Annotated in this window: 53 protein-coding genes and 1 pseudogene (1 of these 54 only partly in view); 39 read left to right on the forward strand and 15 right to left on the reverse strand. The window is 60.5% G+C overall.

Annotation, left to right across the window (positions count from 1 at the left end; all coding sequences use genetic code 11):
* The 3 genes and pseudogenes from ACQZ6F_RS12735 to ACQZ6F_RS12745 all read left to right on the forward strand — a co-directional run.
* Window positions 1-215 (forward strand): annotated as a pseudogene (locus tag ACQZ6F_RS12735) (sodium:solute symporter); the annotation flags it as partial.
* Window positions 216-512: 297 nt separating this feature from the next.
* Window positions 513-3,395, forward strand: coding sequence for an isoleucine--tRNA ligase (gene ileS / locus ACQZ6F_RS12740; protein WP_449095889.1), 2,883 nt, complete (start codon window positions 513-515; stop codon window positions 3,393-3,395).
* Between the two features lie 134 nt (window positions 3,396-3,529).
* Window positions 3,530-4,159 carry a hypothetical protein gene (locus tag ACQZ6F_RS12745; protein ID WP_077471406.1) on the forward strand — a complete coding sequence of 210 codons (630 nt, stop codon included), beginning with the start codon at window positions 3,530-3,532 and terminating at the stop codon, window positions 4,157-4,159.
* A 71-nt stretch (window positions 4,160-4,230) separates the two neighbouring features.
* On the opposite strand, the gene ACQZ6F_RS12750 is transcribed toward ACQZ6F_RS12745, so the two are convergent.
* Window positions 4,231-4,689 (reverse strand): nucleoside deaminase, encoded by a 459-nt coding sequence (locus tag ACQZ6F_RS12750; RefSeq protein ID WP_449095888.1) that lies wholly within the window; start codon window positions 4,687-4,689, stop codon window positions 4,231-4,233.
* Between the two features lie 72 nt (window positions 4,690-4,761).
* Here ACQZ6F_RS12750 and ACQZ6F_RS12755 point away from each other — a divergent pair, with 72 nt between their 5' ends.
* Genes ACQZ6F_RS12755 through ACQZ6F_RS12765 form a run of 3 tightly spaced genes read left to right on the forward strand, consistent with a single transcriptional unit; the run spans window position 4,762 to window position 8,247 of the window.
* Window positions 4,762-6,789, forward strand: coding sequence for a pseudouridine synthase (locus ACQZ6F_RS12755; protein WP_449095887.1), 2,028 nt, complete (start codon window positions 4,762-4,764; stop codon window positions 6,787-6,789).
* Window positions 6,790-6,795: 6 nt separating this feature from the next.
* On the forward strand, window positions 6,796-7,362 hold the full coding sequence (gene rsmD, locus ACQZ6F_RS12760; RefSeq protein ID WP_077471408.1) for a 16S rRNA (guanine(966)-N(2))-methyltransferase RsmD: 567 nt from the start codon (window positions 6,796-6,798) through the stop codon (window positions 7,360-7,362).
* 18 nt (window positions 7,363-7,380) lie between these two features.
* Window positions 7,381-8,247, forward strand: coding sequence for a patatin-like phospholipase family protein (locus tag ACQZ6F_RS12765; RefSeq protein WP_068384660.1), 867 nt, complete (start codon window positions 7,381-7,383; stop codon window positions 8,245-8,247).
* A gap of 157 nt (window positions 8,248-8,404) precedes the next feature.
* Here the strand turns inward: ACQZ6F_RS12765 and ACQZ6F_RS12770 are convergent, their stop codons facing one another.
* Window positions 8,405-10,225 (reverse strand): monovalent cation:proton antiporter-2 (CPA2) family protein, encoded by a 1,821-nt coding sequence (locus ACQZ6F_RS12770; RefSeq protein ID WP_449095886.1) that lies wholly within the window; start codon window positions 10,223-10,225, stop codon window positions 8,405-8,407.
* A gap of 150 nt (window positions 10,226-10,375) precedes the next feature.
* Here ACQZ6F_RS12770 and ACQZ6F_RS12775 point away from each other — a divergent pair, with 150 nt between their 5' ends.
* The 6 genes from ACQZ6F_RS12775 to lpxK all read left to right on the forward strand — a co-directional run bounded on the left by ACQZ6F_RS12775 (window position 10,376) and on the right by lpxK (window position 16,249).
* Window positions 10,376-11,728: a TldD/PmbA family protein gene (locus ACQZ6F_RS12775; protein WP_077471409.1), complete on the forward strand. Its 1,353-nt coding sequence runs from the start codon at window positions 10,376-10,378 to the stop codon at window positions 11,726-11,728.
* Between the two features lie 27 nt (window positions 11,729-11,755).
* On the forward strand, window positions 11,756-12,565 hold the full coding sequence (locus ACQZ6F_RS12780; protein WP_449095885.1) for a 3'(2'),5'-bisphosphate nucleotidase CysQ: 810 nt from the start codon (window positions 11,756-11,758) through the stop codon (window positions 12,563-12,565).
* 61 nt (window positions 12,566-12,626) lie between these two features.
* Window positions 12,627-12,872 carry a DUF4170 domain-containing protein gene (locus ACQZ6F_RS12785; protein ID WP_077471411.1) on the forward strand — a complete coding sequence of 82 codons (246 nt, stop codon included), beginning with the start codon at window positions 12,627-12,629 and terminating at the stop codon, window positions 12,870-12,872.
* A gap of 180 nt (window positions 12,873-13,052) precedes the next feature.
* Window positions 13,053-14,372 carry a lipid IV(A) 3-deoxy-D-manno-octulosonic acid transferase gene (gene waaA, locus ACQZ6F_RS12790; protein WP_449095884.1) on the forward strand — a complete coding sequence of 440 codons (1,320 nt, stop codon included), beginning with the start codon at window positions 13,053-13,055 and terminating at the stop codon, window positions 14,370-14,372.
* Between the two features lie 11 nt (window positions 14,373-14,383).
* Window positions 14,384-15,115: an HAD family hydrolase gene (locus ACQZ6F_RS12795; protein WP_449095883.1), complete on the forward strand. Its 732-nt coding sequence runs from the start codon at window positions 14,384-14,386 to the stop codon at window positions 15,113-15,115.
* An 84-nt stretch (window positions 15,116-15,199) separates the two neighbouring features.
* The gene (lpxK, locus tag ACQZ6F_RS12800) at window positions 15,200-16,249 is read left to right on the forward strand and encodes a tetraacyldisaccharide 4'-kinase (protein WP_449095882.1); all 1,050 of its coding nucleotides are present in this window, start codon (window positions 15,200-15,202) and stop codon (window positions 16,247-16,249) included.
* 45 nt (window positions 16,250-16,294) lie between these two features.
* Here lpxK and ACQZ6F_RS12805 read toward each other — a convergent pair whose 3' ends face one another.
* Complete coding sequence (locus tag ACQZ6F_RS12805) at window positions 16,295-16,525, reverse strand: DUF2093 domain-containing protein (RefSeq protein ID WP_068384678.1); 231 nt, start codon at window positions 16,523-16,525, stop codon at window positions 16,295-16,297.
* Window positions 16,526-16,609: 84 nt separating this feature from the next.
* The gene (mutL, locus tag ACQZ6F_RS12810) at window positions 16,610-18,442 is read right to left on the reverse strand and encodes a DNA mismatch repair endonuclease MutL (protein WP_449095881.1); all 1,833 of its coding nucleotides are present in this window, start codon (window positions 18,440-18,442) and stop codon (window positions 16,610-16,612) included.
* A 342-nt stretch (window positions 18,443-18,784) separates the two neighbouring features.
* Here mutL and ACQZ6F_RS12815 point away from each other — a divergent pair, with 342 nt between their 5' ends.
* Together ACQZ6F_RS12815 and ACQZ6F_RS12820 are read left to right on the forward strand one after the other, a co-directional pair.
* A complete protein-coding gene (locus tag ACQZ6F_RS12815) occupies window positions 18,785-20,515 on the forward strand; it encodes a response regulator (protein WP_449095880.1) in 1,731 nt (576 codons plus the stop codon).
* 126 nt (window positions 20,516-20,641) lie between these two features.
* A complete protein-coding gene (locus ACQZ6F_RS12820) occupies window positions 20,642-21,997 on the forward strand; it encodes a putative bifunctional diguanylate cyclase/phosphodiesterase (RefSeq protein WP_449095879.1) in 1,356 nt (451 codons plus the stop codon).
* A gap of 71 nt (window positions 21,998-22,068) precedes the next feature.
* Here the strand turns inward: ACQZ6F_RS12820 and ACQZ6F_RS12825 are convergent, their stop codons facing one another.
* From ACQZ6F_RS12825 to ACQZ6F_RS12845, 5 genes are all read right to left on the reverse strand, one after another.
* Window positions 22,069-22,677, reverse strand: coding sequence for a PRC-barrel domain-containing protein (locus tag ACQZ6F_RS12825; RefSeq protein WP_077471417.1), 609 nt, complete (start codon window positions 22,675-22,677; stop codon window positions 22,069-22,071).
* 340 nt (window positions 22,678-23,017) lie between these two features.
* A complete protein-coding gene (locus ACQZ6F_RS12830; protein ID WP_077471418.1) occupies window positions 23,018-23,908 on the reverse strand; it encodes an SMP-30/gluconolactonase/LRE family protein in 891 nt (296 codons plus the stop codon).
* Between the two features lie 3 nt (window positions 23,909-23,911).
* Window positions 23,912-24,547, reverse strand: a complete 636-nt coding sequence (locus ACQZ6F_RS12835) for a 2-dehydro-3-deoxy-6-phosphogalactonate aldolase (protein ID WP_077471419.1) — start codon at window positions 24,545-24,547, stop codon at window positions 23,912-23,914.
* On the reverse strand, window positions 24,547-25,479 hold the full coding sequence (locus ACQZ6F_RS12840; RefSeq protein ID WP_449095878.1) for a 2-dehydro-3-deoxygalactonokinase: 933 nt from the start codon (window positions 25,477-25,479) through the stop codon (window positions 24,547-24,549). Before ACQZ6F_RS12840 ends, ACQZ6F_RS12835 begins: the two co-directional genes overlap by 1 nt.
* A gap of 22 nt (window positions 25,480-25,501) precedes the next feature.
* Window positions 25,502-26,272, reverse strand: a complete 771-nt coding sequence (locus ACQZ6F_RS12845) for an SDR family NAD(P)-dependent oxidoreductase (protein WP_449095877.1) — start codon at window positions 26,270-26,272, stop codon at window positions 25,502-25,504.
* Between the two features lie 131 nt (window positions 26,273-26,403).
* Between ACQZ6F_RS12845 and ACQZ6F_RS12850 the strand changes: the two genes are divergently transcribed.
* From ACQZ6F_RS12850 to ACQZ6F_RS12910, 13 genes are all read left to right on the forward strand, one after another.
* The gene (locus tag ACQZ6F_RS12850; RefSeq protein ID WP_449095893.1) at window positions 26,404-27,207 is read left to right on the forward strand and encodes an IclR family transcriptional regulator; all 804 of its coding nucleotides are present in this window, start codon (window positions 26,404-26,406) and stop codon (window positions 27,205-27,207) included.
* Window positions 27,208-27,532: 325 nt separating this feature from the next.
* The gene (locus tag ACQZ6F_RS12855) at window positions 27,533-28,270 is read left to right on the forward strand and encodes a helix-turn-helix transcriptional regulator (protein ID WP_077471423.1); all 738 of its coding nucleotides are present in this window, start codon (window positions 27,533-27,535) and stop codon (window positions 28,268-28,270) included.
* A gap of 667 nt (window positions 28,271-28,937) precedes the next feature.
* A complete protein-coding gene (locus tag ACQZ6F_RS12860) occupies window positions 28,938-30,089 on the forward strand; it encodes an Mrp/NBP35 family ATP-binding protein (RefSeq protein ID WP_449095876.1) in 1,152 nt (383 codons plus the stop codon).
* A 414-nt stretch (window positions 30,090-30,503) separates the two neighbouring features.
* Window positions 30,504-31,481 (forward strand): magnesium transporter CorA family protein, encoded by a 978-nt coding sequence (locus ACQZ6F_RS12865; protein ID WP_449095875.1) that lies wholly within the window; start codon window positions 30,504-30,506, stop codon window positions 31,479-31,481.
* Between the two features lie 53 nt (window positions 31,482-31,534).
* On the forward strand, window positions 31,535-33,400 hold the full coding sequence (locus tag ACQZ6F_RS12870; RefSeq protein ID WP_404944566.1) for a potassium transporter Kup: 1,866 nt from the start codon (window positions 31,535-31,537) through the stop codon (window positions 33,398-33,400).
* Window positions 33,401-33,537: 137 nt separating this feature from the next.
* Window positions 33,538-34,254, forward strand: a complete 717-nt coding sequence (locus tag ACQZ6F_RS12875) for a hypothetical protein (protein WP_449095874.1) — start codon at window positions 33,538-33,540, stop codon at window positions 34,252-34,254.
* 189 nt (window positions 34,255-34,443) lie between these two features.
* Complete coding sequence (locus tag ACQZ6F_RS12880) at window positions 34,444-35,622, forward strand: cell wall hydrolase (RefSeq protein WP_077471428.1); 1,179 nt, start codon at window positions 34,444-34,446, stop codon at window positions 35,620-35,622.
* Between the two features lie 310 nt (window positions 35,623-35,932).
* Window positions 35,933-36,277 carry an AtpZ/AtpI family protein gene (locus ACQZ6F_RS12885; RefSeq protein WP_449095873.1) on the forward strand — a complete coding sequence of 115 codons (345 nt, stop codon included), beginning with the start codon at window positions 35,933-35,935 and terminating at the stop codon, window positions 36,275-36,277.
* Window positions 36,278-36,355: 78 nt separating this feature from the next.
* A complete protein-coding gene (locus ACQZ6F_RS12890; RefSeq protein ID WP_077471430.1) occupies window positions 36,356-37,108 on the forward strand; it encodes a F0F1 ATP synthase subunit A in 753 nt (250 codons plus the stop codon).
* A gap of 66 nt (window positions 37,109-37,174) precedes the next feature.
* Window positions 37,175-37,402, forward strand: coding sequence for a F0F1 ATP synthase subunit C (locus ACQZ6F_RS12895; protein ID WP_047627832.1), 228 nt, complete (start codon window positions 37,175-37,177; stop codon window positions 37,400-37,402).
* Window positions 37,403-37,480: 78 nt separating this feature from the next.
* Entirely contained in the window at window positions 37,481-38,074 is a 594-nt protein-coding gene (locus ACQZ6F_RS12900) for a F0F1 ATP synthase subunit B (RefSeq protein ID WP_077471431.1), read from the forward strand.
* A 3-nt stretch (window positions 38,075-38,077) separates the two neighbouring features.
* Entirely contained in the window at window positions 38,078-38,569 is a 492-nt protein-coding gene (locus ACQZ6F_RS12905; RefSeq protein WP_077471432.1) for a F0F1 ATP synthase subunit B, read from the forward strand.
* A gap of 129 nt (window positions 38,570-38,698) precedes the next feature.
* Window positions 38,699-39,463: an aminoglycoside phosphotransferase family protein gene (locus tag ACQZ6F_RS12910; protein ID WP_449096332.1), complete on the forward strand. Its 765-nt coding sequence runs from the start codon at window positions 38,699-38,701 to the stop codon at window positions 39,461-39,463.
* Between the two features lie 21 nt (window positions 39,464-39,484).
* On the opposite strand, the gene ACQZ6F_RS12915 is transcribed toward ACQZ6F_RS12910, so the two are convergent.
* Together ACQZ6F_RS12915 and ACQZ6F_RS12920 are read right to left on the reverse strand one after the other, a co-directional pair.
* Window positions 39,485-40,144, reverse strand: coding sequence for a ribonuclease HII (locus ACQZ6F_RS12915; RefSeq protein ID WP_077471454.1), 660 nt, complete (start codon window positions 40,142-40,144; stop codon window positions 39,485-39,487).
* 109 nt (window positions 40,145-40,253) lie between these two features.
* Window positions 40,254-41,411, reverse strand: coding sequence for a PA0069 family radical SAM protein (locus ACQZ6F_RS12920; protein ID WP_449095871.1), 1,158 nt, complete (start codon window positions 41,409-41,411; stop codon window positions 40,254-40,256).
* A gap of 241 nt (window positions 41,412-41,652) precedes the next feature.
* Here ACQZ6F_RS12920 and ACQZ6F_RS12925 point away from each other — a divergent pair, with 241 nt between their 5' ends.
* Window positions 41,653-42,171: a glycosyl transferase gene (locus tag ACQZ6F_RS12925; protein WP_449095870.1), complete on the forward strand. Its 519-nt coding sequence runs from the start codon at window positions 41,653-41,655 to the stop codon at window positions 42,169-42,171.
* A 176-nt stretch (window positions 42,172-42,347) separates the two neighbouring features.
* Window positions 42,348-42,662, forward strand: coding sequence for a hypothetical protein (locus ACQZ6F_RS12930; RefSeq protein ID WP_077471435.1), 315 nt, complete (start codon window positions 42,348-42,350; stop codon window positions 42,660-42,662).
* Window positions 42,663-42,692: 30 nt separating this feature from the next.
* On the opposite strand, the gene moaB is transcribed toward ACQZ6F_RS12930, so the two are convergent.
* The 4 genes from moaB to ACQZ6F_RS12950 form a co-directional block, all read right to left on the reverse strand.
* Window positions 42,693-43,247 (reverse strand): molybdenum cofactor biosynthesis protein B, encoded by a 555-nt coding sequence (gene moaB / locus ACQZ6F_RS12935; protein ID WP_449095892.1) that lies wholly within the window; start codon window positions 43,245-43,247, stop codon window positions 42,693-42,695.
* Complete coding sequence (locus tag ACQZ6F_RS12940) at window positions 43,247-44,161, reverse strand: 4-(cytidine 5'-diphospho)-2-C-methyl-D-erythritol kinase (protein WP_449095869.1); 915 nt, start codon at window positions 44,159-44,161, stop codon at window positions 43,247-43,249. Before ACQZ6F_RS12940 ends, moaB begins: the two co-directional genes overlap by 1 nt.
* A gap of 8 nt (window positions 44,162-44,169) precedes the next feature.
* On the reverse strand, window positions 44,170-46,023 hold the full coding sequence (locus tag ACQZ6F_RS12945) for a tetratricopeptide repeat protein (RefSeq protein ID WP_068387576.1): 1,854 nt from the start codon (window positions 46,021-46,023) through the stop codon (window positions 44,170-44,172).
* 123 nt (window positions 46,024-46,146) lie between these two features.
* Window positions 46,147-47,163 carry a polyprenyl synthetase family protein gene (locus tag ACQZ6F_RS12950; RefSeq protein ID WP_077471438.1) on the reverse strand — a complete coding sequence of 339 codons (1,017 nt, stop codon included), beginning with the start codon at window positions 47,161-47,163 and terminating at the stop codon, window positions 46,147-46,149.
* Window positions 47,164-47,271: 108 nt separating this feature from the next.
* Here ACQZ6F_RS12950 and ACQZ6F_RS12955 point away from each other — a divergent pair, with 108 nt between their 5' ends.
* The 10 genes from ACQZ6F_RS12955 to glyS form a co-directional block, all read left to right on the forward strand.
* On the forward strand, window positions 47,272-47,502 hold the full coding sequence (locus ACQZ6F_RS12955) for a putative signal transducing protein (RefSeq protein WP_075855603.1): 231 nt from the start codon (window positions 47,272-47,274) through the stop codon (window positions 47,500-47,502).
* 8 nt (window positions 47,503-47,510) lie between these two features.
* Window positions 47,511-48,287 (forward strand): tRNA1(Val) (adenine(37)-N6)-methyltransferase, encoded by a 777-nt coding sequence (locus ACQZ6F_RS12960; RefSeq protein ID WP_449095868.1) that lies wholly within the window; start codon window positions 47,511-47,513, stop codon window positions 48,285-48,287.
* 105 nt (window positions 48,288-48,392) lie between these two features.
* A complete protein-coding gene (locus ACQZ6F_RS12965) occupies window positions 48,393-49,253 on the forward strand; it encodes a S49 family peptidase (RefSeq protein WP_449095867.1) in 861 nt (286 codons plus the stop codon).
* Between the two features lie 16 nt (window positions 49,254-49,269).
* Window positions 49,270-49,461 (forward strand): NfeD family protein, encoded by a 192-nt coding sequence (locus ACQZ6F_RS12970; RefSeq protein ID WP_077471441.1) that lies wholly within the window; start codon window positions 49,270-49,272, stop codon window positions 49,459-49,461.
* A 124-nt stretch (window positions 49,462-49,585) separates the two neighbouring features.
* Window positions 49,586-50,545: a glycine--tRNA ligase subunit alpha gene (locus ACQZ6F_RS12975; protein WP_077471442.1), complete on the forward strand. Its 960-nt coding sequence runs from the start codon at window positions 49,586-49,588 to the stop codon at window positions 50,543-50,545.
* Between the two features lie 203 nt (window positions 50,546-50,748).
* Window positions 50,749-51,300, forward strand: coding sequence for a LemA family protein (locus ACQZ6F_RS12980; RefSeq protein WP_449095866.1), 552 nt, complete (start codon window positions 50,749-50,751; stop codon window positions 51,298-51,300).
* Between the two features lie 122 nt (window positions 51,301-51,422).
* Entirely contained in the window at window positions 51,423-52,679 is a 1,257-nt protein-coding gene (locus tag ACQZ6F_RS12985; protein WP_449095865.1) for a 3-phosphoshikimate 1-carboxyvinyltransferase, read from the forward strand.
* Window positions 52,680-52,771: 92 nt separating this feature from the next.
* The gene (locus tag ACQZ6F_RS12990; RefSeq protein WP_449095864.1) at window positions 52,772-54,715 is read left to right on the forward strand and encodes a DUF2207 domain-containing protein; all 1,944 of its coding nucleotides are present in this window, start codon (window positions 52,772-52,774) and stop codon (window positions 54,713-54,715) included.
* A gap of 169 nt (window positions 54,716-54,884) precedes the next feature.
* Entirely contained in the window at window positions 54,885-55,340 is a 456-nt protein-coding gene (locus ACQZ6F_RS12995; RefSeq protein ID WP_449095863.1) for an endonuclease domain-containing protein, read from the forward strand.
* A 1-nt stretch (window position 55,341) separates the two neighbouring features.
* A protein-coding gene (glyS, locus tag ACQZ6F_RS13000; protein ID WP_449095862.1) for a glycine--tRNA ligase subunit beta crosses the window boundary here: on the forward strand, window positions 55,342-55,953 show its 5' end (the start). The gene runs 1,503 nt beyond the window's last position; the window shows 612 of its 2,115 coding nt (coding positions 1-612); it begins with the start codon at window positions 55,342-55,344; its stop codon lies off the right edge, out of view.

The following is a 55,953-nucleotide window of genomic DNA, read 5'->3' on the forward strand; positions in this document are numbered from 1 at the left end:
GGTTCCGGGCACCGGCACTGCTGGCCGGCTGGGTCGTCGGCTTCTTCGGCGGCACCTATCTCGTCTGGGATGCCGGCTGGAAGCCGTTGCATGCGATCAGCCTCGGCGACACCAGCTTCACCGTCTATACCGGCCTCCTGGCGCTCGCCGCCAACATCATAGTGTCAGTGGTCCTCAATGCCGTCATACCGGCAAGGGCGACGGCAAACGCCTGATCCGGGCGACACTCCATCGGCCGCGGGCGGAAACGTCCGCGGCCTTTCTATGTGTCGGCGGCGTTGTTTCCTCTTCCTTTCCTTGGAAAAAACGCCTATGAACCGGCGACTATGACCCAATTTCGGCTGAGCCTATCGATACGAATTATTGGCCCGGCCTTCCGCGCGCTTTAAGCTGCCGGAAGGTCCGGGTTTTTGGCGCCCGTTCCCGAGGCGCTTTCCGCCGCCGAAACATCCCCATATGGCTGCGCCCTCCAGGCGCAAGACGCCCGAGACACCGAGGCAATTGTCACTACTATGACCGATACCCCTGAAAAGATGGACTATTCCAAGACCCTCTACCTGCCGGAAACCGATTTTCCGATGCGCGCCGGGCTGCCGCAGAAGGAGCCGGAGCTCGTCAACCGCTGGAACGAGATGGATCTCTACAAGAAGCTGCGCGCCTCCGCCGCCGGCCGTGAGAAGTTCGTGCTGCATGATGGCCCGCCCTACGCCAACGGCCACATCCATATCGGTCACGCGCTGAACAAGATCCTGAAGGACGTCATCACCCGCTCGTTCCAGATGCGCGGCTATGACAGCAACTATGTTCCAGGCTGGGACTGCCACGGCCTGCCGATCGAGTGGAAGATCGAGGAAAAATACCGCGAGAAGGGCAAGAACAAGGACGAGGTTCCGGTGAACGAGTTTCGCCAGGAATGCCGCGACTTCGCCGCCGGCTGGATCAAGATCCAGTCCGAGGAGTTCAAGCGCCTCGGCATAACAGGTGATTTCGACAACCCTTATCTCACCATGAATTTCCATGCGGAATCCCGCATCGCCGGCGAGCTTCTGAAGATCGCGCGCACCGGTCAGCTTTATCGTGGTTCCAAGCCGGTCATGTGGTCGGTGGTCGAGCGCACGGCGCTGGCTGAAGCCGAAGTCGAATATGCCGATGTCGAGAGCGACATGATCTGGGTGAAGTTCCCGGTCGCCGAAGGTCCGGCCGAGCTTGCCGGGACTTTCGTCGTCATTTGGACGACGACGCCCTGGACGATCCCCGGCAACCGCGCGATCGCTTATTCATCGCGTGTTTCCTACGGCCTCTACGAAGTGACTGAAGCCGCCAATGATTTCGGCCCGCGCCCCGGCGAAAAGCTGATCTTTGCCGACAAGCTGGCGGAAGAATCCTTTGCCAAGGCGAAGCTGCAGTATAAGCGCCTCAGCGATGTCACCGCGAATGATCTGGCGGCGCTCATCTGCGCGCATCCGCTGGCCGCGCTCGGCTACGGCTTCAAGGTGCCGCTGCTCGACGGCGAGCACGTGACTGACGATGCCGGTACTGGCTTCGTCCACACGGCTCCCAGCCACGGCCGCGAGGACTTTGACGCCTGGACGTCGCACGCCCGCGACCTCGAGAAGCGCGGCATTTCCTCCGCTATCCCGTTCCCGGTCGATGATGCCGGCTTCTATACCGTCGACGCCCCCGGATTCGAAGGCGGCCGCGTCATGGATGACAACGGCAAGAAGGGCAACGCCAACGATCTCGTCATCAAGGCGTTGATCGAGACGAACACGCTCTTCGCCCGCGGACGTCTCAAGCACTCCTATCCGCATTCCTGGCGCTCGAAGAAGCCGGTGATCTTCCGCAACACGCCGCAATGGTTCGTCTACATGGACAAGGACTTTGCGGATGGTTCGACGCTGCGGTCTCGCGCCCTGAAGGCGATCGACGATACGCGCTTCGTGCCGGCCGCCGGCCAGAACCGTCTGCGCGCCATGATCGAACAGCGCCCGGATTGGGTCCTTTCGCGCCAGCGCGCCTGGGGCGTGCCGATCGCGATCTTCGTCGACGAGCAGGGCAAGATCCTGCAGGACGACGACGTCAATGCCCGCATCCTCGAAGCCTTCGAAAAGGAAGGGGCCGATGCCTGGTTTGCCGAAGGTGCTCGCGAGCGCTTCCTCGGCGAAAAGGCCAACGAGCCCTGGACGCAGGTCATGGACATTCTCGACGTCTGGTTCGACTCGGGCTCGACCCACACCTTCACCCTGGAGGATCGTCCGGACCTGAAGTGGCCGGCCGACGTCTATCTTGAAGGCTCCGACCAACACCGCGGTTGGTTCCATTCGTCGCTGCTCGAAAGTGCCGCGACCCGTGGTCGCGCGCCCTATAACACAGTGGTCACGCATGGCTTCACCATGGACGAGCAGGGCCGCAAGCAGTCGAAGTCGCTCGGCAACGTCGTCGCTCCGCAGGACGTGATGAAGGATGCCGGCGCCGATATCCTGCGGCTCTGGGTCATGACCACGGACTATTGGGAAGACCAGCGTCTCGGCAAAGCCATCATCCAGACCAACGTCGACGCCTATCGCAAGCTGCGCAACACCATCCGCTGGATGCTCGGCACGCTGGCGCACGACAAGGGCGAAGTGATCGCCTATGCCGACATGCCGGAGCTGGAGCAGCTGATGCTGCATCGTCTCGCCGAACTCGACGAGCTGGTGCGCGAAAGCTACGACGCCTTCGACTTCAAGCGCATTGCCCGCGCGCTTATCGATTTCGCCAATGTCGAGCTTTCGGCCTTCTATTTCGATGTCCGCAAGGATGCGCTGTACTGCGATGCCCCGTCGAGCCTGCGTCGCCGCGCTTCGCTTACCGTCATCCGCACGATCTTCGATTGCATGGTGACCTGGTTGGCCCCGATGCTGCCATTCACGACGGAAGAGGCATGGCTGTCGCGCAACCCGTCTGCGGTCTCCGTTCACCTCGAACAGTTCGCCGACGTCTCTGCCGAATGGAAGAACGAGGCACTGGCCGAGAAGTGGAAGAAGATCCGCGCCGTGCGCAGCGTCGTCACCGGCGCGCTGGAAATCGAGCGCAAGGAAAAGCGCATCGGTTCCTCGCTGGAGGCTGCCCCGGTCGTTTACGTCGCCGATCCGGAACTGCTCAAGGTGCTTGAAGGACAGGATTTCTCCGAAATCTGCATCACCTCAGGGATCACCATCGAGGGTGGTGAAGGCCCGGCGGATGCATTCCGCCTCGATGACGCCGCCAAGGTCAGTGTTGTGCCGAAGCTTGCCGAGGGCAGCAAGTGCGCCCGTTCCTGGCGCATCACCACGGATGTCGGCTCAGATCCGGAATATCCTGATGTCTCGGCACGTGACGCCGCGGCGCTGCGCGAACTCAGCGCTATCAACTGAAGAAAATTGCCGGGTGAATTGCCTTTGCGGCGTTCATCCGGTAAAAGCTGCCTGAAATTGGCCTGAATTTTACGGCAGTTGCGGTAAAACGGGGTCCTATTAAGTTTGTTCCGGCATGGCTGGGAAGGGTTTTCATGAGAGCGATGCATAGCGTTCGTGTCGGCGTCAGCTTGACGGCACTTGTGATTGGTTGCGGCGTGATGTCTGGCTGCCTCAGCAGCCCGACCTACGGCACCGACAAGACGGCCGGCGTACAGCTCCTGGACGACCTTGGCGATATCGCTTCCGTTTCGGCCGCAACGCCGAAGGAAAAGGGCGTGAAGTATCCGAACCGTCCCGGCCTTGTTGTCGCCGGTGACAAGGATAACTTGACCCAGCCGCAGCAGTCGCTGGCAAGCAAGGACAATCCGGCCTGGCTGGAATCGCCTGAAGATGCCCGCAAGCGCCTCGCCACGGAAGCCGACGAGAAGAAGAACGACGTCAACTATCGTTCGCCGCTGGCTCAGGCCGACAGCACCAGAAACCGCATGACGGAAGCCCAGCAGACGGCCGCCTATCGCGCCGCGCGCCAGGACCAGTCCGGCACCTATATCGACCAACGCCGCTACCTGATCGACCCGCCGCAGCAGTATCGCCAGGTCGCCGACCAGGCTGCCCTCAACGATCTCGGTACGCCCGAATCGAAGAAGGAAAAGCAGCGCAAGAAGGATGCGGAAGCCGCGCAGCAGTCCAGCAACAGCAGCTGGTGGAAGCCCTTCCAATAAGCAGTTCGCCAGACGGCGGACTTCCTGACTAATTTAAAATGTCACAGCGCCGCGCGGAGCTGTGACATTTTTCAGTCTTCAGAGCGTTTCGGTTGAAAGAAATGTCTGAGGATACCGGCAGACACAGTTTCCCCGATGCCTGAATAGACCTCCGGCGCGTGATGGCAGGTCGGCTGATGATAGAAGCGCACGCCATTGTCGACGCCGCCACCCTTCGGATCCTCGGCGCCGTAATAGAGGCGGCGAATGCGCGCAAACGAAATGGCTGCGGCACACATGGTGCAGGGCTCCAGCGTGACGTAGAGATCGGCGCCTGCAAGACGCTCCTGCCCCAGTTCATCGCAGGCCAGGCGGATGGCGACGATTTCGGCATGCGCGGTGACGTCGTTGAGTTCGCGAGTACGGTTGCCGGCCTTGGCGACGACCTTGTTGTCGAGCACGAGGACAGCGCCGATCGGCACTTCGCCACGTTCACCGGCGCTGCGCGCTTCGGCCAGTGCAAGCTCCATGAAATGATTAGTAGCCGCCATTCAAGTTTTTCCACTTAACTGCAAGGGCGTGACCTGATAGGAACACGCCTTAAAAATTCAGGCAAACAACAAATGACAATGAATGACAAGCCCAAGCGGCCTGGGCCGAAACCCTTTGCTGGCGACAAGAAGACCGTAAAGCGCGATAGCGGCACAAAACCGCCAAAGGCCGCAGCCGCGAGCACGGCAGGTGAAGCCGCAGCCGGAGACGGAAAGGCCGAACGCATTTCCAAGGTCATGGCGCGCGCCGGCGTTGCCTCGCGCCGCGATATCGAGCGCATGATCATGGATGGCCGCGTCACGCTGAATGGCGTGCTGCTGGATACCCCTGTGGTCAACGTGACCCTCACCGACAAGATCGAGGTCGATGGCGTTCCGATCCGCGGCATCGAGCGCACGCGCCTTTGGCTCTACCATAAGCCCGCCGGTCTGGTGACCACCAATGCCGATCCGGAGGGACGTCCGACCGTCTTCGACAACCTGCCGGAAGAGCTGCCGCGCGTCATGTCGATCGGCCGCCTCGACATCAATACCGAAGGCTTGCTGCTGCTGACCAATGATGGCGGCCTTGCACGTGTTCTGGAGCTGCCGACAACGGGCTGGCTGCGCCGCTACCGCGTCCGCGCCCATGGCGAGATCGATCAGGATGCGCTCGACAAGCTGAAGGAAGGTATCGCCGTCGACGGCGTGCTCTATGGCTCGATCGAGGCAACGCTCGACCGCACGCAGGGCTCCAACGTCTGGATCACCATGGGTCTGCGCGAAGGCAAGAACCGCGAAATCAAGAACGTCATGGGTGCGCTTGGCCTCGACGTTAACCGCCTGATCCGCATTTCCTACGGCCCGTTCCAGCTCGGCGACCTGCCGGAAGGCCGGGTGGTGGAGGTGCGTGGACGTACGCTGCGCGATCAGCTCGGCCCGCGTCTGGTCGACGATGCCAAGGCGAATTTCGATGCGCCACTCTACAACACCTCCGCGGTTGCAGCCGAGGATGAAGTGGATGCCAAGCCGCAGCGCGCCACGAAAGAGGTGCGCCCGAAGCGTGACCGTGAGCGTCCCGAGGACAAGCGCGAACGCGCCTTGAGCCGTCTCGACACCAAGCGTGACGACCGTCGTGACGAAGGCCGTCGCGACAGTGGGCACAAGGAAGACGATCGTCCGAAGCGCCCGCCGCTTGGCGCGCGTCGCAACGCCAATGTCTGGATGGCGCCCGGCGCCCGTCCTCTTGGCGAAAAGGCAACGCTGAAGGCGGCCAAGAATACAAAAACAGCTATCAGGCGCGGTGAACCAGAGCGCCCGCAGCGCAGCGGCTTTGACCGCCCTGACGAAGGCCCGCGCGTTCGTGTCAACCGTGTCGCCGAGGCGGATGGCGAATGGATCCGCTCGAGCGAGGAAGCACCCCGCACTGGGCGTGGCGATGACCAGGGTTCGGATCGCAAGCGCTCCGACCGTCCCCGTGGCGACCGGCCTTTCGGCGATCGCCCCCCGCGCGGCGACCGCTCTTTTGGCGATAAGCCTCGTGGTGATCGCCCCTATGGTGACAAGCCGCGTGGCTCGCGGCCAGAGGGCGGTGACCGTCCTCGCGCGAAGTCTTTCGATGGTGAAGCCCGTTCCGAACGTCCTCGCGGCGAACGCCCGTTTGGTGATCGTCCGCCCCGCGGCGACCGGCCTTTCGGCGACAAGCCTCGCGGTGATCGGCCCTATGGCGACAAGCCCCGTGGCGATCGTCCCTATGGCGAACGTCGGCCGCGCGCCGAGGGTGATGAGCGTCCTCGTGCCAGAGCTTTCGATGGCGAGCAGCGCTCCGAGCGCCCGCGTGGTGATCGTCCCTTCGGAGATCGACCGCCGCGTGGCGACCGTGCCTTTGGTGATCGCCCGCAGGGTGACCGTCCGGCGGGTGATCGGCCCGGCGGCAAGCCCTTCGGCAAGAAGCCGGGCGGCGGTAAGTCGTTTGGCGGCAAGCCGGGTGGCAAGCCCGGCGGTTCGCGCGGGTTCTCAGGCAAGCCGGGCGGCGCAGGTCGTCCGTCCGGAGGTCCGCCGCGCGGTGGTTCCGGTCGCGGTGGTCCCGGCAGGGGCGGCTCCCGGGGCGGAAAGGGCTGACGCGCGGTGAGGATCGTCGGCGGTGAGTTTCGCGGTCGCTCGCTTGCAACACCGAAGTCGAACGATATTCGTCCGACGGCGGATCGCACGCGCGAGAGCCTGTTCAACATATTGAGCCATGCCTATCCCGAAGCCATGGACGGCACGCGGATGATGGATGTGTTCGCCGGCACCGGTGCCGTCGGCCTGGAGGCAGCATCACGCGGCTGCCGCCATGTGTTGTTCGTTGAAAGCAGCGTCGAAGGTCGTGGCCTGCTTTGGGAAAACATCGATGCGCTCGGCCTGCATGGCCGCACGCGCATGCTGAGGCGTGACGCGACGGACCTCGGCAGCGTCGGCAACCTCGATCCCTTCAATTTTCTCTTTGCCGACCCACCCTATGGCAAGGGGCTCGGCGAGAAGGCCTTTGCCGCGGCGGCTGCCGGCGGCTGGCTGGTGCCCGGCGCTTTGGCCATCCTCGAAGAGCGGGCGGATGTCACGGTTGCCGTAGCGTCGGATTTCCTGTTTCTGGAGGAGCGGACCTTCGGCGACAGCAAAATGCATTTCTTCCGTTATCAGCCGCAGGCGGCTTGACGGCAGAGGGAGAAGGAAATGGGCGACTACGCTGATTTCGTCGGCAGTGATTATCCGCTTGCTGTCTCCAGCACGCCGAGCGTCGCGGTTGCCTTCGGCTGCGGCGGCGCGCGCGGTCTCGCCCATATCCATATCATCGAAGCGCTCGACGAACTCGGCATTCGGCCGGTTGCCATCGCCGGCGCTTCCATCGGCTCCATCATGGGCGCCGCCATGGCCGCCGGCATGAGCGGCGCTGAGATCCGCGATCATACGCTCGCAACCGTCGGCAACCGTCCGGCCGTGCTCAACAAGATCTGGAGCTTGCGGCCGGTCAACATGCGCAGCATCCGCTTCGGCCAGTTCAATCTCGAACGCATCTTGCGCACTTTCCTGCCGACCACCTTCCCCGAAGATTTTTCAGAGCTGCATATACCGTTTAAGGTGGTGACGACGGATTATTACGACCAGGTCGAGGTGGTCATCGAAAAGGGTGAGCTCTTTCCGGTTCTTGCCGCATCCGCCGCCATCCCCGCCGTTTTCATGCCGGTCAAGCTCGGCGAACGGGTGATGATCGATGGCGGCATCATGAACCCGGTTCCCTATGAGCATCTGGCCGGTCTTGCCGACATCATCATCGGCATCGACGTGGTCGGCGGCCCGGAGGGCAATGGCCGGCAGATTCCCAACCGCATCGAAAGCCTGTTTGGTGCCGGTCAGCTGACCATGCAGTCGAACATCGCCCTGAAATTGCGCCTGCAGGCGCCGCAGATCTTCCTTCGCCCGACCGTAGGCCGCACCGGCGTGCTCGATTTCCTCAAGGCGCGCGACATTCTCGCAATGTCGGCAGGCGTCAAGGACGAGCTGAAATTCGCCCTCGACCGGGTGATGACGGCGAAGAACTAGAGCATTTTCGCTTCTCTTCGAATCGCGAAAGCGCTCTATCTCTTTGTTTTTACGCATTTCCGGACGGAAAACCGCTGCGCACTTTTACTGGAAATGCTTAAAGCTACTCCGCAAAATGAACGGCGCTTTCCGTCTGCGATGGCACCAGTGAGCTGCCTTATGCCCGCTCCGGCTCCTCTTGCGGCAGGGCGACGAGATCGTCGGCGTCGCTGTATGTTTCGGCCGGACGCTTGGGCTTGACCAGCGGCTCCGGCTTGACTGGCCGTGAGTAGAGCATGTCGCGGCCGGCCTGTAGCCCTTCGCTTACCTGCAGCACCAGCCGCTGCTCGTCGCGCTTGCGGATATCCTCGCCGATCTCATAGGCTTCGGCTTCGCTGACCCCGAGTGCTTCCAGCGTGCGGCGGCCGAAGAGAAGACCGGATTCCACCGTTTCTCGCAGCTCGTAATCGACGCCCTTGCGACGCAGGTCGATCGAATGAACGCGGTCATAGGAGCGCACGAAGATGCGCGCATGCGGATAGTCCGTCTGCACGAGTTCGACGATCCTGTCGGTCACCTCGCGCTGATGCGTGCTGACGACGACGATCTTGGCGCGGTCGATGCCGGCAGAGCGCAGCACGTCCTTGCGGGTCCCGTCACCAAAATAGATGCGGAAGCCGAAGCTCGATGCCTGCCGGATACGATCGGCGGAGAAGTCGATGACGGTGACATCCCGGCCGCTGGCAAGCAGGATCTGCGCGGCGATCTGACCGAAACGCGAAAAGCCGATCATCAACACTTCGGAGCCGGCGCCTTCGAAATCCTCATCCAGCTCCTCATGCGTATCCCCTTTCATCAGCCTCTTCGAAAGCGCTGACGTCAGTGGCGTCAGCGCCATCGTGAGCGTGACGATGGCGATGAGCATCGAGGCCGTGTTGGCCGAGAACAGGCCGCCGCTGGCGCTGGCCGCGCTGAACAGCACGAAGCCGAATTCACCACCTTGCGGCAGCAGGCCTGCGATGCGGACGGCGTCGTTATGGGGTGAGCCCGTCACGCGGCAGAGCGTGTAGATGACGATTGCCTTGATGATCATGACGACCGGGACGGCAAGCAGGATCAGCACCCAATTGTCGAGGATCACGTCGAGTTTCAGCGACAGACCGACGGCGATGAAGAAAATGGCGAGCAGCACGCCGCGGAACGGTTCGATATCGGCTTCCAGCTCATGGCGGTAGGAGGATTCCGCCAGCATCACGCCGGAAAGGAATGCGCCCATCGCCATGGAGAGGCCGGCAAGCTGCATCAGGGTCGCCGACCCCATGACCACGAAGAGGGCTGCGGCGATCATCGCCTCGCGCGCGCCGGTGCGGGCGATCACCTGGAAAAGCGGCGTCAGCAGGTAGCGGCCGGCAATGATCATCGCCGCCACTGCGCCAACGGCAATGGCAAGACCGGGCAGGGGGTTGGTGGCCTCCTTGGGCCCGTCGAGCACGGTGACCAGCGCCAGCAGCGGCACGATCGCGAGATCCTGCAGCAGCAGCATGGAGAAGGAGCGCTGGCCATACTTGGTATTGACGTCGCCCTGCTGCTCGAGGATCTGCATTGCAAAGGCCGTCGAGGAGAGCGCCAGGCCGAAGCCGATAATGATGCTGCCCTTCCAGCCGGCAATATTGGCGAGATAGGCGGCAAGCATCAGCGCCAGTCCGCTGAAGATCACCTGCGCGGAGCCGAGGCCGAAAATATCGCGCCGCATCTGCCAAAGCCGCGATGGCTTAAGCTCGAGGCCGATGATGAACAGCAGGAAGACGACGCCCAGTTCCGCCACCGCAAGCACGGCCTCGCTATCGCCGATACCATGCAGGACCGGGCCGATCACCACCCCAGCTGCCAGATAGCCGAGCACTGTGCCCAACCCCAATTTCTTGAAGATCGGCGCCGTAACGACGGTGCCTCCGAGCAGCATCAGTGTTTCGGTGAAGAGACTATTGGGGGCGGACATCGTCTGTTTCTTTCCATGGGGCAGGCGGTCTTGCGACGCGTGGTCATCATAAACAACCATGCGTGAAGGGATTAGAACAAGAATCGGCGTGGCCGCCCTTGATGCTTTATGTAGTGCACAATAAATGGAACGCGAAGGAAAGGCCAAATCATGACCTCTGAAATCGATTCCGCCACTCTGCTTTCCCGTGCAAGCCAGTTGATCGACCTCGCCCGGAAAGCCGGTGCGGATGCCGCCGATGCCGTCGTCGTGCGTTCACGGGCCCAGTCCGTCGGCGTTCGCCTCGGCAAGGTCGAGGGCACCGAATCCTCCGAGAGCGATGACTTTTCGCTGAGGGTTTTCGTCGGCAACCGTGTCGCCAGCGTTTCCGCCAATCCCGGTTTTGATCTGCAGGCACTTGCCGAGCGCGCTGTGGCTATGGCCAAGGTGTCGCCCGAAGATCCATTCGCCTGCCTGGCAGACGAGATGGATATCGCCAAGACCTATCCCGATCTAGAGCTCTTCGATCCGACTGAGGTATCCTCCACCGAGCTGCGGGAAGCAGCACTTGCGACCGAAGCTGCGGCACTCGCCGTTCCAGGCGTCAGTAATTCCGTGGGCGCCTCCGCCTCCGCCGGCATGGGTGGCCTGGTTCTGGTCACCTCGCATGGCTTTGCCGGCCACTATATGGGCTCGCGCTTCGGACGTTCGGTCAGCGTCATCGCCGGCGAAGGCACGGGCATGGAGCGCGACTATGATTTCGACAGCCGCCTCTATTTCAACGAGCTGGACACGGCCGAAGAGATCGGCCGTCGAGCCGGCGAGCGGGTCGTCAAGCGCATCAATCCCCGCCAGGTTCCGACGGACAAGAACGTCACCGTCGTCTTCGATCCGCGCGTATCGCGCGGTTTCGTCGGTCATATCGCCGGCGCGATCAATGGTGCCTCCGTCGCCCGCAAGACCAGTTTCCTGCGCGACAAGATGGGACAGCAGGTACTGAAGGCCGGGCTTTCGATCACCGACGATCCGCTGATCGTGCGCGGCCCTGCCTCGCGGCCCTTTGACGGCGAAGGCGTTTCCGGCAAGCGGCTCGTGATGATCGAGGACGGCGTGCTGAATTCATGGTTCCTCTCGACCTCCGCAGCCCGCGAAATCGGCGGCGGTCTCAAGACCAACGGTCGCGGCGTGCGCGGCGGCACGGCCGTATCGCCATCCTCGACCAACCTGGCGCTGGAGCCGGGTGATATTTCGGCCGAAGAGCTGATCCGCAGCGTTGGCACTGGCTTCTACGTGACTGAACTCATCGGCCAGGGCGTCAACATGATCACCGGCGAATACAGCCGCGGCGCCACCGGCTTCTGGATCGAAAATGGCGAGTTGACCTTCGCGGTGTCGGAGGTGACGATTGCCTCCAACCTCAAGGACATGTTCATGCGCGTGACGCCGGCCAACGATATCGACCGCGATTTCGGCGTCGCCGCTCCGACGATTGCCATCGAGGGCATGACGCTGGCCGGACGTTGAGGCGCAAGCGAAGATTGGAATTTGTGAATGATCGATAGCCAGAAGGCTGGCCAGCCGAGCGATGTGGACCTCATTGTCGAGGCCGCGCGAGAGGCTGGCAGGATCGCTCTCGGCTTCTTCCGGCAATCGCCGGAGGTCTGGTGGAAGAACAACGGCCAATCTCCCGTCAGCGCGGCCGATTATGCCGCCAATGAAAGCCTTTCCGCCATCCTGCGCTCCGCAAGGCCCGACTATGGCTGGCTTTCCGAGGAGACCGATGACGACGCCGACCGGCTGTCGCACCCAACCGTCTTCGTCGTCGACCCGATCGACGGCACCAGGGGTTTCCTCGCCGGATCGGACCTGTGGTGCGTGAGCGTTGCCGTCGTCACCGATGGACGTCCGGTCGCAGGAGTTCTCTACGCGCCTTCCCTGGACGAGTTGTTCGTGGCGAGTGCCGGCGGTAAGGCTTTGAAGAACGGCGAGCCGATCCATGTTTCGAACAGGGTTGGCGACGATCCTCATCGGCTGGCGACCGGTGAAGACATGCTCAAGGGCTTTGACCCGGACTTCCGCAAGACGGTCGAAAGGGTGAAGCACATTCCCTCGCTGGCCTATCGCCTTGCGATGGTGGCCGATGGCCGTCTGGAAGGGACGATCGTCAAGCGAAATTCGCATGACTGGGATCTGGCCGCCGCCGATCTCATTCTGGAGCGGGCAGGCGGCGCGCTTGTCGATCTCTCGGGCAATGCATTGCGCTACAATCGCGCCGAGGTATCGCATGAAGAACTATGCGGCGCGCCGGCCTCGCAGCTTCCCGAATTTCTCCGCCAGCTTTCACACCGACGAGACGGTTGACCTTTCGGTCAAAATCCCGCAGATGAAGAGCCGAGGGGGACGACAGCAGAAAGAGACGAAAATGACCAATACAAGCGACAAAAAGCAGCTCCTGCACCTAGTTTTCGGCGGTGAATTGGAACACCTCGAAGAAGTTCAGTTCCGCAACCTCAACGAACTCGATATCGTCGGCATGTATCCCGATTATGCGAGCGCATTGACGGCATGGAAGTCCAAGGCGCAGCAGACTGTCGACAACGCTCACATGCGTTATTTCATCGTTCACCTGCATCGCTTGCTCGACCCGCAGGAAAAAGCGGCGTCTTGAGGCCGTCTAATACCGAAATTTGCATTTGATATTTTTGTCCGGAGAGGCGTTATCGCTTTTAATCCGGCTATGAAGCAGTATCTTTGACACAATAAGAACGAAAAATCGGCCGTTTATTCGGCCGTTTGATAATCGGGATTTGGCATCGATGATGATCAGCTGGGATAGGAGTCGATCGAGATGAGCAGCCTCAGGGCGCGTCTTGCCTTGAGCGCCTATCGTTTTGGTGGGATCGCTGTCTATCCGCTCGTCGGACCGTATCTCGCGGTCCGTGCGGCGAAGGGCAAGGAAGATAGTGCGCGCAAGCTGGAGCGATCCGGCTATGCCAGTGCCAATCGTCCGCAGGGACCGTTGATCTGGTTCCATGCCGCAAGCGTTGGCGAGACCTCGGCGGTCATTCCGTTGATCCGCGAAATTCGCCGCCGCGATATTCACGTCATTCTGACGACAGGCACGATCACCTCGGCCAAGGTGGCGCATGAGCGCCTTGGCGACGAGGTCATCCATCAATATGTGCCTCTCGATCTGAGGCCCGCGATCCGGCGTTTCCTCGACTATTGGCAGCCCGATTGTGCGATTTTCGCCGAATCCGAGATCTGGCCGACGACCGTCACCGAGCTGGGCCGCCGCCGCATTCCGCAAATTCTCGTCAATGCTCGCATATCGGATCGCTCCTATGCCCGCTGGAGCAAGCATCCGTCGCTTGCCGAAGCGCTGTTCGAAAACCTTGCCTTGGTCGTTGCCCAGTCCGATCTCGATGCCGAGCGCTTCCGCGATCTCGGCGCCGTGCAGGTCATAAAATCGGGCAACCTCAAGGTGGATACCGACGCGCCGTCCTACGACGCTCCGACGCTTGCCGGCTACATGAAGCAGATCGGCGACCGCAAGACTTGGGCTGCCGTCTCGACCTTCGAAGGTGAAGAGGGTGCCGCCGCCTCGGTCCACACGATGCTGAAGGAGCATAATGGCCAGCTCACCATCCTCGTGCCGCGCCATCCGGAACGCTGCGATGCGATCGAGGCGATGCTCGTCGAGCAGGGCCTGAAAGTGGCGCGCCGCACCCGTAACGATATCCTGTCCGCCGATGTCGATGTCTTCCTCGGCGATACGATCGGCGAGATGGGGCTTTATCTGCGTATGACCGAAGTCGCCTTCATGGGCAAATCTCTGTTCAACGAAGGCGGCCAGAATCCGCTGGAGCCGGCCATGCTTGGCTGCGCGATCCTCACCGGCGGCCATGTGCAGAATTTCCGTGATGCCTATCAGGTGTTGGCTCGCCGCGGCAGTGCCCGCATGGTGCGCGATACCGAGATGCTGGCGCGTGGTGTGCATTATTTGCTGACCAACGACGCGGCACGTCGCAACATGATCGATGCCGGTTTCGTTGCCGTGCATGAGATGCGTGGCGCACTGGCAGCAACGGTCAAGGGGCTAGAGCCCTACATCAATCCGCTTTCCGTGAAGGCGCGGCTGCTGCCGAAGACGATGGCGAACGGTTAGGAAGGGAAGGCATGGCGGCGGTCAAGCTGGGAGCGATTGCGGGCATTCTTTTCGATAAGGACGGCACGCTGCTCGACTATGATGCGAGCTGGCTGCCGGTCAATCGTGAGCTTGCCAGAATTGCCGCTGAAGGCGATCCCATTCTTGCCGATCACCTGCTTTCCGCCTGCGGCATGGACCCGATCACTGGACACATCGTTCCCGATAGTCTGCTTGCCGCCGGCAACACCCGGCAGATTTCCGAAGGTCTCGTGGCGGCCGGCTCGAAAGTGGATGTGTCGGAACTGATCGAGAAGCTCGACGCACTCTTCGCACATGCAGCCGATTTTTCGTCGCCCGTTACCGATCTCGCCGGCTTCTTTCGGCGGCTGCATGAGCGGGGCTACAAGCTAGGCGTCGCCTCAAGCGACAATGAGCGCTCCATCCGCCAGACAGCTCACCGCTTCGGCTTTATCGACTATCTCGATTATATCGCCGGCTATGACAGCGGCTTCGGCATCAAGCCGGAGCCTGGCATGGTGCTCGGTTTCTATGCGGCCACCGGTCTTTCGCCAGCCCAGGTCGCCGTCGTCGGGGACAACAACCACGATCTGCACATGGGGCGCAATGCCGGCGTTGGCCTGACGGTCGGTGTGCTGACGGGAACGGGCTCGCGCGAGACGCTGACCGCCGCATCCGACTATTGCCTCGACAACATCACCGAACTCGAGAGCCTGCTCATGCCGGTCGCGCAATCGGCGTGATCTTGGCAAAGGCTTGCATTTTCGCCCGATCTGCCCTTTCTTTCCGCTTTGCTGAAGTCGCAGGCGCGAGGCTGGATTAGACACATGGTATCGGAAGCACCACCTTTCTGGTGGCGAAAACCGGATTGGCGTGCCTGGGGGCTCTCACCTTTCTCATTTCTGTATGGCCGCATTGCCGGACACCGCATGGTGAATGGCAAGCGCGCATCCGTGCCGGTGCCGGTTATCTGCGTCGGCAATTTCACCGTCGGCGGGGCCGGCAAGACGCCAACCGCGCTCGCTCTTGCCCAGGCTGCAAAGGCCAAGGGTCTGACACCGGGGTTCCTCAGCCGCGGTTATGGTGGCTCGCTCGATGTTACTACGGTGGTCGATCCCGAACATCATCACGCCACCGCCGTCGGCGATGAGCCGCTTTTGCTTGCCCGCGAGGCCCTCACGGTCATCGCCCGTCGCCGCGCTGAAGGGGCTGAACGGCTGGTACGCGAGGGCGCCGATCTCATCATCATGGATGACGGCTTCCAGAGCGCGCATCTTGCCATCGACTATGCCCTGGTGGTGATCGATGCCGGCAGGGGCATCGGCAACGGCCATCTCGTTCCCGGCGGTCCGGTGCGGGCGCCGCTGCGCACCCAGCTTCTCTACGCCTCCGGCCTGCTGAAGGTCGGCGAGGGTGTCGCCGCGGATCGCGTCGTGCGGCTTGCGGCAAGGGCTGGCAAGCCTTTCTTCACCGCCTCCGTCAAGGTGCGTGGGCAGGAGGATCTGCGCGGCCGCAAGGTGCTTGCCTTTGCCGGCATAGCCGACCCCACCAAATTCTTCCGTACGGTCGAGACGCTCGGGGCGAATATCGCGGTCACGCGCACCTTCGGCGATCACGAGCACCCGGGTGACGATGAGGTTTCAGATATTCTCGACATCGCAAGCCGCGAAGGTCTGGAGATCGTCACGACATCAAAGGACTACGTTCGCCTGATCGGCCATCATGGCCGCGCCGACGAATTGCTGAGACGTTGCAGGGTGATCGAGATCGATATGGTCTTCGAGGATCCGAATGCACCGAGCCTGATCATCGATAGAGCTATAGCGGCAGCTCGCGAGCGGCGCTTGCGGGAAGGTCGTGGCGACAAGGCTGGTTAGAATGCCGCTGCCGCACGATATGGACTTAAGTGGTCGTGTGAGAAATCAGCGTTTCTGATTAGGGAGTGCGCCGGCCCGCTTTTCGGCCTCCAGTGAGGACATCACGTCGGCATAGGGCTCCTGCCGGGCGACGCTCCAGTAGCGCAGTTCATCGAGCGCGATGCGCTGGCCGGTCATGGCGCAGATAACATGGGAACCCGGCATCAGGATCTGGAAATCGCCGTCGAGATAGCGAACTTTCGCCTCGCGGTTTCCATGTCCCTCGAAAAGATTCATCTGATGCCGTCCTTGATCTCTGTCATCCGTTTGCCATACCGCGACGGACGGGATTTTTCCAGTCCTTTCCGAAGCCGGCTGTCTTCAGCTGCGCCCGAACAGCCGTTCGATGTCGGAGAGCTTCAGCTCTATATAGGTTGGGCGGCCGTGATTGCATTGGCCCGAGCCGGGCGTCGCCTCCATCTGGCGCAGCAGCGCATTCATCTCTTCCGGCCGCAACCGCCGCCCCGAGCGTACCGAACCATGACAGGCCATGGTCGCGGCGACATATTCGAGTTTGGCGGCAAGTCCTGAGGCGGTATCCCACTCGGCAATCTCATCGGCCAATTGCCGGATCAGCCCTTGCGCATCGACCTCGCCGAGCATGGCAGGCGTCTCCCGCACGGCGATGGCGCCAGGGCCGAAGCGCTCGACGGCAAGGCCGAGTTCGCCAAGCTCTTCCGCAAAGACCATCAGACGGTCGCAATCCTCTTCCGGCAGATCGACGATTTCGGGGATGAGCAGGACCTGCGAGGACAGTCGTTTCGAGTGCAGGGCCTTGCGCATCGCTTCGAACACCAACCGCTCATGGGCAGCATGCTGATCGACGATAACGAGGCCACTGTCGGTCTGGGCGACGATGTAGTTCTCGTGCAACTGGGCGCGAGCCGCACCCAGCGGGAAACGGGACGGTTCTTCGGTGCGAACCGGCTCGGGCGGCGGCGTGATTTCGGCGCGAGCGGCGGGCATTGCAAGTCCGTCGAAACTTGCTTGCGGTCTTTCGTTGAAGCCATATCCCGCGGATGCGCCGGTCGTTTCAAACGGCCGAGATGGCGATGCTTCGCGTGTCCATGGCGTGGGTGCAGGCGAGGGGCGCCAGCCGGACTGGAAACCGAAGCGGCCGGCGGTGAAGGCGCGCAGCATGCCATCGGCGCCGGTTGTCGCAGCACGATCGCCCTCCCGCGCCAGTGCCTCGCGGACAGAGCCGACGATCAGACCACGCACCAGGCCGGGATCACGAAAGCGGACGTCGGATTTTGCTGGATGCACGTTGACGTCAACGAGCGCCGGATCAAGCGTGAGGGACAGCACGGCGACGGGATAGCGGCCGGAAGGAATGGTTTCGGCGTAGGCGCCGCGGATCGCCGACAGGATCTGCTTGTCCTGCACCGGTCTGCCGTTGACGAAGGCATATTGATGCGCCGAGTTGCCGCGATTGAAGGTCGGCACTCCTGCAAAACCCGTCAGGCTTACCTCCTCGCGTATCGCGTCGAGAGCGATGGCATTATCCTTGAAGTCGCTGCCGAGAATCTGCGCCATGCGGGCGAGATTATCATCGCCGGTCGCGGGGAATTCGAGCGTCGAGCGGTCACTTCCCGATAGCACGAAGCGCACATGTGGAAAGGCGATCGCCATTCGCTTGACGACTTCGGTGATCGCCGCTGCCTCAGCCTTCTCCGTCTTCATGAATTTCAAGCGCGCGGGCGTGGCGAAGAACAGGTCGCGCACCTCGACGATCGTGCCGGGATTGGCGGCGGCCGGGCGCAGATGCAGCACCTTGCCGCCAGCAACCGCGATCTCCGCACCGCCAGCCGCGCCCGTCCTGCGGCTGGCGATCGACAGCCTTGCCACGGAGCCGATGGAGGGCAGGGCCTCGCCGCGGAAGCCGAGAGTGCGGATGTCGTCCAGCCCGTCGGAAATCTTCGAGGTGCAGTGGCGCCTGACTGCGAGTTCGAGATCCGCCTCATCCATGCCGGACCCGTTGTCGGTCACCCGCAGCAGCGCCTTGCCGCCACCGGCCGTCGCGATTTCGATGCGCGTCGCGCCGGCATCGAGCGCATTCTCGATCAATTCCTTGGCAGCGCTCGCCGGACGCTCGATGACTTCGCCGGCGGCAATCTGGTTGATCAGTGTTTCGGAGAGTTGCTTGATAGCCATGGCGTCATTCTCGTGGATTCGTGGCGGCGTGGGAAGAGGAAAGGCTGTCCGCCCATCTCCATCCACCTGTTTCCATCGAGGGCTTTGTTAAGAAATTTAATCAATGTTTAAGGGAATGATGACAGGTTGCGGGACAGGACTTGAAATGACTGCAGGTGGCGCGCCTCGTGCACGCTGAGGGCTCTTGATGGCAGGTTGGTGGCCGTCAACTTCCATGAGCCAGGTTCCATCTGCTTCAAGCGCCCAGGCCAGCATGATCTTTCATCAATTTGCCTTGCAGAGCGAACGCCGCCCTGTCGATTTTTCATGCTGTGAAACTGTTTGAGTGTAGGAATCGGACGAATGACTGCCGGAACTGACAAGGCAGGTTTGGCAATGATGACGGAAGATGCGTCTTCCGGCGGCAATCTGCAGTCCATGTTCTTCGACGCTCTCTGCGATGGACTTTCCAGCGCTTTCTTCGCCTACGACAAGAACGACCTGGTACTGTTTGCCAGCCGTCAGCTTCTCAATTTCTTTCCAATCAAGCCGGATTTCCTGCAACCCTTGACGCGGCTGCGCGATTTTCTGGGTGCCGTCTTCGACACCGGCATGCGGCATCGCGGAAATCAGGGCAAGTCCTCCGCCAATCGCGACGACTGGATTTCGCAGCGCATTGCCTCGCACTGGCGCGAGCGTTTCGAGATGACGGAACATCTCGCCGATGATCGCTGGGTTCGCATCATCAAGCGGCGGCTGCCCTCAGGTATCGGCTTCTGCGTCATTTCCGATATTTCGGAGGTGAAGAAGCGCGAAGAGCAGTGGCGTATCGACATGGAGCGCGTGCAGCTCACCGAGGATATCCTCGACAACCTGCCATTTCCGCTTTTCGTCAAGGACCAGAATATGGTCTACGTCGCGGTCAACAGAGCATTCTGCGATAAATACCAGACGACCGCAGACGAGCTGCGGGGCCGCAAGGGCATTGATCTCTTTTCGACCGATATTGCCAATCGCTTCGAGGAAAGCGACCGGCACGTGATCGAGACCGGAGAGTTGTCGATCTCGCGTCAGCGCCAGATCGCCCGCAACGGCGTCGAACGCGATATCGTCACGCGCAAGCAGCGTATCGGCAAGCCCGGCCGCTATTTTCTGGTGGGCACCATGCAGGATCTGCCCAAGGAAGGGGCCGATTTCGACGAATTCGCCCTCGCATCCCAGATCAAGGAAAACAGCGATCGGTCCTATCGCCGCGCCTATGTGCCGATGGTCGCCCTGCAGACCATTTCGCGCCGCCCGGCCGCGATGGAGACCTTCGCTCCGGAAAATTTCAGCGGCCGCAAGATTCTGGTCGTCACATCGGATTTTGCCGCAGAGACTGCGGCGCTGAAGACGCTCGGCAAGTATGGCTTCGAGGCCTGCGTGGTCCATAACGAAAACGAGGAAGCCGCTTTTCTGGATGTGGCGAGCGCGCATGGCGTGAAGATCGATCTGGTGATCGTCGACAATCAATTGGGCAGACGTTGCATCGAGTTGGCCGAGCGGCAGAATGTGCCCGCCCTGTCGCTGGATGGCTCCCAGCTTGCCACCGAGCTGACATTTGTGATCGCCCGTCATTTCAACCGCAATATTCGCGGCGAGCTGACAGGCACCACCGAGCCGCTGGTCCAGGAATGGCGTCGCGGCGTCGGTGACGATCGCGGCGTGCAGATTTTGGTCGCCGAGGACAACGAGATCAATCAGATCGTCTTCGCGCAGATTCTGGAAGGCCTGGGATACAGTCACGTGATTGCCGCCAGCGGTGATGAAGCCGTCGGATTGTGGCAGGAGCTCCATCCCGAACTGATCCTGATGGACATTTCGTTGCCGGGCCTGAACGGCTTTGAAGCGGCGCGATTGATCCGCGGCGCGGAAAAAGGCAGTGGGTCGCATACGCCGATCATCGGGGTGCTGACACAGGCTTTCGAGCGTGACCACAAGGAATGCGCAGACGCCGGCATGGACGATGTCATCTTGAAGCCGGTCAGCCCGGATATCATCGAGACCGTGTTCCAGAAGTATATGCACAGCGGTCGCAAAGCGCAAAATAGGTAAATTTTACAATGACATCGCGCGAGACGGCAAGTTATCGCGGGCGTTGAATGACTGTCGTCTCGCCATCCTTTCTTAAGACTTCGCCTTCATGCTTTTTCCAGGGTGGAGAAAACATCGGGACCGAATATGAAATCGGCTGAAATGCTGCTTGGGCCAGTCAGTCAGGAGCCGCAGGCAATTGCCTATACCGATCCGCTGACGGGATTGGGGAATCGTCATCGCATGCGCGAGCGCACGCGCCAGATTTCGCTTGAGCGCGCCAGCGATCCCGCACCCTTCACCATCGGCATCGTCAATCTGGACTCTTTCAAGCCGATCAATGATCTGTTCGGCGTCGAAGCCGGCGACGAAATCCTCTGTCAGGTCGCGCATCGGCTCAGGGCATGCATCCCGGATGGCGCGACGGTAACCCGCCATGATGGCGATGAATTTGCCTTTGTTCTGCCTCTTGTTTTCGAGCGCGTCGGCGCCGAGAAGTTTGGCCAGATGATCCGCGAGGTGCTGTCGGCGCCCTACGATCTCGGCGAGCGCAATGTCAGACTTTCCGCCTCCTTCGGCTTCGCCATATATCCCTTCGCGGGCGAGGAATTCGACGACCTTCTGAAAAATGCCGAAACCGCGCTCTACCGCTCCAAGCGCCGTGGCCGCGGTCAGATCACCGTCTATTCCAGGGAGATCGCGCAGGAAATGAAGCGCGCGACGCAGCTTGAGCAGGCGCTGCGCAATGCCATCATCTCCGACGCCATCGACGTGCATTTCCAGCCCATCGTTTCGCTCGCCAACAACATGGTTCTCGGCTTCGAGGCACTGGCTCGCTGGAACGATCCGGATCTCGGCTTCGTTTCGCCCGCTGTCTTCGTGCCGCTTGCCGAGGAGCGCGGGTTCATCGACGCCTTGTCCGAAGCTCTTCTGCGAAAGGCTGCCGAAGCCGCGCTCTCGTGGCCGCGCGACCTTTTCCTGTCCTTCAATCTGTCCTCGGCGCAATTGATGGACCCCGGCACCAGCAGCAGCGTTCTTGCCATTCTTGCGCGTGTCGGCCTCGACCCGCATCGCCTCGAGCTTGAAATCACCGAGACGGCGGTCATGAGCTCGGCCGACACCGCCCAGCGCATCATCGCCGACCTCCGAGCCGCAGGCGTACGCATTTCCCTCGACGATTTCGGGACCGGTCAATCGAGCCTTGGTCGCCTGCGTGAATTTATCTTCGACAAGGTGAAGATCGATCGCGCCTTTGTGTCACGTATGAATACGGACAGGGTCTCCGAACATATCATCAAGGCTGTCCTTGCCATGTGTGAGGGGCTGGAGCTGCGTGTGGTCGCCGAAGGCATCGAGGAATATGCCGAGGCCGAAAAATTGCGGGCGCTCGGCTGCGCCATGGGGCAGGGCTATTACTTTGGCAAGCCCATCGATAGCATCGCAACGCTGCGCTATCTGCAGGATCAATATTTCGAAGCGGCCGGCGAGCACGAGATCGCTTGACGTCGTAGACAGGGCAAAAAGAAAGCGGCGGCCGGTAAGGGCCGCCGCTCTTCGTCTTGTCAGACCACCTGTTACTTGTTGGTGGTCGACGACGTGGTCGTATTGTCGGTCGCCGGCATGGTCGACGTTCCCGCCGAACCTGCGGCCTTGTCGGAAGCTTGCATCGCAAGCGTCTTGAACTCAGGTGCGGCCTTCAGCGACTCGGCCGTTTCCGTCGTCGTCAGCTTGATCGTGCCATCCTGGGGATTCTGGGTGGCGCTGATCTTGTCGAACGGGACGGCGACATTCTTTTGGCCCATGCCAAGGAAGCCGCCGACGCCGACCACTGCGGCGACAACACCGCCCTGCTTCTGCAGGATCAAGTCGTTGATGCTGCCGATGCTTTCGTTCTGACCGTTATAGACCGACTGGCCCATATAGGTCTTGGCGCTGATCTGATCTGCCGATTGAGCAGTCAGATTGCCGGCCTGCTCCGTGCCGGTCATGGCAGCGGGAGCCTGCGCCTTGGTCTGCGGAGCTGCAGCGTCCGGCTTCGTGGCAGCCGGAGCAGTCTGCGTCAACGGAGCGTCACCGCCACCTGTCGACGGCTGCTGTGACTGAGCGAAAGCCATTGGCGAGAGAACGGATGCGGTTGCAAAGATTGCACCTGCAGCGACGGAAGTGAAGAATTTCCCAGTCATCGTGAACCTACCTTTCATTCTGCTGGACGCGCTTTGTGAAGCGCATGCATACCAGTGCGAGTGGAGCCTTTGTCTGCTGACCATCTTCGTACCGGTCGTAAAGGCAAATGGTTCAAGGGAGCTTTGGTTCCGATAAAAGTTGCATGCCGCGGATGTCTATGGTTCCGCACGCGAAAAATATTGTTGAATAACAATAGGATAATTTGAAAGAGACAACCTGGAAGATTGAATGGAGCGCGCGCGGCAGCTCGTCCATGGCGACACGCGGGCTGACCGCTATTACGTCACAGCGCATCGCAAAGGGAACCTTCGCGCCCGATAGGCGCGAAGGCAATTTCAATTAGAGTTTGTAGGGCGGGTCGAAAACGCCCCTGACCGTCAGGCCAAGTTCCAGCAGCGCACCAGCCTGCGGCTGCATGGAGCGCGCCTCGTCGTCGAGCCCCTCCCAGGCGGTCGTCACCGCCAGCCGGTCGGCGTTCTTGCCGATGAAAGCGGGGCAGGAGGGCTGCATCGCTGGCACACGATAACGTTCGATACGCAGGCCATCCGGGCTGTACTTGTCGACGAAGCCCGAACCCCAGCGCGCGTTCCAGATGTAGCCATCGGCATCACAGACCGAGCCGTCGAGGCCGCCCGGATCTTCCACGCTGTCGACCATGACGATCGGCTCGCCCGCGGGAAGCCCGGTCTCCGGATCGACCAGCACACGCATGAGCTGGCTGATGCGCGTATCGGTGTAATAGCCGATCGTCCCATCCGGCGAAAAGCAGATCGAATTCGGTATGCTGATCTGGTCGAAGATCTTCGTGACCTTGCCGCCGGCGGCGACATGGTAGATGGCGCCCGCCTGCATCTCGGCACGCTTGCCCATGGTGCCGATCCAGAGGGAACCGGAAATGTGCGTGCGCCCGTCATTGGAGCGGTTTTCCGGCTTGTCGGCTTCGATCGCCGCGTAGAAGCTCAGCTCGCCGCTGGCGATATCGCGAAGGAACAGGCCTTCTTCGGTTGCGATAATCTGGCGCTTCTCATCGACGCGGGCAAGCACGCTCGCCATCATCGGCAGGTTGTGCACCTGCTTCTTGCCCGTCGGCAAGTGCAGCTCATGCAGTTCCTTGCCCAGGATGTTGAACCACCAGACCGTGTCCGTATCGGGATCGTAAGTTGGGCCTTCTCCAAGAACAGATGAGGTGTTGCAGAGAATATTGCCCTGAAAATCATGAATATCGGTCATAGATCAGGCTCCTATGGCTGCGTCATAGGCATAAATGGTCGTCTTGGCGCGTTCGGCAACCTCTGCCGCCGTCATTCCCGGCTTGTAGAGGCTGGTGCCCAGACCGAAAGCGAGGATGCCCGCCTTGGTGTAATCGGCGAAATTCTTGTCCGAAACGCCGCCAACGGCAGCGATCACAAGCTCTGGCGGCAGGACGGCGCGAATGGCGGTGATGCCGGAAGCGCCAAGAACGCCCGCCGGAAAAAATTTCAAGCCGGTGGCGCCGGCGCGTGCTGCCGAGAGTGCCTCAGTGGCGGTGAAGACGCCCGGCATCGTCACCATGCCCTTGTCGCGGGCGCGGCTGATGACAGCGGGCTCGACATTCGGGGTGACAAGCAGTTTGCCGCCGGCTCCATCGAGCCTGTCGACATCCTCGACCGTCAGCACCGTGCCGGCGCCGATTAGGCAATCGGCAGGCGCCATCTTGGCGGCGATCTTGATCGAGCGGAAGGCTTCAGGCGAGTTCAGCGGGATCTCGATGGCGGTGAAACCGGTTTCGATCAGCGCGCCGACGATATCAGCCGTTTCTTCCGGCTTGATGCCGCGAAGAATGGCGATGAGCGGGCGCTTCATGGGGGGGAAAGGAATACGGGTCGTCATCAGCTTTTGCTTTCGTTCGTGAACCAGATCGCGTTCGCCGCGGCGGAAAGCCCGCGACGGACGGCGGCGTCGGCATCGATGGTCTGATAGGGGAGGGAAAGGCTGCGAAATGCATCCTCGTAGAGCGCCTGCAGCCGCCCGGAGGCAACGAGCGTGATAGCCGCTCCTCGCCCGGCGGATGACAGGGCGCCGGCGATCTCGGTGCCGATCAGCGTGCCCGATATCAATGCCTGGGCGCCGGCTGATGTCAGTCCGTGGAGAAGCTGGCCGGAGCGGGCGGTAAACAGCAGGTTGGTCGCAAGCGCTGGCTTTTCGAAGGCCGCCTTGAGGGCCGTTTCGAAAGCCTTGGTGTCGGCAGGCATGTCGGCGCTGCCGGCGACGGCATGCGACAGGATACTGTGCCTGGTAATGACGTCGAAGAGTTCGCCGGTCATGAAGGTCGAGAAGCCCGTCACCTCGCCATCGAGGACGCGCACCCATTTCGAATGCGTCCCGGGCATGCAAACGATTTGCTCGCCTTTTGCATCAGCCGCGATCGCACCGAGCAATTGCGTTTCTTCGCCGCGCATGACATCGGGTGCCTGCGTGCTGCGCTGCGCCAGGCCCGGCAGGATGCGAACGTCGCGCGACTGTCCGGGAACGACGACTGCGCCGGTGAGAATGGCTGCCAGCGACGCCGGCGTGTCGATGTAGCCGGCCTCGACCCAGCCCTGACGCGCTCCAGCCATGCCGCAGACAATGACAGGAATATCCGACGGTGCGGAAATGGCGTCCAGATGCGCCTGCAGGACTTTGGCGAAGCCGGTCTGCGCCGCCACCGTCATGCCTTCCCCGCTTCGCCGCTCTGCGAGGATGTTGCCATCCTCGCCGATCAGCCACAGCCTGAAACTGCTGGTGCCCCAGTCCACCGCGACATATGCGGGTTTCGTCATGAGAAATGCTCCAAGTCTTTCACTAGAAAATGCCGCCATCGACAGTGACGGTTTGGGCCGTAATCGCCCCTGAACAGTCAGACGCAAGGAAAAGTACCGGTCCGACGAGATCTTCGGCCTTGAGCACGCGCTTGAGGCATTGTCGCGCGACGGTTTTGGCCATGCCATCTTCCGTCAGCCAGAGCTCCAGCTGTCTCTCCGTCACGATCATTCCCGGGAGGACCGCGTTGACGCGGATGTTTTCCGGACCGAGGCGACCAGCAAAGCTCTTGGTCAGCCCGATAATGCCGGACTTTGCCGCTGAATAGGAGGACAATGCCGGCGGGTTCATCTTGAAGGCAATCGAGGAGAAATTGACGATCGATCCGCCACCTGCGGCTCGCATGCCGGGGGCTGCGGCCTGCGATACGAAGAAGACCTGCTTCAAATTGATCGCCTGGTTGTTGTCCCAGTATTCTTCGGTCGTCGTGTCGATATCGTGCCGGTCGTCCCAAGCGGCATTGTTGACGAGGACGCGGATCGCACCGAGATCGGATTCGACCGCCGCGACCGTATTCTTGATCTCGCCGACATCGCGCAGATCGGCGTGATAGAAGGCAACGGGATGTGCGGATTGTGCCGAGAGCTTGTCGACAAGCGCCTTGTTCGGCTCTTCGGCAATATCGATGAAGGCGACTTTGGCGCCCTGTCTGGCGAAACCTTCGACAAGGGCCGCGCCAATGCCCGAACCGCCACCGGTGATCAGGACTGTTCGATCCTTAAGATCGGGAAATTGCGCCCGTGTCTCGGCCAAGGTCTCTCCTCCCGGTTTGCAGAATGTTCCATTATTCGGAACAAAATTTGACTATGTGGAATTATCCGATTACCCTTCCATCGTGTCAAGGATAGCGTGGCAGTGCGAGTGATAAATGAAGGGGCGCGGATCTGAATTTCGATAGTGAAAAAGAAAGCAGCCGTCGTGAGCGCGAAACCGGCACGCTTGGAAAGCTCGTGGCGTTGCTCGACCTCGTTGCGCTTGCCGATGAGCCTATGCGGTTTACGGATATTCTTTCTTTATCCGACCAACCTCGCGGCACGCTACATCGCCAATTGTCACATCTCGTCGAGGAAGGGCTGTTGGAGGTCGATCGCGACGGGCGCTATATCATCGGCATCAGGCTGCTGAAGCTTGCTTCGCGTAGTTGGGAGCGCAACGAATTTCGCGCCATTGCAGAGCCGCATTTGCGCCGATTGCAGGAGCTGACCCGCGAAACCGTGCATCTGGGTGTCTTGCGCGGCTCGGAGGTGATCTATCTCGACAAGGTTGAGGGACGGCAGTCCGTGCGCATGTATTCCCAGATCGGCAATGCCTCTCCGGCCTATTGCACCGGCGTCGGCAAGGCGGCTCTTTCCGCACTCGATGATGCGGAGCTTGCGATGCGGATCGCCGATCTGGAATTTCGCCCCTACACCGAACATACGTTGCGCAACGCCGCCGACCTGCTTGCCGATATCGCCGATATCAGAACGCGTGGCTACGCATTCGATAGGGAAGAACACGAGAGCGGCATATGTTGCGTTGCTGCGCCGATCCGCTCGGACGGCGATCATATGCTGGCCGGTATCTCGGTAACGGGGCCGGCCTATCGCGTCGCATTGCAGAGGCTCGAGGAATGGGCACCTCTGGTAGTATCCGCCGCCGATTCGATCATGACGGACATGCGTAATCGGATGGGCCCGAAGCGCTAGCCCTCTATTTCAGCAGAGGCTCGCCTGAAATCCCTCAATTTATCGCTGTTTGCACCGGACCTTAGCAAAAATCGCGTATTTATCTTAAATTTGATTGTTGAGATGTGCGTAAGAACTGCCATTATCCTCGAATGACTGCTAGGCTCACGAAGGAATTGGTGAAATGACGCAGAGACATCATAGTAACGGGCATTGAAGCGGCTGGAATCCGTTAAAATTTATATTGGAACAAGCGTCGGTTATCCGGAGCTGGTACGTGGGGCTTAAGTGGGTAAGAGACGGAAGTTGCGTAATCTTTCCCTATTTTACATAAAGAAGACTAATAATGGCGGCATTGGTGCAGGCGGGAGCGTCTCCTCGGGGTGAGGACTACATCGAAGAAATAAGCAGGCTGAAGACGCAGTTTGACGTGTTTCGATTCATGAAGGGATTGACGGAGGCCTATCGTTGCCGGGCTTTCATGGTCGTCAATCTGCCGCCGATTACATCCTTTGAGTTGCAAAGCAATTCGGTGATCAACAATTGGCCGGCCGAACTTCTGTCGATTTACGATCAGGAAGGATTGCTGCCAAGCAGCCCGGTGCTGCGGCGCCTGCGCAGCTCGACGCTGCCCTTTGTCTACGAAGTGGCATCGACCCCGAATCGTGAAGAAAGCAAATCCCAGCTCGCCATTGCCCTGTTTGAGCGGTTCCGCATGACGCGCTTCATCTATCTGCCGACCCATGACGTATCCGGCATTCGCGGTGCGGTATCCCTGGCCGGCGATCGCGAACTCTTCTCGCCGGAGGAGATCAAGGATCTCTGCTATATTTCCATCCATGTTTTCGACCGACTTGCGGAAATCCGCAGCCTGGATGTGCGCGTCATCGATGCGCTGACGGATCGCGAGATCGATTGCTTGAACTGGACGGCGGCAGGAAAGACCAGCGCGGAAATCGCCGAAATCCTGTCGCTCTCGGAGCATACCGTCAATCATTACCTGAACCGGGCCACGAAGAAGCTCGATACGGTCAATCGCACGCAGGCCGTTGCCAAGGCATTGCGGGTGGGATTGATCAAGTAGCAATTCTGGTGCCCGCAGTTTCGCCTACATTTGCCGCCCTGACGCCAAGATATTCCCTGCGATAAATTGCGTGATGATCGAGATTCGAGCAGTCTTGTGCGCGAATTTTGTGCGCTGCAAATAAACTATGCTGAAGCACGTCGTTGCGACCGATGCGCTCGACTTCGCTGATATGCCATCAAACATTTGAAATGCATTGATTTTTACAGTTTTGTGAAAACTGGCACGCTTTCTGCATATCCAATTGCAGAGGTCCAGAGGGGACTTTGATAACAGCGCCGACTAATGTGCGCGGATCAAGCGACCGTCGCTGATACCTTTGCCGAGCTTCTCCCGGCAAGCGGTATCGGCGGCGGTTGTTGCTTATTTGGCACGCCCATGAAAATCGATGGCGTTTGCATCGCAGTTTTTCCCATTCCTGCCTTATTCCCTTCCGAGGTCTGCCCTATGTCGGCCCGCGAAAACGTCTTCCTCGCTTGGGAGAGGGTTGCGGCTGGTAGGGTCATAGACCCGGCGGACCTGCCGGCCGCAACTAAAACGCTTTTTGTCGGCGACGCCCCGATTTCGTTTGGCGAAGTCCTGCCGCTCTACTATCTAAGCCAGTAAGGTTTTCGAGAAGCTACGGCAAACGTGGTGCTCTCGATCTAAGACGCTTAGCGAGGATGGAATGGCAGACATCACCAAGGAACAGGTGCTGGAAACGTTGAAGACGGTTCGCGGCCCCGACCTCGAGCACAGTATCGTTGAGCTTGGCATGGTGTCGGATGTCTTCATTTCCGATGGCAAGGTTTATTTCTCCATCACCGTTCCCGCCGATCGCGCCAAGGATTTGGAGCCGATGCGCCTTGCAGCCGAGCGCGTCATCAAGCAGATGCCTGGCGTTAAGGGTGCCATGGTCGCATTGACCGCCGACAAGAAGGCGGGCAGCGCTCCGGCGGCTCGACCGTCGCCACCGCCAGCTGCTCCTCATGCTCATGCCCATCCGCATTCCCCGCAACAGCAGCCCCGCGCCGGCAAGATCGGTGTTCCCGGTGTGGGCGCCATCATCGCAGTTGCTTCGGGCAAGGGCGGCGTCGGCAAATCGACCACAGCGGTCAATCTGGCGCTTGGCTTGCTTGCCAATGGCCTGCGCGTCGGCATTCTGGATGCCGATATATATGGACCATCCATGCCACGCCTCCTGAAGATCTCTGGCAAGCCGTCACAGATCGATGGCCGCATCATCGTTCCCATGGAGAATTATGGCCTCAAGGTCATGTCGATGGGCTTCCTCGTTGAGGAAGAGACTGCGATGATTTGGCGCGGGCCGATGGTTCAGTCTGCGCTGTTGCAAATGCTGCGCGAAGTCGCCTGGGGCGAGCTCGATGTACTCGTCGTTGACATGCCGCCGGGCACGGGCGATGTGCAACTGACCATGGCGCAGCAGGTGCCGCTTGCAGGCGCGGTGATCGTTTCTACGCCGCAGGATCTCGCGCTTATTGATGCCCGCAAGGGCCTCAACATGTTCCGTAAAGTCGAAGTTCCCGTTCTCGGCATCGTCGAAAACATGAGCTATTTCATCGCTCCGGATACCGGCGCACGCTATGATATCTTCGGCCATGGCGGCGCGCGCAAGGAAGCCGAACGCATCGGCGTGCCGTTCCTCGGCGAAGTGCCGCTGACCATGGGCATCCGCGAGACCTCGGATGCGGGCACTCCGCTCGTCGCCGCCGAACCGGATGGCGTCGTTGCCGGCATCTATCGCGAGATTGCCGCCAAGGTCTGGAAGCAAGTCGCCACCACGCCGCAACGTTCTGCCCCGTCGATCGTGTTCGAATAATTCACAGAGGCGTGTCTGCTTTCTGTATAGCGACGGATTGTCTTGCCTGCATCCTGTGCTATGACTTCGCAAGATCATGGAATATGCGGTGAAAGCGCGCAATGAAGGGGTTGTGACTTGATTCTTTGCGAGCTTTGCTGCATATGCGCCGCCGGCGTGGAACTGGTCGGGCGTTTCCGATGACCGCCCTCCGCCGAACGGTGGTTCTGTTTCGTCCGAACAGGCAGCTTCGCCAGGACGGACGAAGGATTGGTACAGCAGCGCAATGGAACATGGACACGGATTCCCGGCCGGACCGGCGGGATGCAACCGGGGTTTTATGAGCTCTTTTCATTGGCCATTGGTGGAATCGCGGCAAGCGCACGCACGGCGTCTCGCGCGTAATTTTGTTTCCACTGCTGTGGGAGCGAGCAGTTGATAACTGCCTATTGCTCAGATTCGAAACCGCTTGAGCTGCCGGACCTCTCGGCCGCTGCCCGATTGCCTGACAATGCCGTCTGGATCGACATGGTCGATCCGACGCGCGAGGAAGAAGCCAACATCGAGCGCCTGCTTGGGCTCGAGGTTCCCACCCGCGAGGACATGAAGGATATAGAACCCTCGAGCCGGCTCTATATCGAGAATGGCTCTGTCTTCCTGACGGCTTCGTTGCTGTGGAAAGCCGATACTGATCTGCCGATGCTGACCGACGTCGCCTTCATTTTGACGGGGCATCGGCTGGTGACCATTCGTTATGCGCAGCCGAAATCATTCGCGCTGTTTATCGCGGCTCTGCAGCGAATCCCGCATGAGCGCCGCACAGGCATTGCGCTTCTCGCAAAGCTCCTCGAAACAATCGTCGACCGCACCGCCGAGGTCCTTGAACAAGCCGTAGCGGGTATCGATATATTGTCGGTGCACGTATTCGGCGATCGCGTGAAGAAGATCCGCCGTCCGGCAAACTATCTGGAAGAAAAGCTCAAGAACATCGCAGGCTACCATCGTACGATCAGCAAAGTACGTGACAGCCTGAGTTCGCTGTCTCGATTGCTGACCTTCCTGCATACCATCCCCGCCATGCAGCAGGACCCTGAGGCCAAGGAACTGTGTCGTAATGTCGCGCGGGATGTTCAATCTCTGTCGGAGCATGCTTCCTTCGTCGCAGGCAATATAACCTTCCTGCTGGATGCATCGCTCGGGCTGATCAATATCGAGCAGAACGCCATCATCAAGATCTTTTCGATCGCTTCGGTGGTGTTTCTGCCGCCGACGCTTGTGGCGTCCGTCTATGGCATGAATTTCGAGCTGATGCCCGAGCTGCATTTCGCTTACGGCTACCCGGCTTCGCTGATGTTGATGGTCGTGTCGGCCATCGTCCCGTTTTTCTTTTTTCGCTGGAAAGGCTGGCTCTGAGAGTCTAGTGATCCTGAATGTCTAACGAAACCCATCATTCTCCCGACGGGAAAATGAGCCCTCGTAAACTCGCTTACCTCGCCCTCGGATCCGTCGGCGTTGTCTATGGCGATATCGGTACGAGCCCCCTCTATGCCTTTCGCGAGGCACTGAAGCCGGTGGCCGCCGACGGTCTGACGCGCGGCGAAGTCATCAGCGTCATCTCGCTGATGTTCTGGACGCTGACGATTATCGTCACGATCAAATATGTCCTTTTTCTGCTCCGCGCAGACAATGACGGCGAAGGCGGGACGCTTTCGCTGCTGGCCCTCTTGATGAAGACGGCGAATGGCCACACCGCCATTCTGATGCTGCTGGGGCTGCTCGGCGCCGCACTTTTCCTTGGCGACGCGATGATCACACCGGCGCTTTCGGTTCTCTCGGCGGTCGAAGGTCTGAAGCTCGTCACGCCGAAATTCGCGGATTATATCGTGCCCATATCGGTCGCGATCCTGGCGCTGCTTTTTGCGATCCAGTCGCATGGCACCGGCGCCGTCGCCCGCTTCTTCGGCCCGATCACGGCCATCTGGTTCATCGTCATGGGCCTTGCCGGCATCATGCACATCTCCGACGATTACAGCATTCTGGCGGCGCTCAATCCCTGGTATGCGGTCAGCTTCCTGTTGCACGAAGGCTTCCTCGGGGTCGTCGTGCTCGGCGCGGTCTTCCTGACCGTGACGGGTGCCGAAGCACTTTATGCCGACCTCGGCCATTTCGGCCGACGCCCGATCCAGTGGGCCTGGTTCGTCCTGGTTTTCCCGTCGCTGGCACTGAACTATTTCGGCCAGGGCGCTCTCGTGCTGCGCCAGCCCGAGGCCATGTCCGACCCGTTCTTCCTGATGTATCCGCACTGGGCGATCCTGCCGGTGGTCATTCTCGCCACCATGGCGACCATCATCGCCAGCCAGGCCGTCATCACCGGCGCCTTCTCGCTCACGCGGCAGGCCATCCATCTCGGCTTTCTGCCGCGCATGGAAATTCTCTTTACCTCGGAGACCAATACCGGCCAGATCTTCCTGCCGTCGGTCAACACCGTCCTGTTCTTCGGCGTCATCTTCCTGGTGCTGAGCTTCAAGACCTCGGACTCTCTGGCCACCGCCTACGGCATATCGGTCACCGGCGCGATGGTCGTCACCTCGATCATGGCCTTCGAGTTCGTCCGCGTTCGCTGGAACTGGTCGCTGCCAATGGCAGCCGCCGTGCTGACGCCGCTGCTGCTGCTTGAATTCGTCTTCCTGGGCGCCAACCTGCTGAAGATCCACGACGGCGGCTACGTACCGGTGCTGATCGCGACGGCCTTCACCGTCATCATGTGGACCTGGCGCCGCGGCACTGCGATCCTTATGGAGAAGACGCGGCATACCGATATTCCGCTGTCGTCCTTCGTCAGCTCGATCGAGCGCAAGAGCGATCACTCACCCGCGCATGTACCCGGCACGGCGATCTTCCTGACCAGCGATCCGGAATCCGCTCCGGCAGCACTGCTGCACAATCTGAAGCACAACCACGTCCTGCACGACAAGAACGTCATCCTGACGATCAGAACCACCAACAAGCCGCGCGTTGCCCAGGAAGACCGCTACTCGGTCGAGAAGGTGTCCGACCGCTTCTCGCGCGTCGAACTGCGCTTCGGCTTCATGGAATCGCAGAACGTCTCGCAGGCGCTAGCCACCCTGCGCAAGACCGGTCTGAAATTCGATATCATGTCGACCTCTTTCTATCTGGGCCGCCGCAAGCTGGTGCCGGATGCCAAGTCGGGCATGCCGCACTGGCAGGATCGACTCTATATCGCGCTCGCCAACGCCGCGACCGACCCTTCGGACTATTTCCGTCTCCCCGCGAACCGCGTGGTGGAACTGGGTTCGCACGTCATCATCTAAGGCTAGTAAAGTTGCTGTTTTTTTGAAGGCCCGGTGGAAATCCGCCGGGCTTTTTGACTTTTCGATTGCGCAAGTGGAGCGTTGGCCTATTCAATTTAAAGGTGAATTGGTGCTTTGCTTTCGAGGGGCGGTCGCGGATGCTCAAGCAAGCGTTGTTTATCATCTGGAAAAATTTAGTATTTTATATCGTGCTTATGGTCTGTCTGGTGGGGCTGTTGATTTTCAGCGAATATGCCGGCAGCGCCACCCTACTGTTGCTCTCCATCCTGGCCGGTAATGTGCAGAATTCCGTTTTCCGGAGCGAGAATTTCATCGCGGCGGCCAAGACAAGAATGTTACCGCTCGGTCGACATCTCATTAGAAGTATTGGCGTTATTTTGGTGGTATTGCTAATATCGGCGCCACCTATAGTTTATTTTCATGCCGAATATGGCGCTAGCAAGGTCTTTTTTCAGATCTTGGCGGGTCTAACGTTTGTGTCAAGTCTGACGATTGTTCTTTTGCTGGTTGGTACATGGCTTCCAGCTGGTCTCTATGGCACCAATATGAGCTTGAGGCATGCTTTCCGGAGAGGTCGGTCTCAACCTTTCTCGGCTGTACTGCGGATAGTATTGGGAATGGCTGTTCCTTTTGTTTGGTTGTTTGCATCCGTGTGGGCTATGTTCACAATAAATCGGCAACATCTTATTGCGCGGTCCAGCTCGCACACCATGGTTGTTATAACGAGCATCGTATTCGATCTCTTGGTAGTCATTGGTTGCACTTATATATCAGTGGTGTTGGCACGGCGTTATATGGAGGCCGAGCATATTGAACCTCCACCAAGGGATAGATTACTCGCCATTTTTGCATAATGGCCCGAGTGGATCCGCATCCTGAAAGGCTTCTGAAAAGCTCAATAGGTCTTGAGATTGTTCGGCGGTTCCCGCGGTTGCAGCTCTCACGGCCATTCATGAACGCCTGCACGCCCACATTAACCATCCATCAAGGTTAATGAGAGATTATTCCGGCTCCTAGTTTCGAGTGCCGTTCGGAGTTCGGTGTTGTCTCGTCCGCGTCATGTCAGCCAAAAATTGCGGTTTCTGCCGAAAAACTGGACGTCTCCGGTCGTCTTCGGGATTTGCGCCTGGCTGATCTTCCCGTCGGCCGCGGCCTATGGTGATCTCGCCGGCCTGCTGGCGGGCATCGACAGGACGGGAGCCAACTGGCGCATGGTGATGACCAATTCGCCGGCAGGCTCTACCCACCAGGCGGAACTGGCCTTTGGTGATGCGAAAGCCGCCGCGGCGGTCGGTGACGGCGGTTTGGTGATGCCGGATGGACGCCGCGTCGCCTTCGTTTCCGAACAGAAGGGCAGTGATCCACGGCCGGACGAAGAGCGGGTCAACCGTCAGGGCAAGAAGGGTCGGGTCGTTTCCGTCTCGCCTATGTCGCCGCCAAAGGATTTTTCCGCCGGTTCCGTGCTGGAGCGCCAAAGCCTGCTGTTTCAGCCGAAATCGGACACTGGCGAGAGAACCGCTTTCCTGAAGCCGAAACTCGGGGGCAAGGAAATCCAGATTGCCACGGCTTTTTACAAGAAGCAGCCACCGAAGCAGGATGATAGCGTGCCCGCCTATCTCGCAGGCCTCGTCACCAATCAGAATGCCGATGTTCTGGCCGCTGCCTACGCGTCGCCGGCGCCGGATTATGCGCGGACGTCGCCTTTCGATTCCATTCTGGCCACGGATCAGGATGGCGAGGGCCGCTTCGTGCCGCAGATCGGGCCGAAGGATCATCCCTGGGCCGCCAATGTCCTGCCGCCTTCGGTCTTTTCTTCCGACGAGCAGCAGTGCCTCGCGACCGGCATCTATTTCGAGGCGCGGGGTGAATCGGTGAAAGGGCAGGCGGCCGTCGCCCAGGTCATTCTTAATCGCGTTCGCAATCCGGCCTATCCAAAGACCATCTGCGGCGTCGTCTATCAGAATGACGACTGGCACAATGCCTGCCAGTTTTCCTTTGCCTGCGACAACGTCAAGGATCGGGTCAACTCGCCGGAGCATTGGCGTATTGCACGTCAGGTTGCCATGGCAGTTACCGCCGGCAAGATCTGGCTTCCGGAAGTCGGCTCAGCCACACATTATCATGCGGTTTACGTCCGGCCGAAATGGGCGGCCGAAATGGTGAAGGTCGGCCGCATCGGCATGCACATCTTCTACCGGACCTATGGCGGTGGGTGGAGCTGAGCGGACTGGATCGGCGACCTCGCGCTGGGGATAAGCTCCCCTGGCCGGCAAAAAAGCGACATCAAAGCGTGGGCTGAAGAGGATTCTTCGGCTCAGTTTTCGCCAGATAGCGCTTCTTTAGCTTAAACTCATGATTTAATTGGGCTAATTTATGGCTGGACAGATGACGTCTACGCCTTGACTATGCTTTTTCCTAAAACTATGTTGCGCGCGACTTCAAAACGGGCCGAAAGGTGGCGAAACCTGCTGTTCGTTTACGCGTTGACCGGGGAAATGGGATTGCGCGCAACGAAAAGGGGAGGACGTCATCATGGCGGATGACCGCGACGAAGGTCTGGAAAAGCGGCGAGCACAGCTTGGGGCCGAACTGGCAAGCAAGCGTGCTGCGGTGAAAGAGGGTGAATCGGGGGAGGTTCGCGCCGAGGTAAGCCGCAAAGGCTATGCTCAGGCGATGAAGCTTTCCAGTGAATTCATCGCTGCCATCATCGTAGGGGCTGTTCTGGGCTACGTCTTCGACCGTTTTGCCGGTACGACGCCGTGGGGCATGATTATATTGCTGCTTCTCGGATTCTGTGCTGGCGTGCTGAATGTACTGCGTTCGGCGGGCAAGGTGGCGACACCGGCGCTCGACGAGCATAGAGCAGATAAGAAATGAGCGGAGGCAGCGCTTTGACGTTGTTTCCAGGTGACAGGCATTCGCTCGGTAGGGCGGAAAAATGAAAGAGAACAAGCGGTGGCAAACGATCCTACCCATCAGTTCCTGATCTTCAAGATTATACCGATCGACATCGGCGGAATTGATTTTTCGTTCACCAACGCTTCGCTGTTCATGGTTGCTTCCGCGGCGCTGTCCGCCGGTTTCCTTTACTTCGCCAGTGGTGCGCGCGGCGTCATCCCGACCCGTTCGCAGTCGGTGGCGGAAATGGCTTATGAATTCATTGCTTCGATGCTGAAGGAAGGAGCCGGCACCAAGGGGATGAAATTCTTCCCGCTGGTCTTCTCGCTCTTCATGTTCGTGCTCACGGCAAACCTGCTCGGCCTTGTTCCTTACTTCTATACCGTTACCAGCCAGATCATCGTGACATTCGCGCTGGCGCTTCTGGTTATCCTGACGGTCATTATCTATGGTTTCGCCAAGCATGGTTTTGGCTTCCTGAAGCTTTTCGTGCCGCAAGGGGTTCCAGGTATCCTGTTGCCGCTGGTGATCATCATCGAGATCATCTCCTTCCTGTCGCGACCGATTTCGCTTTCCGTTCGTCTTTTCGCCAACATGCTCGCTGGCCATATCACACTCAAGGTGTTCGCGGGCTTCGTTGCCTCGCTTGGAACCCTCGGTGCGATCGGCATCGGTGGCGCTATTCTTCCCCTCATCATGACCGTCGCCATCACCGGTCTTGAGTTCCTTGTCGCCTTCCTCCAGGCTTACGTCTTTGCGGTGCTGACTTGCATGTACCTCAACGACGCAATCCATCCGGGTGGCCACTAAGGATAAAGACATTGGCGTCTAACGGCGTCAGTCATTCACCGCACAACCATTTCAAAGGAGTTCAACATGGACGCGGAAGCAGCAAAGTTCATCGGCGCAGGTTTGGCTTGCTTTGGTATGGCCGGCACGGCTCTCGGCCTCGGCAATATCTTCGGCAACTATCTGTCTGGCGCGCTGCGCAACCCATCGGCTGCTGACAGCCAGTTCGGCCGTCTGGTATTCGGCTTCGCCGTTACGGAAGCTCTGGGCATCTTCTCGCTGCTCGTTGCTCTCCTCCTGCTCTTCGCCGTCTGATATCAGCGGCGTCATAGATCACGGTTCGCGCTTAGCGAGCCGTGATTCTTTGTATTTGCAGACCACCTGGAGGTGAGCATGTTTGTGACCCCGGCCTATGCTGACGAAGCACCGCCGGCCGCCGGTGCGGTGCACACGGAAACGGGTGCGCCCAATGAAGGCCATCACGGCGGCATATTCCCGCCGTTTGACCATACGACGTACCCGTCACAGCTGCTTTGGCTGGTGATCACCTTCGTTATTTTCTACCTGGCCATGCAGAAGATCGTCATCCCGCGGGTTGGCAGCATTCTGGAAAGCCGGCATGACCGTATCGCCCAGGATATCGCCGAAGCCTCGCGCCTGAAGGCCGAAGCCGACGCAGCCGTTGCGACCTATGAAAGCGAATTGGCCGCTGCGCGCGCCAAGGCGAATTCGATTGGCGCCAGCGCCCGCGATGCAGCCAAGGCCAAGGCCGAAGAGGACCGGAAGGCAATCGAAGCAAGCCTTTCCGAGAAGCTCAAGGCGGCTGAAGTTCGCATCGGCGAGATCAAGACAAAGGCATTCGGTGATGTCGGAGCGATCGCTGAAGAGACTGCGTCTGCCGTTGTCGAACAGCTGGTCGGCAATGTTGCCGGCAAGGCAGATGTTGCATCGGCTGTAGCCGAAGCATCCGCCAAGCGGGAGGGTTGATCCATGACATTCGCTTTTGACAATACGTTCTTCGCGTTTGTCGGCCTTCTCATCTTCCTCGGTCTGATCGTCTATCTGAAGGTTCCGGGTATGATGGCGAAGTCGTTGGACGACCGCGCCGACCAGATCCGCAACGAACTGGCTGAAGCCAAGCGCCTGCGCGAAGAGGCCCAGCATCTGCTGGCCGAATACCAGCGCAAGCGCAAGGAAGCTGAAGCAGATGCGGCGAACATCGTCGCGGCTGCCGAGCGTGAAGCCGAAATGCTCACGACCGAAGCTCGCAAGAAGACTGAGGAATTCGTCGCTAACCGCACGGCTCTGTCCGAGCAGAAGATCAAGCAGGCTGAAGCCGATGCGATGAAGGCGGTTCGTTCCGCCGCCGTCGACCTGGCGATTGCAGCGGCTGCATCGGTGCTCGCGAAGAAGACCGAAGGCAGCGTTCAATCGGGCCTCTTCAACGACGCGGTCAATGAAGTGAAGACGCGCCTGAACTAGGTGCGATCGAAAGACAAGTTTGAAAAGCCCCGCTTCGGTGGGGCTTTTTTGTTTCTACCCGCTGGCGTGTGTGTGTTTGACCAAAGCTGCCCTGCGCGTTTAGATCGCGTCAGAGGGGTGGGAAGGCAAATGCAGATACCGGATAATCAAGGGCCGTTTCGCCAGGATGATATGGTCCTTCGACCAGCACGCCCTTGGACGGCGAGCGTTCATGCCTTGCTGGCTTCGCTGCGCCGGCATGGTTTCGATGCAGCTCCTTTGCCGCTCGGGTTTGACACTGCCTGGGAGAGGGTGAGCTATCTGCCCGGTGCGACGGGCGACCTTGTCGAAAATTCCGAAATGCGGTCCGATCTGGCGCTGCGATCCGCAGCGTCGCTCCTTCGGCGCTATCACGATTGTTCTGCCCTCGCTTTGCGAGAGCTTGGGGCCGACTGCATATGGCAGTTGTCGACCCGAATGCCGGATGAGGTCATCTGCCATGGGGATTTCGCACCCTATAACGTCGTTCTGAACGGCGGCGAAGTCACCGGCATCATCGATTTCGAGACGGCTCATCCCGGTCCCCGGAGCTGGGATCTCGCCTATGCCGTCTATCGATGGGCGTCGCTATCCTCAGACGTCGCAGTGGACGGTCTGGATAGGTTGGAGGATCAGGTTCGGCGCGCCCGCATCTTTGCAGATGCCTATGGAATGCCATCCGCTGAACGCCGCTCGCTGCCTCAGGGCATTATCGAGCGGCTTGGAGCGCTGCTGATATTCATGGAGCAGGAAGCTGCCCGTGGGGTCGAGCGATATCGCCAGAACCTCCGGGAAGGTCATGATCGCGTCTATCGTGACAACATCACCTATGTGGCGAAATGGTCGGCCCAGATTACGTCGGGGCTGGTTGCCTGAGGGTAGTGGCAAGACAACGTCCTAGACGGCTTCTTTTTTCAGAGGGCGAAAACTCATGCGGTGCAGGGAGCAGGGGCCATGCTGCTCGATGCCGGCGCGATGCTGCGCCGTGCCGTAACCGGCATGGGCCGCAAAGCCATAGGCGGGAAAGACATCGCCGGCGCGAGCCATCATCCTGTCGCGCGTCACCTTGGCGACGATCGAGGCGGCGGCGATCGAGAAGGAACGTGCGTCGCCCTTGACCACGGCCTTTCCGGGGCAGGCAAGCCCTGCCGGTACGTCGAGGCCATCCGTCAATACATAGCTTGCCGGTATCGCCAGGCTGCAAATGGCGCGGCGCATTGCATCGAGGCTTGCCTTGCGGATGTCGGTGGTATCGATGCGTGCAGCACTTGAGGACGCGATCGAGACCGTTGCTGTCGCGAGGATCTCGACAAACAGCGCTTCCCGCCTGGCGGCTGTGAGCTGCTTGGAATCGTTCAGCCCCTGTGGGATGCGCTCGGGATCGAGAATGACGGCTGCAGCAACGACAGGTCCGGCGAGAGGGCCTCGGCCAGCCTCGTCGGCCCCGGCGACCGGCCAGTGCCCGGCGCGGCGGGCAATCAATTCCAGCTCGAAGCTCGGAACGATCGGCGCTTCGTCGAAAAGCATGGGAGAATCGGGTGATGTGCTGCGTGGCATGCGGCGAAGCTCGCACACCACCCGATCTCCTGCAAGCCCCCGGTGGATCAGGGCGGCGAACCTGGGGGGCTTTCTTCCGGCGGGCTCAGGGAAAACCCGCGAGGAACCGTCAAAGCAGCGAGAGCTGCACGCCGCTGCCATCAGGCGGCACGAACAGATCATCGCGCAGGGCGATATTGCGCCTGACAAGCTCAAGTCGTCGCGTCGCCATTTCGAAGCGTCGGCTGATCTGCCAGGCATAGGGGCCGGCGCCCTTCATGCGTTTGCCGAACTCGGCGTCGTAATCCTTGCCGCCGCGCATCGAGCGGATCAGCGACATGACATGGCGGTAGCGATCCGGATAATGCTGCAGCAGCCAGTCGCGAAACAACGGACTGACTTCCAGCGGCAGCCGCAGGATCACATAGCTCGCCTCCTGCGCGCCAGCGGCCTTGCCGGCATCGAGGATACGCTCGATCTCATGGTCGTTGAGGGCGGGAATTATCGGCGCCACCAAGATCGAGGTCCGGATGCCGGCTTCGCTCAAGGCCTGGATCGCCTCCAGCCGCCGCGCTGGCGTCGCGGCGCGCGGTTCCATGGTGCGGGCCAGCTTGCGGTCGAGAGTCGTCACAGATAGTCCGACCCGCACGAGGTTCTTCGCGGCCATGTCCTTGAGGATGTCGATATCGCGCATGACCAGCGCCGATTTGGTGACGATGGCAACCGGATGGTTCGCCCTGTTCAGCACTTCGAGGATCTGGCGCATGATCCGCCATTCCTTCTCGATCGGCTGATAGGGGTCCGTGTTGGTGCCGATGGCGATGACGCGCGGCTTGTAGCCGGGCTTTGCCAGCTCTCGCTCCAGAAGCTTCGGCGCATCCGGCTTGGCAAAGAGCTTCGCCTCGAAATCGAGCCCCGGAGAAAGGCCCATATAGGCATGCGACGGCCGGGCGAAGCAGTAGATGCAGCCATGCTCGCAGCCGCGATAGGGATTGATCGAGCGGTCGAAGGGGATATCGGGCGATTCGTTGCGGGTGATGGCCGTGCGCGGCTTTTCCACCTGCACTTCGGTCTTGAACGGTGGGAGCTCTTCAAGGGTCTGCCAACCGTCGTCAAAGGTCTCGCGCTGCATCGGCTCGAACCGGCCGCTCGGGTTCAATCCGGCGCCGCGTCCGCGTCGACGCTCCACCTCAATCCGGAGGCCGGCATCGGCGATCAAAGCATTGGCAATGTCTGGCGTGTTGGCAGGCGCGAATGCGGCCTGCCCTGCAAGGGACTGCTCGTTCATCGGTAGCTCCAGGGCGGTTCATGGGGCCGCATGCCGCGTCTAAGATGATTAAATTCCTATCCGACAAATGAGAACAATGCAAGAACAAAAAAGAAGAAATCATTTTCCATCGAGCCCTGGAGGCGAGCGGCATCAGTGATGACGGTGCGAGATTCGAAGCGGCGTATCACGCTTTTCTTAAACGCTCAGACGCCAGGGTTAGGCGCTGGCAATAAATTGTGCGCCGCTCTATAAATGGGCAATGTTGACGGTAATCATCGAATGCCAGGATCAGGAACCTGAGCTGGCGCAGACATTGGCGGCATTGGTGGCGGGCGCGATCGAGGGCCTCGTCAGCGATGTCGTCGTGCTGGACCACGGCTCGCGGGACGGCACCTCACGCGTGGCGGATGCTGCCGGCTGCCGGTTCTATTCGCAATGGGACATAAAGGACATATTGCGCTCGGCACGCGGCGAATGGCTGCTTTTTGTGGAGCCCGGTGCTCGGCCGCAGGCCGGTTGGATCGATGAGATCGCCGAATATGTCTCGCTGAACAAGGTGCCGGCGCGCTTTACTGCTTCGCGCGGCTATCGCCGGCCATTCCTGCAACGCGTCGGGCGCGGTACACCGCCTTTGGAGCTGGGATTGCTGGTATCCAGGCCACAAGCCATCGCCATCGCCAGGACCGGCATGCGGCTGGCTGAATTCGCCAAAGGCCAGAAAGCCCGCAAGCTTTCGAGCGAGCTCATTCCATCCTGGGTGGCGCGGGCGGCACGATAGAGCGTCACTCCGCCTAGATTCCGTTTGTAAACTGGTAAATAGCTGCCATAATTTCTGTGTGGCGGCACCTTTCGCGTGTCGCGTTGGGCGGCCGACCATGATGATGCCGGTATGCGGCGGAACTGGTCAGCGGAACTCTCCTTTTCCGCCGAGATTTCGGCAGAAGGAGGTGCGTTATGAAACGCACGATGTTCTACCGCCTGATGGCTACGGCCGTCCTTGCCAGTGCGATTCTCTATCCCGGCGTCGCTGCCTCCCAAGCGACACTCGCCTGCGCCAAGCGCGTCGACATGATCGCGTTCCTGGGCGACAATCTTTCTGAAAAGCTGTCGGCTGTCGGCAAGCTCGACCCCAACACGATCGTTGAGATCTATGTTGCTGAAAGCGGCAGCTGGACGATGATGGTCAGTGACGCCTCCGGCCGGAGCTGCATCATTCTCAATGGCGAAAGATGGGAATCAATTCCTGTCTTGCCGGGGCCGAAAGCATAGGGCTGCAAATGTCCCACGGAGACGCAGGACCTAGCGGGAACCGCCGCCACGCTTCAGGTGCTCGTCCAGGCGCGGCATGATCTCCACGAAATTGCAGGGCATGTGCCTGTAGTCGAGTTGAGCCTTCAATATGCCATCCCAGGCATCTTTGCAGGCGCCGGGAGAGCCCGGCAGCACGAAGATGAAGGTGGCGTTGGCTACACCGCCGGTCGCCCGGGATTGGATCGTCGCCGTGCCGATCTTATCGTAGGAAATGCGATGGAAGACTTCGGAAAAGCCGTCCATCCGTTTTTCGAATAAGGGCTCCAGCGCTTCGGGCGTCACATCGCGACCGGTGAAGCCAGTGCCGCCCGTGGTGATCACCACGTCCACGGCTGCGTCCTTTGTCCAGGCCTCCACCTGCGCGCGGATGCGTTCCTTGTCATCGGAAACAATGGCGCGGCCCGCCAGCCTGTGGCCGGCCTCGGCGATGCGGGCGACCAGCGTGTCGCCGGATTTATCGTCCGCAAGCGTTCGTGTATCGGAAACGGTCAACACGGCGATACCGACGGGGATGAAGGGTCTTTCGCTGCCTGGGCCTGCCATCATGCCTCTCCCGCGATCGTTTCGGTCGCCTGGAAATACCAGTCCGGCCTCTGTCTGTGAAGCATAGCAGCTGCCGCCTCAGCCTGGTCGCTATTTTCGAAGATGCCGAAGCAGGTGGCGCCGGAGCCGGACATACGCGTCACGATGGCGTGCTGGCGCTCAAGCAAGGCGGAAAGCGTCGAAATCTCGCTGCATATCGCGCGTGCCGGTGGCTCGAGATCGTTTCGAAGGGTCCTGATCGTATCGATCCATTCGCCCTGGCGCTGCGGCATCTGCGATGGGAAGAGGAGTGGCGGATTGTCCTTGCGGGAAAGCAGGCGGAACACTTCCGGCGTCGAGACGCCGACAAGCGGATTGCCAAGAACCATGGCAAAGGCCGGAAAGTCCGGCAGCAGGTCGATCGCCTCGCCAATGCCCCGCGCCACCAATGGCCGGCTGGCAAGGCACATCGGCACGTCGGCGCCGAGCTTCAATGCGATGGCTTTGACCGTCTCCTCCGGCAAAACGAGCCGCCATAGCCGCATCAGCCCACGCAGCGCCGCCGCCGCATCCGCCGAGCCGCCGCCGATGCCCGAGGCGATCGGCAGGTTCTTTTCGAGATGAATGTGGACCGCGGGTGCATCGATACCGGCCGCATGGGCCGCCTGCCGCAGTAGGCCGCGCGCCTTGAGCACGAGATTGTCGCCAGCTTCGGCATCTGCGGAGAGCAGCGGACCGAAGCGCCCGGAGAGGCTGAACTCATCCTCGCCGCTTGCACGGAAACCAAGGCGATCGCCATGCCGGGCAAAACTCACCAGCATATCGAGCAGATGATAGCCATCGGCGCGTCGGCCGGTAACATGCAGCGCAAGATTGATCTTTGCGGGCGCTTCCTCCGTGAGGTCGAAATCGCCCGCTGCCAAGATCGTGTTCATGGGAAGTCTTAGGACTTCTTGTCGACCGGAGCCGGCGCGTTCGAGTCAGGGGACGGAGCTGGTGCCGGATCGGGCTGCTTGCTCTTGTCGACCGTCTTCGGATCGGTGTCGAGTGCCGGCAGGCCCTTGTCGACCTTTTCCTTGATCTTCGGAATATCGGCTTCTTCCGGCTTGGAGGCCAGAGCACGGTTCCACTGGTAGACGGCTTCCAGCTTGCGGTTGACGCGCCAATAGGCATCGCCGAGATGGTCGTTGATGGTGGGGTCGCCGGCCTTCAGCTGCGCTGCCCGTTCCAGCTCATTCACCGCATCGTCAAAGCGGTTGAGACGGAAATAGGCCCAGCCAAGCGAGTCGACGATGTAGCCGTCATCCGGCTTCAGGTCGACGGCCTTGCGGATCATGTCCAGACCCTGGTCGAGGTTCATATTCATGTCGACCCAGGAGTAGCCGAGATAGTTCAGCACCTGCGGCTGATCAGGGTTCAGCTCCAGAGCCTTCTTGAAGTTCGGCTCGGCATCGGCCCATTTCTTCAGACGCTCATAGGCAATGCCGCGCTGGAAGAACACGGCCCAGTCGCTGCGCTTCGGCACGGGCCCGATGATCTGCACGGCCTTGTCGTAATTATCGGCCATGGCCTGGAAGTCCTTGGCGTCGGAAAGGACGCTGCCATAGGCCAGGTAGCTGCGGACATCGTTAGGATCAGAATCGATCAGCGCCTTCAGATGCTTGCGAGCGTCGTCGACCTTGCCGGCCTGGGCGAGCGCAAGGCCGAGCTGCAGCTCGGAGATGCGCGCCATCGGCGAATTGTCCGGCACCTTCTTGTAGAAGGCGATGGCGCGATCGGTCTGTTCCTGCTTTTCGGCCAGGCCGCCCAGAAGAACCAGCGTATCGGCGGCCTTCGGATCGAGCGAATTGGCAATCTGCAGATAAAGCGAAACGACGTCTTCGGCGCCGTCGCGGTTCAGCGCAGCACCGATGGTGAAGAGCACGGCTGCGGCACCCTGCGCGGCGTCGGTAACCTGCTGGTCAGGCGTCTCACCCTTGGTGATGCTGTCACGCAGCGCATTCAACGGCGCGTAATTGCTGACGAGATTGTCGCCGACCGAAATCGTGTCGAGAGCCTTCTGCTTGTCGCCGGCCTTGGCTTCCAGGCGCGCCAGCGCCATGACAGAGCGCATGAAGGTGTCGGGAGCCGTGGCGCCGCCCGTCTTGTCGAGGACCGCATCATTGAGATGCGAGCGCGCCGACTTCAGGTCGCCCATTGTCAGGGCAATGGCGCCGGCATGATAGTTCTTGAAGATGTTGAACCAATCGGGGCCCTTCATCTTGTCGATCATCGAGATCGCTTCCTTGCCGCGGCCGGAGCCGGCACGCGCCCAGGCAGAAAGCAGGTTGGTCATCATCCGGTCGAGATCGTTCGGGCCGTTATATTTGAGGATTTCCTGCGCGCTGCGATATTCGTGGCGACGGATTGCGTCCATGCCGCGCACGATCGTGGTGACGCGCTCGACGGACGGATCGCTCTTCAGCTCGTTGGCGTATTTGACGCCTTCTTCGAGATTGCCGTTGAGCAGCAGCGAAATCATCAGCCGCTGGCGGATTTCGGGGTTGCCCGGGTCGATCATCAGCGCTTTCTTGTAAAGCGCGATGGCGGTGTCGTAATCGTGGTCGACATCGGCGGTACGGGCAGCGAGGAACGCGCCGGCGAATGTATCGACGCTATCGGGATCGAACACGACCTCGGCGTTGACCTCGGGTGCTGCCGGCTTGTCGTCGGCCCGCGCACCATTCAGGGCGGACACTGAAAGGATCGCCGCCAAGGCTACGCCCGAGAGAAAACGGATGGCAAGTCTCTGCCGCATTAGAAAGCCTTTCATCGAGGGACGGCCAGCGAAGTCGCCGGCGGCATAAAGCGTTCGTGTCAACTGATTCACAACAGGATGGCTTTTTTGAAGCGGCGCTGCAACAAATTCGGCCTGCCGCTATCAATTAACGCGTTCGATGCAGAAATCTATCACTTCGAGAAGTGCTGATTTCCATGGCGTTTCCGGCAATGGTGCCAGAGCGTCGCGGGCGATGGTGCCATAATGGACAGCCCGGGCGATTGTGTCGGCAAGCGCGCCATATTTCGTGATGAGCCCCAGAGCCTTCTCGAGATTCTTGTCGCTGTTATTGCCGGTTTCGATGGCGTCACGCCAGAAGGCGCGCTCTTTTTCGGTGCCACGGCGATAGGCCAGGATCACCGGAAGTGTGATCTTGCCTTCGCGGAAATCGTCGCCGACATTCTTGCCGAGATCAACAGCCTTGCCGCCATAATCCAGCGCGTCATCGACAAGCTGGAAGGCGAGGCCGAGATTGGTGCCATAGGATTTGAGCGCATTGCGCTCCGCCTTGCCGGCATTGGCGACGATCGGACCGACTTCGGCCGCGGCGGCAAAGAGCGCTGCTGTCTTGGCGCGGATGACCGAGAGATAATCGTCCTCGGTCGTTTCCATGTTCTTGGAGACCGACAGCTGCAGCACTTCGCCCTCGGCAATGACGCAGGCCGCCGAAGACAGCACGTCGAGCGCGTCGAGCGAGCCGACTTCCACCATCATGCGGAAGGCCTGGCCGAGCAGGAAGTCGCCGACGAGGACGCTCGCCTGGTTGCCCCAGATCATGCGGGCAGTGGATTTGCCACGGCGCAGATCGCTTTCGTCAACCACGTCATCATGCAGCAAGGTTGCCGTATGCAGGAACTCGACCGATGTGGCGAGCTTGATGTGATTGTCGCCCTGGTAATTGTAGAGCGCTGCCGAGGCGATGGTCAGCATCGGCCGCAGGCGCTTGCCGCCAGACGAGATCAGATGCTCCGCAACCTCGGGAATCATCTGTACATCGGAGCCGGCTTTCGACAGGATGAGCTGATTGACGCGTTCCATGTCCGCCTTGGTCAGATCCACCAAAGGCTTGATGGATGCCAGTTTATTCTTGCTTTCTTCCAGCGGTATCACGACGCCCAACGATCCGGACTCCTGTTCATTTTCTGCAAAGCACCATAAGAAGGGGCGAAAGAGGCGGCAAGAGGCGAATTGTCTCGTCGCGTAAATTTGACAGGAAACTCAAGGCTTATGCACGAACTGATCCGCACGAATGATCCGGTCCTTCTTTCCTTTGCCGAGAGCCTGATGAAAGACGCCGGGATTCATTGCTTTGTCGCGGATCAGGCCATGAGCATTCTCGAGGGCTCGCTCGGCATGCTGCCGCGCCGTTTTCTGGTGGAAGAGGAGCGTGCCGATCAGGCACGGCGCATTCTCGTCGATGCCGGTCTCGGAGACGAGCTGCGCCCTGCGCGCGGCTGAGGTCCGCCATGGCCAATAGCCCTTCCGAAACCGTCGACGCCTTCCATCGCGGAGCATTCCATATTGTCCAGCCCAAGGGCAGGGGGCATCGTTCCGGCATGGATGCGATGCTGCTGGCTGCCCTCGTGGCCGACGAACGGCCCATCAGGGTGGCCGATCTCGGTGCCGGCGCAGGTGCCGCCGGCATGGCCGTGGCGTCGCGGCTCGACCGGGCGGATGTGGTGCTGTTCGAGCGCTCGCCCGACATGGCTGAATTTGCCCGCAAGAGCCTGCTGCTGCCGGAAAATGCCCGTTTTTCCGAGCGTGTGACGGTCATCGAAGCCGATGTGACGCTGACCGGCAAGGACCGCAATAGGGCGGGACTGGTCGACGACAGCTTCCATCATGTCATTATGAATCCACCCTTCAACGATGCGAGCGACCGGCTGACGCCCGATGCGCTGAAGGCCGAGGCACATGCCATGACCGAGGGACTGTTCGAGCGGTGGATACGCACGGCGGGCGCTATCATGATCCCCGGCGGCCAGCTGTCGTTGATCGCCCGGCCGGAATCGATCGGCGAGATCATCGCCGCCTGTGGCCGGCGTTTCGGCGGCATCGAGATCACGCCGATCCATCCGCGCGAGGGCGAGAATGCGGTTCGTATCCTGGTGACGGCGATCAAGGGATCGAGGGCGCGGCTGGGGCTGCGCGCGCCGCTGATCATGCACGGCGAGGGGACGCATAAATTCACCGATTTCGTCGACGATATGAATAATGGTCGTGCCGCCTACGCACGCAAATAGCGTCTCGCTTGCGTGATTTGGCACATGAAATGCGATCGGCGATGTTGCGTTTGTCGTTTCCGTGCATACATCACGGGCAGTGAACTTCATGATTCAAGGTGACGAATGGTTGGGTTTTTGAGACGCATGCTTCCGAAGCGGTTTCGCAAGGAAAGGCTGGTCATCCCCGTCGTTCGGCTGAGCGGTGTCATTTCGGCGGGCGGCGGCCCGCTGCGGCAATCGCTGAATCTCGCCGGTGTGTCGCAGGCGTTGGAAAAGGCTTTCGACATGAAGACCGCGCCGGCCGTCGCCATCGTCGTCAATTCGCCGGGCGGCTCGCCGGTGCAGTCGCGGATGATCTATAACCGCATTCGCGACCTGGCCGTTGAGAAGAACAAGAAGGTTCTGGTCTTCGTCGAGGATGTGGCAGCTTCCGGCGGTTATATGATTGCGCTCGCGGGTGACGAAATCATCGCCGACCCCACCTCCATTGTCGGTTCTATCGGCGTCGTCTCCGGCGGCTTCGGCTTTCCGGAGCTACTGAAGAAGATCGGCGTCGAGCGCCGTGTCTATACCGCCGGCGCGAACAAGGCGATTCTTGATCCCTTCCAGCCGGAGAAGGAAAAGGACATCGAATATCTGAAGAGCCTGCAGCTCGAGATTCACAAGGTCTTCATCGACATGGTGCTCGAGCGTCGCACGGGAAAGCTCTCGGCCGACGAAACCGTGTTCTCGGGCTTGTTCTGGACGGGCGGGCGCGGACTGGAGCTTGGCCTGATCGACGGTCTCGGCGACATGCGCCAGGAATTGCGGAAGCGCTTTGGCGACAAGGTCAAGCTGACGCTGGTCACCACGCCACGCAGTCTTTTCGGCCGTCGCGCGCCCGGTGTTTCGCTCTCGGGCATGGACGGTCTCGGTGCGAGCCTTGCATCCGGGCTTGCCGAAGCGGCAGAGGAAAAGGCATTGTGGGGCCGGTACGGGTTGTAATCAGGAGCGCTGGGTAATGCCCCAGATCATCTTCTTTATCGTCGCTATCGGCGGCATCTGGTTCTTGTATCGGCGTTTCGTCCGCGACGCTCAGCGGCTTGCCGAAAAGTCCCGCCGCGCCGAAACAGAACGGCGCACGGGTGCGATCGGGACGCTGGTCAAGGATCCGAAGACGGGTGAATACCGCGTCAAGCGCGACGACGAGTAGGATGTGCGAAGGTCGCGGGGCGGACAACGGCCAGACGACAGTTTGCCTGTCAAAGTCTTGACCCTTTCGTCTCGCCGTGGCACCTGTCCGCCCAACCATTCGCTAGCAGAAGAAATCAGCTCCCATGACTGCCAACGTGCCCGACCATATGAACCCGAAGCGCTCCTTTCAGGCGCTGATCCTGACGCTGCACAATTACTGGGCTGACAAGGGTTGCGCGGTTCTGCAGCCCTACGACATGGAAGTCGGTGCGGGCACGTTCCATCCGGCGACCACGCTGCGCGCGCTCGGCCCGAAGCCCTGGCGGGCTGCCTATGTCCAGCCGTCGCGCCGCCCGTCCGACGGCCGTTATGGTGAAAACCCGAACCGCCTGCAGCATTATTATCAGTATCAGGTCATCCTGAAGCCCAATCCGCCGAACCTGCAGGAGCTCTATCTCGGCTCGCTGAAGGCGATCGGCCTCGATCCGCTGTTGCACGACATCCGCTTCGTCGAGGACGACTGGGAAAGCCCGACGCTCGGCGCATGGGGTCTTGGCTGGGAATGCTGGTGCGACGGCATGGAAGTGTCGCAGTTCACCTATTTCCAGCAGGTCTGCGGCATCGAATGCGCACCGGTTGCCGGCGAATTGACTTACGGTCTGGAACGTCTGGCCACCTATGTCCAGGGCGTCGACAGCGTCTACGATCTCAATTTCAACGGCCTCGAAGGCGAAGACAAGATCAGCTACGGCGATATCTTCCTGCAGGCCGAGCAGGAATATTCCCGGCATAATTTCGAATATGCCAATACCGAGATGCTGCATCGCCATTTCATCGATGCCGAGAAGGAATGCCAGGCATTGCTGGCGGCCGGTGCCCCCGGTGACAGCGATAACCAGCGCCTGCACAAATGCGTCTTCCCGGCCTATGACCAGTGCATCAAGGCCAGCCACGTCTTCAACCTGCTCGATGCCCGCGGCGTCATCTCTGTGACCGAGCGGCAGAGCTACATCCTGCGTGTGCGCACGCTGGCCAAGGCTTGCGGCGAGGCGTTCCTGCTCACCGATGCAGGCGGCATCAACTGGAACCAGCAGGCGGCCTGAGCCTGAACTCCAGCCGGAGCGCGTATACGCGCGCTCCAGAGATCATGGTTCACGGCACATCTTCTTTGAGCAATCGCGAATGTAATTCCTCTGATTGGGCTGCTTTCGCCCGACTTTGGGCGATTATTGCGGTAAATGCCGGGTGACATTGCGAAAAAATCTGCCTAGTGTCCCGGCGGTTGCAGTCGCCATGGGGATTCGAGATGTATATTCTTCTAGCGATCATAGTGCTGACAGCACTCTATGTGGTCTTCATCTACAACGGGCTTGTTCGTTCCCGCCAGGTTGCCGAAGAGGCGTGGTCCGGCATCGACGTGCAATTGAAGCGCCGCGCCGATCTCATTCCCAACCTGGTCGAGACGGTCAAAGGCTATGCTGGCCATGAGAATAAGACGCTCGTGGAAGTCACCCAGGCGCGTGCCGCGGCCCAGGCCGTCCCCGCTGGCGACGTTGCCGGTCGCGCCGCTGCCGAAGGCATGCTCAGCCAGGCGCTTGGGCGCCTGATGGTCGTCTCCGAATCCTATCCCGACCTGAAGGCCAATACCGGCTTTGTCGAGCTGCAGCAGTCGCTGGAGACGACGGAAAACGAGATCCAGATGTCGCGCCGCTACTACAATGGTGCCGCGCGCGATCTGAACGTCAAGGTCGAGACCTTCCCCAACAATCTCATCGCCGGCCCCTTCGGCTTCGTCAAGAAGGCCTATTTCGAGATCACCAACGAAGCGGATCGCGCCGTTCCCACGGTAAAGTTCTGAGATTCCCGCTATCGGTTTTTCGTGTGAGGCGGTAAAGGAAGTCGCTTGGCGGCCGATGGCCGCCTCCTTGATTGACCTGAAAATCGGCCATCGGCCGCCTTCCTGACTGACCAAAGAGAATGATGATGGGTAGAGCCAAACTCACGATTATCCCGCCTGGCAAGCCGCTCACCGGCCGCGCCATGCCGCCGGGATCGAAGTCGATCACCAACCGCGCGCTGCTGCTCGCCGGCCTTGCCAAGGGCACGAGCCGGCTGACCGGTGCGCTGAAGAGTGACGATACCCGCTATATGGCCGAAGCACTGCGCGCCATGGGTGTCACGATCGACGAGCCCGACGCCACCACCTTCATCGTGACGGGCAGCGGCAAATTGACAGCACCGTCCGAGCCGCTTTTCCTCGGCAATGCCGGCACGGCGACCCGCTTCCTGACGGCCGCCGCCGCTCTGGTCGACGGCAAGGTCGTGGTCGATGGCGATCAGCACATGCGCAAGCGGCCGATCGGCCCGCTGGTCGATGCGTTGCGTTCGCTCGGAATCGACGCCTCGACGGAAACCGGCTGCCCGCCTGTGACGATCAACGGCACCGGCCGCTTCGAGGCAAGCCGCGTGCAGATCGATGGCGGCCTGTCCAGCCAGTATGTCTCGGCGCTCCTGATGATGGCCGCCGGCGGTGACCGCGCCGTCGATGTCGAGTTGCTTGGCGAGCATATCGGCGCCCTCGGCTATATCGACTTGACTGTCGCCGCCATGCGCGCTTTCGGCGCCAAGGTCGAGCGCGTGAGCCCGGTTGCCTGGCGCGTCGAGGCCACCGGCTACCATGCCGCCGATTTCCTCATCGAGCCGGACGCCTCGGCCGCGACCTATCTCTGGGCGGCGGAAGTTCTGAGCGGCGGCAAGATCGATCTCGGTACGCCGGCCACGGACTTTTCGCAGCCGGATGCGCGGGCCTATGATTTCATCTCGAAGTTCCCGCACCTGCCTGCCGTCATCGACGGATCGCAGATGCAGGATGCCATCCCGACGCTCGCCGTTCTCGCCGCCTTCAACGAAACGCCGGTGCGCTTCGTCGGCATCGAGAACCTTCGCGTCAAGGAATGCGACCGCATCCGCGCGCTGTCGAGTGGCCTATCGCGTATCGTCCCGGACCTCGGCACCGAGGAGGGCGATGATCTGATCGTCGCTTCTGATCCGAGCCTTGCCGGCAAGGTCCTGCCAGCCGAGATCGACAGCTTCGCCGATCACCGCATCGCCATGAGCTTTGCGCTTGCTGGCCTGAAGATCGGCGGCATCACCATTCTCGACCCGGACTGCGTCGCCAAGACCTTCCCGTCCTACTGGAACGTGCTGGCTTCACTCGGGGTCACCTACGAAGACTGACGCTCTGCAATCCCACGGGAAGTGAGGGCGCGGAAGCATTCTTGACGTGAGGCGGCGCCGGCAACGGCGCCGCGCTATCTCTTGGGGGAGCGATGACACGGTTTTGCGGGTTCTTCCTGGCCTTGTGCCTGCTGCTTTGCGCAACCGCGGTAACGGCGGCCGAACTCATCGCCAATTTCGATCAGGCGATTGCCCTGCATCGCGACGGTTCGATGCGGGTGGTCGAAACCATCGCCGTGAATGCGGAAGGGCGTGATATCCGCCGTGGCATCTTCCGCGATTTTCCGCTGACATTCACCGATGCCAACGGCCGCACGACCGAGGTGGATTTCAAGGTCGTCTCCGTCGAGCGTGATGGTCAGCCGGAGGATTGGCGCAGCGAGCGCATCCAGGGTGGTGAGCGCATCTATATCGGCAATGCCGATCGAGTCCTGAACCCAGGCCCGCACACATTCCGCATCACCTACGATACCGACAGGCAGATCCGCTATTTCGATGATCACGAAGAGCTCTACTGGAACGTGACAGGCAATGGCTGGCTGTTTCCAATCATCAATGCCAGAGCGGTGGTGACATTGCCCGATGGCGTGCAGCCGCAACAGCTTGCCTTCTTCACCGGCCCTCTCGGCGCGAACGGCAAGAACGCAAGTGCGAGCGCACAGGGCAATATCGTCACCTTCGCAACGACCCGGCCGCTCGCCATGGCCGAAGGCCTGACCATCGCCGTCAAGCTTGCCAAAGGGACGATCGCGCCGCCGAGCGGCACCCAGCAGTGGGGCTGGTTCCTCCGTGATCATATCGATACCATCATCGCCATCGGCGGCTTGATCGTCCTCTTCATCTACTACATGCGCAGCTGGGTGAGGGTTGGGCGCGATCCGCCGCCGGGCGTGATGGTTCCGCGCTGGGACCCGCCTGAGGGCATTTCACCGGCTTTGGTGAACTATATCGACAATAAGGGCTTCGCCAGCTCCGGTTGGACGGCGCTGTCGGCGACGGCGATCGATCTCGCGGTGCGCGGCTATGTCGTTCTTGATGATCTGAAGGAGAAGGTCGTCATTCGACCCACCGGCAAGGCGGCGGACAGCAATCTGGTCGGTGGCGACAAGGTGTTGATGCAGGCCGTTGGTCCATTTTCTCCGCTGGTCATCGGCAAGGAGAACGGCGAGGCGGTACAGCAGCTCGGCTCGAAATTCCGCAGCGCCATCGAGCGTGACCATCGCGGTGAATATTACAAAGCCAATTCGCTTTACGTCATCGCCGGCATTGCTCTGTCTGTCTTGATCCTGGCGTCCATCATCATCTTTGGGCGATTGCATGAAAACGCCGTGCCGCTGATCCTCATGCCTGGTTTCCTGTCGGTCTTCGTGACGATCTTTACCAACATCATCGGCCGGAGGTTCCGCCGTCACAACGCCGGTCTCGGCCAACGGATCCTGTCCGTTTTGATCTGTGCTTTCTTCGGCTTCATCGTGGTATCGGCCGTCGTCAACGGCTTTGGCGCTGCCGTGGTGCCTCTATGGGAGGCAGGCCTGCTGCCGCTGACCGCCGGCATCGTCGGCATTTTCGCGCTCAACGTCGTCTTCTATTTCCTGATGGGCGCACCGACGCCGCTCGGGCGCAAGATGATGGATGGCATTGCCGGTCTCAGACAATATCTGACGCTCGCCGAACGCGAGCGCATGAACATGCAGGGCGCACCGCAGATGTCGCCGCAGCATTTCGAAAAGCTGCTGCCCTATGCGGTAGCACTCGGCGTCGAAAAGCCCTGGTCGAGCGCCTTCGAGAATTGGCTCGCAACGGCAGCCGGCGCGACTGTGGCCGCCGCCTATGCGCCGCTCTGGTATTCCGGCAATTTCAACCCCGGCAACATCGGCGGAACCATCGGTGATTTCTCGTCGTCGATGGCATCCACCATCGCCTCGACCATTCCCGCCCCGGTATCGAGCTCATCCTCTGCATTTGGCGGTGGGGGCGGCGGTGGCGGCGGCTCCTCCGGTGGCGGCGGAGGCGGCGGCGGCGGCGGGGGGTGGTAGTTACACACCTCCCCCTTGAGGGGGGAGGTCGCCGCGAAGCGGCGGGTGGGGGTGACTGTTGTTTGGCTGCGGAGGTTGCCGCGATCACCCCACCCCGGCCTGCGGCCGACCCTCCCCCTCAAGGGGAGGGTGTTGGGAGCGGCGCTATCTCAAGAGATATGGATCGTTAATGCCCAAAAAGCCCTCCAAACTGGATCGCTTCAAGATTGCCAATAGCCGCCGCTTACGTGCCGGTTCGACGGATGCGGAAACCAGGCTCTGGAGGCATTTATGGCGCATTCCGATCGAAGGGACGCACTTTCGCCGTCAGGTTCCGATCGGACGCTATTTCGCTGATTTCGCCTGTCATCAGATCGGTCTCATTATCGAGCTCGACGGCAGCCAGCACACAGAGGCACCGGCAAGGCGTTATGACGCTGACCGGACGTCCTATCTCGAAAGCCAAGGCTATCATGTCATAAGATTCTGGAATGCCGAGGTCATGGATGAGATCGAGGCTGTTCTGGATACGATATTTGCCATTGTGCAGCAGCGGCAAATTTTGCTAGCAGAGGCCGACCGTTTTCACGCCACTCCGGCACGCCGTGCCGACCCTCTCTCTCAAGGGGAGGGTGAGGAACCTTGACATGCCCGATCTCCTGCTCGAACTCCGCTCCGAGGAAATTCCCGCCCGTATGCAGCGCAAGGCTGCCGGCGATCTGAAGAAGCTGGTGACGGATGCCCTGGTCGAGGCGGGTCTTTCCTATGAGGGGGCCAGGGAATATTGGACGCCGCGGCGCCTCACGCTCGATATTCGCGGCCTGACGGCACGCTCGGCCGATGTGCGCGAGGAGCGCAAGGGACCGCGCACCGACGCCAATGAAAAGGCGATCGAGGGCTTTTTGCGCGGCGCAGGCCTCGCGTCCATCTCGGAAGCGCAGGTGCAAAGCGACCCGAAGAAGGGCGATTTCTACGTCGCGATCATTTCCAAGCCGGGCCGTTCGGCTGAGGAAATCGTCGCTGCCGTGATGCCCGATATCGTCAGAAATTTTCCCTGGCCGAAATCCATGCGCTGGGGCAAGGCATCCGCCAGACCCGGCTCGCTTCGCTGGGTGCGCCCGCTGCAGTCGATCATCTGCACCTTCGGCACCGAACATGAAGAGACCGTCGTCATCGCCTTCGAGATCGACGGCATCGTCGCCTCGAACGTGACCTACGGCCATCGCTTCCATGCGCCTGATGCGATCATGGTCAAGCGG

It is taken from the genome of Rhizobium sp. A22-96, from assembly GCF_053521805.1.

What these genes read in the sequence shown, in the direction of transcription:
- ACQZ6F_RS12785 (WP_077471411.1), top strand. Translation starts at nt 12,627, where the DNA reads ATGACCAATACAAGCGACAAAAAGCAGCTCCTGCACCTAGTTTTCGGC.
- ACQZ6F_RS12750 (WP_449095888.1), bottom strand. Translation starts at nt 4,689, where the DNA reads ATGGCGGCTACTAATCATTTCATGGAGCTTGCACTGGCCGAAGCGCGC.
- ACQZ6F_RS12900 (WP_077471431.1), top strand. Translation starts at nt 37,481, where the DNA reads ATGTTTGTGACCCCGGCCTATGCTGACGAAGCACCGCCGGCCGCCGGT.
- ACQZ6F_RS12905 (WP_077471432.1), top strand. Translation starts at nt 38,078, where the DNA reads ATGACATTCGCTTTTGACAATACGTTCTTCGCGTTTGTCGGCCTTCTC.
- ACQZ6F_RS12945 (WP_068387576.1), bottom strand. Translation starts at nt 46,023, where the DNA reads ATGCGGCAGAGACTTGCCATCCGTTTTCTCTCGGGCGTAGCCTTGGCG.
- ACQZ6F_RS12770 (WP_449095886.1), bottom strand. Translation starts at nt 10,225, where the DNA reads ATGTCCGCCCCCAATAGTCTCTTCACCGAAACACTGATGCTGCTCGGA.
- ACQZ6F_RS12885 (WP_449095873.1), top strand. Translation starts at nt 35,933, where the DNA reads ATGGCGGATGACCGCGACGAAGGTCTGGAAAAGCGGCGAGCACAGCTT.
- moaB (WP_449095892.1), bottom strand. Translation starts at nt 43,247, where the DNA reads ATGGCAGGCCCAGGCAGCGAAAGACCCTTCATCCCCGTCGGTATCGCC.
- ACQZ6F_RS12820 (WP_449095879.1), top strand. Translation starts at nt 20,642, where the DNA reads ATGAAATCGGCTGAAATGCTGCTTGGGCCAGTCAGTCAGGAGCCGCAG.
- ACQZ6F_RS12990 (WP_449095864.1), top strand. Translation starts at nt 52,772, where the DNA reads ATGACACGGTTTTGCGGGTTCTTCCTGGCCTTGTGCCTGCTGCTTTGC.
- ACQZ6F_RS12840 (WP_449095878.1), bottom strand. Translation starts at nt 25,479, where the DNA reads ATGACGAAACCCGCATATGTCGCGGTGGACTGGGGCACCAGCAGTTTC.
- ACQZ6F_RS12775 (WP_077471409.1), top strand. Translation starts at nt 10,376, where the DNA reads ATGACCTCTGAAATCGATTCCGCCACTCTGCTTTCCCGTGCAAGCCAG.
- mutL (WP_449095881.1), bottom strand. Translation starts at nt 18,442, where the DNA reads ATGGCTATCAAGCAACTCTCCGAAACACTGATCAACCAGATTGCCGCC.
- ACQZ6F_RS12860 (WP_449095876.1), top strand. Translation starts at nt 28,938, where the DNA reads ATGGCAGACATCACCAAGGAACAGGTGCTGGAAACGTTGAAGACGGTT.
- ACQZ6F_RS12835 (WP_077471419.1), bottom strand. Translation starts at nt 24,547, where the DNA reads ATGACGACCCGTATTCCTTTCCCCCCCATGAAGCGCCCGCTCATCGCC.
- ACQZ6F_RS12875 (WP_449095874.1), top strand. Translation starts at nt 33,538, where the DNA reads ATGCTCAAGCAAGCGTTGTTTATCATCTGGAAAAATTTAGTATTTTAT.
- ACQZ6F_RS12980 (WP_449095866.1), top strand. Translation starts at nt 50,749, where the DNA reads ATGTATATTCTTCTAGCGATCATAGTGCTGACAGCACTCTATGTGGTC.
- ACQZ6F_RS12815 (WP_449095880.1), top strand. Translation starts at nt 18,785, where the DNA reads ATGACTGCCGGAACTGACAAGGCAGGTTTGGCAATGATGACGGAAGAT.
- ACQZ6F_RS12755 (WP_449095887.1), top strand. Translation starts at nt 4,762, where the DNA reads ATGACAATGAATGACAAGCCCAAGCGGCCTGGGCCGAAACCCTTTGCT.
- ACQZ6F_RS12940 (WP_449095869.1), bottom strand. Translation starts at nt 44,161, where the DNA reads ATGAACACGATCTTGGCAGCGGGCGATTTCGACCTCACGGAGGAAGCG.
- ACQZ6F_RS12895 (WP_047627832.1), top strand. Translation starts at nt 37,175, where the DNA reads ATGGACGCGGAAGCAGCAAAGTTCATCGGCGCAGGTTTGGCTTGCTTT.
- ACQZ6F_RS12925 (WP_449095870.1), top strand. Translation starts at nt 41,653, where the DNA reads ATGTTGACGGTAATCATCGAATGCCAGGATCAGGAACCTGAGCTGGCG.
- waaA (WP_449095884.1), top strand. Translation starts at nt 13,053, where the DNA reads ATGAGCAGCCTCAGGGCGCGTCTTGCCTTGAGCGCCTATCGTTTTGGT.
- ACQZ6F_RS12795 (WP_449095883.1), top strand. Translation starts at nt 14,384, where the DNA reads ATGGCGGCGGTCAAGCTGGGAGCGATTGCGGGCATTCTTTTCGATAAG.
- ACQZ6F_RS12825 (WP_077471417.1), bottom strand. Translation starts at nt 22,677, where the DNA reads ATGACTGGGAAATTCTTCACTTCCGTCGCTGCAGGTGCAATCTTTGCA.
- ACQZ6F_RS12955 (WP_075855603.1), top strand. Translation starts at nt 47,272, where the DNA reads ATGCACGAACTGATCCGCACGAATGATCCGGTCCTTCTTTCCTTTGCC.
- ACQZ6F_RS12985 (WP_449095865.1), top strand. Translation starts at nt 51,423, where the DNA reads ATGATGGGTAGAGCCAAACTCACGATTATCCCGCCTGGCAAGCCGCTC.
- ACQZ6F_RS12960 (WP_449095868.1), top strand. Translation starts at nt 47,511, where the DNA reads ATGGCCAATAGCCCTTCCGAAACCGTCGACGCCTTCCATCGCGGAGCA.
- ACQZ6F_RS12780 (WP_449095885.1), top strand. Translation starts at nt 11,756, where the DNA reads ATGATCGATAGCCAGAAGGCTGGCCAGCCGAGCGATGTGGACCTCATT.
- ACQZ6F_RS12910 (WP_449096332.1), top strand. Translation starts at nt 38,699, where the DNA reads ATGCAGATACCGGATAATCAAGGGCCGTTTCGCCAGGATGATATGGTC.
- ACQZ6F_RS12995 (WP_449095863.1), top strand. Translation starts at nt 54,885, where the DNA reads ATGCCCAAAAAGCCCTCCAAACTGGATCGCTTCAAGATTGCCAATAGC.
- ACQZ6F_RS12920 (WP_449095871.1), bottom strand. Translation starts at nt 41,411, where the DNA reads ATGAACGAGCAGTCCCTTGCAGGGCAGGCCGCATTCGCGCCTGCCAAC.
- ileS (WP_449095889.1), top strand. Translation starts at nt 513, where the DNA reads ATGACCGATACCCCTGAAAAGATGGACTATTCCAAGACCCTCTACCTG.
- ACQZ6F_RS12965 (WP_449095867.1), top strand. Translation starts at nt 48,393, where the DNA reads ATGGTTGGGTTTTTGAGACGCATGCTTCCGAAGCGGTTTCGCAAGGAA.
- ACQZ6F_RS12915 (WP_077471454.1), bottom strand. Translation starts at nt 40,144, where the DNA reads ATGCCACGCAGCACATCACCCGATTCTCCCATGCTTTTCGACGAAGCG.
- lpxK (WP_449095882.1), top strand. Translation starts at nt 15,200, where the DNA reads ATGGTATCGGAAGCACCACCTTTCTGGTGGCGAAAACCGGATTGGCGT.
- ACQZ6F_RS12765 (WP_068384660.1), top strand. Translation starts at nt 7,381, where the DNA reads ATGGGCGACTACGCTGATTTCGTCGGCAGTGATTATCCGCTTGCTGTC.
- ACQZ6F_RS12930 (WP_077471435.1), top strand. Translation starts at nt 42,348, where the DNA reads ATGAAACGCACGATGTTCTACCGCCTGATGGCTACGGCCGTCCTTGCC.
- ACQZ6F_RS12745 (WP_077471406.1), top strand. Translation starts at nt 3,530, where the DNA reads ATGAGAGCGATGCATAGCGTTCGTGTCGGCGTCAGCTTGACGGCACTT.
- ACQZ6F_RS12830 (WP_077471418.1), bottom strand. Translation starts at nt 23,908, where the DNA reads ATGACCGATATTCATGATTTTCAGGGCAATATTCTCTGCAACACCTCA.
- ACQZ6F_RS12970 (WP_077471441.1), top strand. Translation starts at nt 49,270, where the DNA reads ATGCCCCAGATCATCTTCTTTATCGTCGCTATCGGCGGCATCTGGTTC.
- ACQZ6F_RS12805 (WP_068384678.1), bottom strand. Translation starts at nt 16,525, where the DNA reads ATGAATCTTTTCGAGGGACATGGAAACCGCGAGGCGAAAGTTCGCTAT.
- ACQZ6F_RS12975 (WP_077471442.1), top strand. Translation starts at nt 49,586, where the DNA reads ATGACTGCCAACGTGCCCGACCATATGAACCCGAAGCGCTCCTTTCAG.
- ACQZ6F_RS12870 (WP_404944566.1), top strand. Translation starts at nt 31,535, where the DNA reads ATGAGCCCTCGTAAACTCGCTTACCTCGCCCTCGGATCCGTCGGCGTT.
- ACQZ6F_RS12855 (WP_077471423.1), top strand. Translation starts at nt 27,533, where the DNA reads ATGGCGGCATTGGTGCAGGCGGGAGCGTCTCCTCGGGGTGAGGACTAC.